Source organism: Vibrio sp. CK2-1 (assembly GCF_021726515.1).
Taxonomy (GTDB): domain Bacteria; phylum Pseudomonadota; class Gammaproteobacteria; order Enterobacterales; family Vibrionaceae; genus Vibrio.
Genome location: NZ_JAKKCJ010000004.1, coordinates 288358 through 346028, shown reverse-complemented (window position 1 = coordinate 346028; position 57671 = coordinate 288358). Strand labels below are relative to the sequence as shown.

Here is a 57671-nt window from a genome sequence, read left to right as displayed (position 1 = left end):
CGGACTTAACACCACTTCTCGATATTATTTTTATTGTGATGGTTTTTTTAATGCTAACCGCTTCCGTTAAGTTGAGTTCATTAGAAGTGCAACTCCCCTCTACAGAATCAGGTGAAACGAAAGTTGTCGAGAAACAATCCATCACTATCAACATTTTAAATCAGCCCCCCTACTGGGCGATTGATGGGAAAGCTTCTCCTAGTTGGGAGGAATTTCAAAAGTCTTTAACGACTACCATTACGCAAGATCCTAAAAAAGAAGTGATTATTGCCGCCGATAAGCACGCTGAAATACAACATATAGTGAAGTTATTTGGCTTCCTTCAACAGCAAAACATCTCAGCTACTCAAATTCTCATGGAGGAACCAACCAATGCTAAATAATAAGAATGCTCTAAACAGGGACAAAAATGTTATGCCTTCTTTCAACGCGATTTCTTCTTTTGATGTCATTTCTTATTTTGATGTCAGCAAACGTCAAAGCTTTAAAAAATCTGCATTAACGGTTTTATTGTCAGTCGTCGCTAGCTTTTCATCTAGCGCCCTAGCTTCCACTTCTAATACTGATAGCAAAACTGAACGCATTATTAGTGCCGGCGCAGCTGTGACTGAAATTATTGAAGCATTAGGCGCGGAAGAACAATTAGTTGCAATTGATGTCACCAGTGAACAGCCTAGTGGAAAATCATTACCGGTAGTGGGTTATCACCGCCAACTCTCTACCGAAGGTTTGATGGCACTACAACCGAGCTTATTAATTGGTTCGGATGAAATGGGCCCTGATTCGACGCTCAATACGTTAAAGCAAGCCGGCATTACTGTCGCGGTGGTTAATAACGAAGCGACGATTGAAGGATTAGATAAGCGTATTGATCAAATTGCGCGAATTACCGGTAAGCAGCAACAAGCCGCCAGTATTAAGCAAAATGTGGATAAACAAGTTGTCGCTTTAAAGTCTCATCAACCACAAGATAAAAAGAAAGTGATGTTCTTACTTATCCATGATGGGCGACCTGCAAATGTGGCCGGCAACCATACAACGCCAAATGCTTTGATTGAAATGATTGGTGCTATCAACCCTGCTGCAGCATCACTTGATTCATACAAGCCTATTTCATTAGAGTCGATGATTGAGATGCAACCTGATGTGATTTTAGTTAGTGGTCGTAGCTTGGATGACTTAGGGGGTGCGGAAGCGATTTTAAAAAAAATGCCTATGTTAGCGGCAACCCCAGCAGGAAAAACTCATAACATCATTTCAATTGATGGTAAGGCGTTAGTTGGCGGTGTGGGCTTAAAAACACTATCTGAAGCTGAGCGCATTCAGCCTTTAATTTACCCTAGCGAGTAAGTTAAACATGTTAAGACAAGCTTCCCTACCCATTATTTTATTACTGTTTACTAGCCTTGCGATTATCACAAGTCTAGTATCGATAGCGGTTGGGCCGATGCAGATTAGCCTAACCCACAGTATCATGAGCTTTCTGCCATCAAATGCAGAACTCCCTCAACATGTCGCTTTGATTATTCATCAAGTGCGCTTACCAAGAACATTATTGTGTTTGTTGGTTGGTGGGATCTTGGGGTTATGCGGCGCGGTCATGCAGGGACTATTTCGTAACCCGCTTGCTGAACCTGGCATAATTGGTGTGTCCGCAGGTGCCGCCTTGGGCGCTGCACTTGCGATTGTGCTATTTTCTGGCATGGCAAGCTACTACCCTAATTTTATGAATTTCGCTGCGGTTCCGATATTTGCTTTTCTTGGCGGCGCTTTAACGACAATAATTGTTTATAAACTTGGCACCAGTAACTTAGGGACTTCCGTTACCATTATGCTATTAGCGGGTGTCGCCATTAGTGCCTTATCGGGGGCTGCGATTGGTTATTTAAACTTTATTGCTGATGACCAAATGCTAAGAGATCTCTCATTGTGGTCTATGGGTTCATTGGCTGGTGCGACATGGCCTAGTATTACTCTAGCCAGCATAACGTTGGCGCTATTATCGTTTCTATTTATTAAACAAGCCCCTGCTTTAAATGCCTTGTTGCTAGGTGAATCGGAAGCTAAACACCTTGGAGTACCGATTCAATCTCTCAAACGTCGTTTGATCTTACTCACGGCAGTCGGTGTTGGTGTGACGGTCAGCTTAAGCGGCATGATAGGTTTTGTGGGGCTCGTAATTCCGCACCTAGGTCGAATGTTGGTTGGGCCGGATCACCGTACCTTACTCCCCGTTTCTATTTTATTAGGCGCTTTACTGTTAACCGTTGCGGATATGTTTGCACGAGTGGCGGTGATGCCCGCTGAACTTCCGGTCGGTATTGTGACTGCTCTCGTAGGTGCCCCTTTCTTTCTGTATCTTCTATTTAAGCAAAAGGGACGTTTTATCTAATGCAGGTTCATAATATGCAGCATGAAATCGCCATAAAAGCACAGCACCTCACTTTACAATACGGAAAAAAGCAGATTTTAAATGATGTCAGCTTAGATATTCGTCTAGGGGAAGTAACGGCTTTACTTGGCCCTAATGGCACAGGAAAAAGCAGTTTATTGAAGTTGTTATGTGGAGAAGCATCACTCGCACAACAAGCAAATTCAAAGGCCAGTTTGCAATATTTTGGTAAACCCGCGGCAAGTTGGGATAAGCAGCAGCTTGCACGTCATTTAGGAATGTTACCCCAGCACAGTACCTTATCATTTCCTTTTTTAGTTGAAGAAGTCGTTGAATTAGGAGGCTTACCATTAAATGCCTCTAAAGCTGAACTAGGTATTATCGCTAGAGAAAAAATGAAGCAAGTAGGCATACTACCTATGGCCAAGCAGCTTTACCCTCAATTATCTGGCGGTGAAAAGCAGCGTGTACACCTAGCACGAGTATTAACTCAGCTTCATTATGCTCAATCTAATCGCATCTTTATGTTAGATGAACCCACTTCCGCGCTCGATTTAGCACATCAACACAATACATTGCAGTTAGTGAAAGATATGGCTAAAACCGGCACTGCGGTTGTGGTGGTGTTGCATGATTTAAACTTAGCAGCCCAATATGCAGATAGAATTTTACTACTCGATCAAGGTGACATTATGAGTGATGGCAATGCTTGGCATACTTTGACTGCATCGAATATTGAACAAGTCTATGGGCAAAAAGTACTCCTATCAGAACATCCTCAACATGGGTTCCCTGTCATTATGCCGGCTTAGTCACGACAGGTAATATGCTATGGGTTTGTTTTAGCTCAATGCTTTTTTCTGGTTTTAATCTAAAATCAGGCGTAAAATACCCACAGTTTTTGTACGAGGATAAACATATGACAACAGAAACAGAGTTAGAAGTAAGCGCAGAAAATGAAGTATGCGAAGCTTGTGGCTGTAGTGCGGAAATGGGATTCATCATCAAAGAAGGTGATGATGTTGCTGAAGTCACCATTTTAGCTCAAGGTAAAGAGACATTAATGGCTCAACTTCAACCTTATCTTCAACTGGCTGAGCGTGTGAATTCAAACTATCAAAGTGACATTGAAGATGTTGCCGACGATGCCACGCAACTGACCGCTCGCATTAAGTTTGAATGTAGTGCTGAAAAGTTAATTTTTGAACTTCAAAGCCGTTCTTTGAATCGATAATTCGACCTACTCTTTAGGTAATAAAAAAGCAACTGAATCAATCAGTTGCTTTTTTTATAACTGGGTTTTAGTCGTCGGTTATTCTGCTAGTTGCTCGACTTCGTTTTTCTTGGCAACCGGATTTGCATACATCGCGACCAATTTTTCTTGAGCACCCGCTGGTAACGCTTTTAATTTTTTAGCAAAGTTCGCTTCCACTTCTTCGGTGATGGCGTCGCTTTGCTTGCCCGCAGCTAATAAGTTTACAGGGTACAAACGATACAGAGCATGAATTTGACGATCTAACTCTTTGGCAAGTTCATCAGGGGTTTCAAAGTCATCGGTGATCACATCACCAAAGCTAACATGTACACGCCCTTTTTCACCAATAATGCCTTTAACAATACTGGCAATATCTTCAAATTCTGTTTTCTCGTATTTACCATTCACTTCGATTTCATAAAGCTCTTTGGCTTTGTCGATGTCACAAGGATCATTTTCATACGAAATAGAAACAGGAACAATTTTGAGTGACTTAATATAGTCAGGGAATGCGATTTTTTGGCGACGCCCTTCTACATGAAACATCTTTAAAATAGCTGGTTCTGTCATGTCATTGCCGTCTTTGGCTCGACCTTCTCGTTGAGCAATCCAAATAGAGTTCTGAGTTTCTAATGAATGTTTAATATAAGACGACAGTAAACCTAGCGCTTTCATCATTTCACGCGGTGCTTTAATTGAGCGTTTTACGATAAAGCTTTTATTCAGCTTCATCATCTCAGTCGCACAAGGCATTTTTAATAAATTATCACCAATCGCGATACGAACGGTTTTATGTCCATTATTATAAAGGCCCCAGTTAACTAATGCTGGGTCCATGGCAATATCGCGGTGGTTAGAAACAAACAGGTAAGCTTGCTCAGGGTCGAGCTTTTCTAGACCTGAGTACGTTACACCATTGGTCGTTTTATTTAAGGTTGAACCCATGTAAAGCTCAACTTCACGTTGAATATCATCAACGGTTTTGAGTTTCGACCATTTGATCTTTAGATAGACTTTTATCGCAGGAGAAACCAGCTTTTTAAACCAGGCCGGCTTATGAGAAAAACGATATTTGATGATCGCATTAATGAAGCTGTCATCATTAATTAGACGCTCAAGAGCTGCTGGGATTTCATCATCATTATAAGGACGAATTTCTTTGTATGGATCGTTATCAATGCTCATTAATTTACTGCAGTTATGAATAAACAGGTAATTTTACGATGATATGCTCCAAATAGACAGGAACAATCTCAAGGCAAAGCCAATTGTGACGCGTAAATTACCTGAATTCGTTAAATTAGTGAATAGACGAATGTTCAAGTTTAACAAAACCCTTAATTTCATTGCGCTAAAACAAGAACGCTAAAGATTAAAGTGATTGGAATGCTGACTAGAAAACGGTATCTTAGCGCTGAATTTTAATCGCTCAAAAATGGCTCATGAACTATTTAATCGCTCATCAGATACATCAATATCCTTTCTTACACACCACCGCGCGTAAAAAGACCATAAAGCATAAGTTAATTTCTGTTTTAAGTGGCTTTGCTTCTGTGCGCTTAGGAAAAGCGGAATATGTGATGAATGCGGGCGATACCTTCTGGCTACCTTTTGACTGTTTAAACGCCCTAACCTATTTTCCAAACTGCTCACTGATTGAAGTGGAAGTATCGGTACGTTCAACCAAGAACTACCCTCACCAAGCAGGTTTGGTTCAACGCTCAGCACTATTAAATGTCTTGCTGGAGTCCTTGAGTCAATCCCCTTTCGACCCAAGCGATAATGAGCAGAAAAAATGGTTGGAAATTGTAGATTTTGAACTTGAAAAACTGAGCCCTCAGCTAGATGACTCAGTGTTAACGCTAGAAAATGCAGCTAAGACACCGAGTATTGATCACGCCTCACTGCAAATGGCATTAAAAGTAAGACAAGCATTCAAACTTCGCGCATCAGGCATTAAAACAGAACGCATTATTGATGAAGTTTTTTCGGCAAATGCCCAGCAGGCTGAGCAATTGTGTCTGGCCATTGCCAATAAATCGTTGAGTTCATAGCGCATCTTTAGCTATAAAGCTGGTGTTGTTTAATATATTCCCCAACGGATGGCGTAGTCAGATCGTTAATCGATTGATGATTGGCAAGACGCTGTCTGATCTGAGTACTACGAACCGGTAATGTTTCAGGGCAAGCCAATATTGACCATTTGGTCGTGATTTCATCTGCTTTATAAAATTTACCAAAGTTTAGAAAGTTATCTGGGCCGAGAACAAAGGTAAGCTGACTTTGTGGGTAGCGTTCTTGTAACGCTGTCATTACTGCATAGGTCGTTACTGACTGCCCTTGTTCCTCTCCATTTGATTGCAAAATCTCCGCTTCAACATTGCTTATTTGTAAATTGTCTAACTTAGCATCTCGAATAAAAGCTTCAACCATCTCGCAGCGAGCGGAATACTCGAGCATGTCTTTTCCCCATGCGTGAGCAATACTTGGCACTAACAACACCAAATCATAATGTTTGAGCCTTTCTAGTACACTTTTGTGTCCCAAGCTTGGCGGATTAAACGCACTACCAAAAATAGCAATATTCACGAAGCAGAAATTCCTCAAGTCGATATCGAATAGACGCAAGATTACCATCGTTAGTCATACAGTGAAACGAGGTTATATACCGAAGTAACTTGGCTATGAGCTAGACTCACTCCTTGAGGTCACTTGGGTATAGTTATATGATTGGAATCACAGTTTAATTTATCACTTTTTTTGCTGCACAATAAGGAATTCTCATGGAGCAACTCATTCGTCAAGAAATGCAAGTCCTACCCGCTATCGATGCTCAATTTGAAATTACTCGCCGAGTTTCTTTTATCAAAAATAAATTGCAGCAATCTGGCTGTAAGTCATTAATTCTCGGTATCAGTGGCGGTGTAGATTCGACTACCTGTGGTCGTCTTGCTCAGTTAGCGGTAGATCAACTGAATACAGAAAATAATACAACTGACTACCAATTTATCGCGGTACGCCTGCCTTATGGTGAGCAGAAAGACGAAGATGAAGCTCAAGTCGCACTGTCATTTATTCAACCTACCTACTCTATTTCAGTCAACATTAAAGCCGGTGTTGATGGTCTGCACGCGGCAAGCCATGAAGCATTAAATGGTACAGGGCTACTACCTAGTGATCCGCCGAAAGTTGATTTTGTGAAAGGTAATGTTAAAGCTCGCGCCCGTATGGTGGCTCAATATGAAGTGGCCGGTTATGTTGGTGGCCTAGTGTTAGGCACAGACCATTCTGCAGAAAATATTACCGGTTTCTATACTAAATTTGGCGATGGTGCGTGTGACTTAGCCCCACTATTTGGTTTAAGTAAACGTCAAGTCCGTCAAGTGGCTGCTGAACTAGGTGCGCCAGAGGTATTAGTGAAGAAAGTACCAACCGCCGATCTTGAAGAGCTTGCGCCACAAAAAGCGGATGAAGATGCACTAAACCTAAGCTATGACCAAATAGATGATTTCTTAGAGGGTAAGCCGGTAACGCAAGACGTGATCGATCGTTTAGTTGGAATTTATAAAGCGACGCAGCATAAGCGCCAGCCTATTCCGACAATTTACGATTAAGCATTAATCTCAATCGCAATACGTTACGTTACCAAATAAAAGAATAAAGGCTCACTAATTTGATTAGCGAGCCTTTGTTATATAGGTAGGTATAGATTGTTAACTGTTACTGCTTAATACCTTCAACATAAAGGTCTAAATCCACGTAAGTTGCCCCTGCCATTTCTTGAATACCAAAGTCTTTTACTTCTAGACGAGTCGTACCTTTAAATCCTGCACGCTCATTACCCCACGGGTCTTCACCTGCACCGATAAATTCAGCATCAATAGTGACTGGAACCGTTTTACCATGTAATTGTAAATTACCATCAACCGCTAATTTACCGTCACCTTTATCCGTCACTTTAGTACTGGTAAATGTCGCTTCAGGGAATTTACTCGCATCTAAAAAGTCATCACTACGAATGTGCTTGTCACGATCTGCATGGTTTGAATCAATGCTGCCAGTATCGACAACAACATTTACTTTTGAGGCTTCAACATTCGCTGGATCGTAAGAAAAGGTGCCCTCAAAATCATTAAAACGACCTTGTGTGAAGCTGTAACCTAAGTGGCTTACACGAAAGTTTACTGAGGCATGTGCGCCTTTAGTGTCAATTTGATAATCCGCTGCAATTGCACCCATAGGTAGTACCATAGTGGCGCATAGACCAGCAGTAGTTAGCCATTTTTTCATTTCCATTTTGATCATTTTGTCGCTCCTGTCATTTTTCGTAACGTATTGTCTTTATTAACAAAGTGATGTTTTAGTGCTGCAATCGCATGTATGGATGCTAAACCTATCAAGATACATGCAAAATAATAATGTAGCAGACCTGCAATATCCGATTGGTCTTCAAATAGTGCACCGAGAGATGGCACTGTGTACCAATCAAAAATATCAATGCCACGGCCATCAGAAGTAGAAATGAGATAGCCTGAAATAAAGATTCCAAACAATAGCGCATACATTAAAAAGTGAGCAATTTTTGCTGCAACTTTTTCAAATGCCGTCCCTTCTACTTCTGGTGAACGAGTAAACAAGCGCCAAATCACTCGAAATACAGTATAAGCTGCAAGTAATAAACCGACTGATTTATGCCAATGTGGCGCGTCTTGATACCAAGCACTGTAATAACTTAAATCAACCATCCATAAACCAGCAGCAAATAAGCCAATAATGACTAGAGCAGAGATCCAATGGTTAATTTTGCTAATAAGGTTATAGCTATGTACAACTTGATTCATGTAACTAATTCCGTATATGAAAGTTATTCTCGTTTAGTCATAGTATTACTAAAACGTTCACAGAAGATAAGAGTCTATTCTGGACAACTTGTTCAATTTTTTTGACGATGTTGTATACATTGTGACAACCATTAGGATTGTAAGGAATAACAAATATAAATTCACGGTTACTTTTATGTAACAAAAATTTTGTCAAGAAGTGTCAGCGTTAATCCTTTAACCAGTTTAGATGTATTAAGTGCTCTATATTTGAAATTAATTTAACGGTGTTGCGGTCTTATAAGATTGTATTTCTATCATCGTCTTCAGTAAGGATTGCTTTATGTTGATTAAATCACGTCCATCTTGGTTTTTAAGTGAAAATGAGACTACTCCAGAGTCTATTTATAAACAGCGTAGAGACATTGTTAAAAAGCTAGGTATAGCCGCGGCAGCAGCCCCTTTTGCCTCTCAGGCTCATGCCAGTTTATTTGATGTATTCAGTTCATCAGATGAAAAACTCACTGCGCAAGATTCAAGGGCTACGCTAGAAGGCGCGGCTTCGAAATACTCAACAAAAGGATTGGCACTGACACCAGAAAATAAGGTACTGACTTATAATAATTTCTATGAGTTTGGTACAGGTAAAGGCGAACCCGCAGAGCAAGCAAAGAACTTCAAAACAACACCTTGGACGATAGAAATTACAGGTGAAGTCGCCAAGCCGGTGAAACTTGATATGGCCGATGTGATGAAGAATATGGAGATTGAAGAGCGGATCTACCGTCACCGTTGTGTAGAGGCATGGTCGATGAATGTTCCGTGGTTAGGTTTTACATTAGCATCACTATTGAAACTGGTTCAACCTACCAGTAAAGCCAAATATGTCGCATTTGAAACCCTTTATGATCCAGAACAAATGCCCGGACAACGTGGTTTTTCAAGTATCGACTACCCGTACGTAGAAGGTCTAACCATTGCAGAAGCCATGAATCCACTGACCTTAATGACGGTTGGTTTATATGGTAAAACTCTCGCGCCACAAAATGGTGCCCCATTACGACTTATTGTGCCTTGGAAGTACGGCTTTAAAGGGATTAAGTCGATTGTCAAAATCCATTTACTTGAAAAAAAACCGCCGACTACTTGGAATTTGCTTGCTCCTGATGAGTATGGTTTTTATGCCAATGTGAATCCAAATGTCGACCACCCTAGGTGGAGCCAAGCAAGTGAGCGATTTATTGGTGAAGGCAGTCTATTCAGCTCCGTTCGACAAGAGACACTGATGTTTAACGGTTATGGTGAGCAAGTTGCCTCCTTGTATAAAGATCTAGACTTAAAGCGAAATTATTAATGCCTTTAAAGCCAAAGCACATTATTGGGCTAAAAGTGTTCATACATTTAGCCCAAATATTTTCATTTACTTGGTTAGTCTTTGCCGTGATAAATGGGCACTTAGGGGCAGATCCTGTTCAGCCGATTATTCACTTTACCGGTAAAGCGGCCCTTAATACCCTACTGATCACTCTACTCATTTCACCGCTAGCGAAAAAATTTAAACAAGGTCAGCTAATTAGAGCGCGCCGATTGTTAGGTGTTTATAGCTTCGCTTGGGCAGTGATTCACTTAACGGCATTTGCTTGGTTAGATTTGGCTTTACAGTGGCAATTAATTGGCAGTGAAATCATTAAACGCCCTTACCTAGTTTTAGGCGCAGTAATTTGGATTATCTTGTTGCTATTAACCATCACTTCCACACAAGCGATGCAGCGTAAAATGGGCAGAAAATGGCAACAATTACACAATTGGGTATATCTCGCTGCCATACTCGCGCCAATTCATTATTACTGGTCAGTTAAATCAGAGATTTTAGAACCAAGCCTTTATATTGGTGGAGCCTTATTATTACTATGGCTAAGGAAAGAGAAAGTTCTACGTTGGCTCGATACCTTACTGCCGAGCAAGGCATCAACAGCAAAAAAGAGTTCTAAGTCATAATTCCTTAATCATTGTTTGGCATGGTAGTGATTACCTTAATAACAATGATTTTTATATTTGAAGACACTCAAACGCTACCAGTACGAACGTTATGCCATTCTTTGCCAATTGGCCTACCCTAGAGTTTTTAAGCAAACACGGTATGGTTTTGACCCCAATGGCCAACGCATCATCTATAACGCCAAAGGAAAAACCTTAATCCGTGTATTGTGGTGTAAAGATAAAGAAGAAGTGATCGTTGTTATTAAAGGCTCGCATAGCATAAACGACTGGCTGTTAAACTTTGCAATGTGGCATAAATCTTGTCTTCCTACCTTAGGACTGCCTTATTCCATTCACGCTGGCTTTTATCATTTATTACACCAAGAAAGCATGCCTTCTCATCGGGACGATAGATTGGGTGACTCGGTCTATACTCGCTTAGAGACGATACTGACTCCCCTGATTGAACAAGGTAAACGAATTAGTATTACCGGGCACTCTTCTGGCGGTGCTATTGGTTTAGTGTTTGCCGATTATTTAGAAACCAAATACCCGAATATCATAAAACGTGTGGTGACCTTTGGTCAGCCTGCCATCGGAGGGTGGCGGTTCCGACGACGTTATCAGTTAGCAAGAAGAACATTTCGTGTTTGCTGTGATATTGATATCGTCACCTTTCTACCTCCTATTCCATTTATGTATTGGCATGTGGGAAAAATGCTGTGGCTATACAATGGACGTATTTATGAAAATACCCCAACAATCTTGCGATTAGGTCGTTCATTATTGAGCTGGTTAATTAGACCGTTTTCTTATCATTTAATGAGTAAATATATACGCGACAAAGACTTTTTTGATGAGCGGTAACATACGTGAAACATTCCCCGCTCAATTGATTTTTCTCTCTAAAAATCAATATTGATCTGAGTTAAAAAACCGTTTTTCTAGTATTAAATAGATAGCTGATATTGGTTGTATTTGGTATCTTAAGCGCAATTTTTAGTAGTAATTGAGCATCTGAATCAATGTCAAAAAAATTCGACATGTCTTTTTTTAAAGGCGAATGTGGCAATCACTTTGCACGATATAAAAATTTAATATTGAGTAGTGTTTTTCAGCCTATTTTTAATCAAGAAAATACGATTGTTGGTGTTGAAGCATTGCTAAGAATGAAAAGCGAATCTGGTGAGCACATCTGCCCAGGCTACTACTTTTCAGATGAAAACCCAGATCAAGATGATAAAAGCGCAATAGACCTTATTAGTCGAATTTTACATATCAATAATTTTGTCGATTCTCAACACAAACAAATTAAGTTGTTTTTAAACTTTTTACCTAATAGTTTTAAAGCTTTAGAGCCCTCTTGTCCGCATGAAGTTCGTTTTCTAAAAGAGCTCAACAAGCTTAATGTTTGCTCAGATCAAATCGTACTCGAATTACTTGAGTTTCATTGTGAAAATATTGAGCAACTGAAGGCGTCAGTTAGCAAAATGGCTGAACATGGGTTTGATATTGCAATTGATGACTTCGGTTCGGAATACTCAAATAGTGAGCGTGTTGATCTTATTAACCCGAGCATTGTTAAAATTGATCGCATGCTTTTAGATCAATACATGAAAGGCGAACAAGACAAGCTCCTAGAAGCAATGGCTATCGCTAAGGCTTACGGTGCTCAAACCGTTATTGAAGGCATTGAGACCCAACAACAGCTAGATACCATGCGAGCATTAAGTATCGATATGTATCAGGGTTATTTCCTTGGCATGCCAGAACCTATGATCCCAGCAGCGTAAGCACTCTACTTCAGATACAAAAAAGCGTTCACTTCAAATTGGAGTGAACGCTTTTTTATTGTTTAACTATCGAATAATTAAGTGCGATAAAGTACTTTTACGATATGCCAGCCAAATTTGGTTTTGACTAAATGAGGAGTAATTAACTCTCCGTTAAAACAGACTTTATCGAAAGCGGGAACCATTGCACCTTTAGGGAATTCCCCTAGATCACCGCCCTTCTTGCCCGATGGACATGTTGAGTACTTCTTAGCTAATGCTTGAAACTTAGCGCCTTTCTTAAGCTGCTGTAGAATGTCTTTTGCTTGAGACTCATGCTTAACTAAGATGTGCAATGCCGCGGCGGTACGAGCCATATTAACCTCTCTAAATAAAAATAGCGCCAATACTATCGGCGCTATTCTATATAATAAATTTGAAAAATCTAAATCAAAAGTAAAGACGGATCACCGATACGACGACACAACCTGGACGTCTTACACCATCGATTTCAACTTTTACTTCACGTTCGATTTCTAAACCACGTTTGATTGGTGTCACTTTCAAAAGCTTACTACGAGCACGGATCTTATTGCCGGCTTTAACTGGGTAAGGAAAGCGAACTTCATTCAGTCCGACATTAACTGTCATTTTAGCGGTTGGAAATGGAGGATTTTCCTCATCAACACTATCGGTTAAACGAGACAATAAAGATAACGTTAAAAAGCCGTGTGCAATAGTCGTTTTAAAAGGCGATTCTGTTGCCGCACGATCAGCATCAGTATGAATCCATTGCATGTCTTCAGTGATTTGGCCAAAAGCGTTAATACGGTCTTGATCGACAGACATCCAGTCACCTACATGAATTTCTTGGTCAATCTTTTCACTTAACTCAAGAAACAAGGCTTCTGCTTCCGGTGACATTTCTATATCAGGAACGACAGTAGGTGCTACTTCTTCATTAACCGCTGGAGTTTGATGATCTTTCAGCCAAGGAAATATTTGTTGAGAATTCGCACGATTAATAAAATCAGCCCAGTATTCTCTCAATACTGGCGACATCAAATCTTTTAATTCAAATTGATGTTTCGCTAAAGAATCTGTTTTGTGCTTGATAATATCAACGACTTTCATGTTCAGTCTTTGCCCTATAAGATGTTAGAAGAACTCTTACCAGTTACTCACTAAACGATAATTTTGAACCAGTTCACATATCCGTGCAAATACTTTCGAGCGTACAGCTGTATTGCAATTACATGACAAGTCTTTTATATCAATCACTTATGAATATTTTATGAATTTACCATTTGTAGTGAATTTGACATAACCATGACTTTTAAAGTGTCTTTTTAAAAGAAATTAATGTCTTAGCGCAATTGGATATATTTCACTCTAATCATATTTGGTCACTTTTTGATATTTTTCAAATTAACCAATTAAAAAAAGCCTTGTTTTGAGATCACAAGGCTTACTTATATGCTCAATATATTGAGGGTATTTTATTTCAGTTGGTAGACTGACACACTACCACTTACCTCATTTGCTACCAGTAACAATGCCTGATTGGTTGGGCTTTCTTGCTTACTTATAAAACGCATACCTTCTGGTGCTAAATCACCCGCTTTCTCATAATCACCTTTTAAAGTAATTGGTTGGGTTGAGTCGTCTATTTCAAAATCAACGGTTAAATCGCGATTCAACTGATAATCGACAAACTTAGATTGATTTGGTTGGCTGATATCATAAATCATGATGCCCCCCATACGCTCTAAGCCTATAAAAGCGTAGGTCTTGCCATCTACTTCCCCTATTGCAAGCGCTTCAGGTTCTGAGCCTTTATCGTCAGAGCGATTGTCCATTTTGTTTTCAGTTTCATTGGTGTTGAAGCTATCGGGAAAACGTTCAGCAATCACTTTGGCAAATTCATTGCCACTATCAAAAATTTGCAGCCCTTGTTCATCCCAAATAGAGAACGAGCGAGCACCGAAACTGACAACTTTCTCATACAAACCATCACCATTGTCATCTCCCATTGCTTTTGTCACTTTAAGACGACCAAGTGCTTGTTTGCTCATGTTTTGTTTTGCTGGGTTATCGTCGGCTAACGATAGTTTTGCAGCTCGCGTTTCTTCACTGTAGGCTAGACAGCCATCTTCTTCGTCATAGTTTTCACCGCCGGCATCGATACAGGCTTGTTGATCACTTGCCTCAAACCACCAATCTCGTGAATCACCCTCATTGGCCGTGACAATGTAACTCTTACCATTAACGGTATAGCTATGAATGGTATCAGGTTGATATAAACCATAGACACCCTGCCACGGTTGGATGTTAATCGCCTCATCTTTATCGCTTACATCAATCCCATTCTTTTCTAAGCCATAATCTTTCAGACCTAATGGGTAAATCGCATCAATATCACTTTTCTCTAAATCGACTTTAGCTAAAGCATTATTATCTTGTAAGGAAACCCAAGCATAACGGCTATCAGCACTGACAGTAATGTACTCTGGCTCAATATCTTGTGCTAGTGAATGCCCTTTTGGACTCGCGTATTTGAATCCTTGCTTTATCAGCTGTTCTTTTTGTTTTTCAAACTTATCAAACATAAGTAAAACAGCGGTATCAACAGGGCCGTTATGATTGAAACCAATCACGCCAATACTACCCACAGGATCATGCTGATAGTCATTCGTCGGCTCCCCTTCATTGGCAACCACGACCTTTGAACCATCTGGAGTAAAGGTCACCATATCGGGTAAAGCGCCGACTTCAACGGATTTAATCAGCTTTGGTTGGTCAGCTTTAATTTGATAGAAAAGAACAGCACCGTTTTCTTGTTTCTCTTTATTCGCGACTGCCACCGCTAACCAGTCACCATAGATGCTTAATGAGTTAGCCGCACCTAGTTGCATCGTTTGATTATTTGCAGTGAGCACTTCTTTAGGTAGGGTTAATTGGTTTGCTTTTAATGTGTTGGCGGTATATGAATTTTTAATCGCTTCTGAAGCCAAGTTATCTAACTTAATAATATCAATGCGATTTTTCGCACCATTAACCACGTAAGCTGATTGTGTGCTTTGATGATAGTCGACAATTTCCGCACCAGCTTCACCATAAATTCCCGTTTGATAACGCCCGACCAGATCTATCGTAAGTGCGTAACTAGGGAAAGCAGAGAGATTGAGTGCTAATGCAGATAATACAGGTAATAACTTAGTGTTCATTGTGTTCTATCTTCCTTGGATAATAAAAACACTATGCTCTAGGTTATATTTGAATGTTAAATGACAACAATATTTCGATTTGATTACGAGAGGACATTTTGAGATGTGGAAAATAAAAAAGGCCTACCGAAATCGGTAAGCCTTTGATATAGATGGTGCCCCGGGCCGGACTTGAACCGGCACAGCGCGAACGCCGAGGGATTTTAAATCCCTTGTGTCTACCAATTCCACCACCAGGGCACGCAATTCTTTTGCGATGCGCCTAACCATTTAACAGTTAAATGAAAAGTTAAGACACCATCTTTAACATCGCATTTGCCATGTTAGTAAATAGTTTATTAAACAGTAAAGAATCAGCTGTTTAAACAATGTTTGCTACTTTACTGGACTGAGCGATTGAGTCAATAATAAATTTAACCTTTTTAGCTTGAATGCTCAAAAATCCAACCAAACTCCCTAAAATGCTAATAAACTTTGATGACTACCCTACTTTTGCTTTACCAATTTTTGTCCCAAGCTAGGCGTATAAGACCATACATGGTCAAAGATATTCATCAATTCTGGGTTTCCGTACTTTGATAAACTTATTGCATGGAAACGGTTATTTTTTTGCTTTAGTGCTTCAACTTGCTGGATCATGGCTTTGGATTGTTTTGGGGCAATAAAGTCAGACAAAATAACCAAATCAGCATGTTGATACCGATCTCCTTGCATTTGTTTTATTGCTTCTGAAATAGCAGGCTCTAGGTCGGTACCACCATGAAATGTATAGGAAAGAAAATCACTCGCTTCCCTTAGCCCATCTTGTTTGGTTAATTGGTAAGTGATGTAGTCTGTAGAGAATAACACCACATAACAGTCACGATCTTCAGCCAAGGCTATCTGCATTAACGCAAAGGCAATAGCTTTTACGCATTGCTCAGGAAAGCCACGCATTGAGCCAGATGCATCGACGCAAATAATAAATGGGCCGGTATCATTTTCGACTTTAGCGGGGATCGGCTCCATTGCCGTGACTTTCTTCGATGAATGGGCTTTTCCTTCCATCTGGTAATTCATCAGGCGTTTATCAATCAGGTGTTTATAAAAAACCACTTCGAGCTCTGGGTAGGTAAGAAATAACAGCTCATTGGGGAGTAGTTTATTCAAATCATCGCTTTCGTGAATGCCAACAATATCATCCGTTGCTTGTTGAGAGTTTTCTTCTTCAAAACGAATTCCCTCGCTATAACTAGGCGGCTCATTAGGATCGTTTTGATTGGCCATTCGACCTAATTGCTCTGCAATATCTTTTAACTTTGGATTCTTGTTTAAAAAATCGGCCTGCTCTTTCATTACGGACCAATCGCTTTTTGATAAGCTGATATTGGTCATGTCCCACATTCGTCCTGCAATGGTTCCAGCATCCTCATCAGGTGAAAGCTGTTCCATCTGTTTTATGTTTTCCAGACGTTTACGCAGCTGTTCGAGTTCTTCTTGTTTCTCTATTTCAAGCTGAGACTCTTGAATACGCTGAACATTACTGACAATGCTGTTATACCACTGCTGACAAAAATAGTGTGGCAACATTGGGTTCAATTTAGCATTGGAGGATGACAGGATTTTTTTAGCGTCAGGATAAAATTCTGAACACGATTGTAATTGCTCAAGCAAGGTGTCAATTTGTGCTATAAATTCCGCTTCACTCCAATGAATGACTTCCTGATATAATGCCAATTCTTGTTTGATTTCTTTGGTATGGGGAATGTTATCAACCTTAGCGGCTGCTTTACTTTTCCAGCGTTTAAGTTGCGATTTAACCATCCCACGCACACTTTTATTTTCCTCAACCAAAGGCAATAACTGAGAGCGGCCCATTAAATCTTGTAAGGCCACTTCAATCATTTCAGCATCGGCTAATAAAACCGCAATATCTAAAGCATCAATTCCAAGCATGATAGTCGCTCATTACTCAAATGCTTCTTGCAGGCGATGAACTTGTTCCATCGCCTCATCGGTTTTTTGTTTGATCGCGTCAGTAAGCTGAGTGAGTTCTTGAATGCTTGTTTCGATTTGTAGTAATAAAGCTTTATCCAAGAAGCTGTGAGGTAAACTAGAGTGAAACGCTTCACGAGCCTTACGTACATCAAAATCTAGGCTAGTCAATTCTTTCACCACCGACTCGGTTGTTGATTGCCACTGTGTCACTACATCAGGATCAAAACCTTTCTCGGTTGCCAGTGTAATGGTGATTGCACGGTTGCCTATATCTTTAATCACTAAACGCTGCTCTACATCCACATCAAATTGGAAGCGGCATAGATTGGTCTTTTTATTAACAAAACCATACGCTTCCCCGCCGCCATCTTTAATAATTTGCTCTAGCTCTTTATACGGAATGTAAACCCAGCGACTATCACCGGTATCGTGGTTGGTCACTGACATGTTGGTTTCTAATAGAACAAGCTTAACTAAATCCGATGTATTACCGACGCGGTATCTTTTAGCTTTTGATAAGTCATATTGATAAATATTTTTGCGGCGAATCGTCCCTTCTACATCCGATGATAAAGCCATAGCGAATCGCTGAGTGAACGATTTATCCAACTCGGCTAATTTACTCTGCTTTTGTTCAATTTGAGCTCGTAAAGCCCCTTGATGATAGGCTTGCTCACTAGCAAACTCGGCAATACATTCACGAACAATTAAACGAGATTGTGGCGAATTCCATAAGCAATCTTGTAGCAGCAGCAAATCAAGCGCGTTAATGCTATCTCTACCATTAAAGTAGGCGCTGGCTTTAAGTAGTTTGACCGCCTTTTTCCAGCGACGATCTGAAACATATAAATCACTTTCTGCTACCGTCGATGAGGATGCTTGTTCTTTTGCTTCAATCTTAGATTTTAGGTAGTAAAGTTGCTCAAAGGTACTGTTAGATAGCTCTAGTTGATCAAGTTCAGTTAACCAACGATAGTACTCTTCATCTTTAATGGCGAGCCCTTCTGGAATCTTCGCTTCTTGCGGAGTACCAACCGTTAACATCGAGTGGAAGTTTTGCTTGTTTTGAATACGGTTAACGAAAACACGGACTAGCATTCGGTCATATAATGCTTCTAGCCCACTGTCTTCATTTGGAAGTTCATTCGATGCAGTAATTAATAAGCGCATTGGTACCGGCTCGACATCACTACCATTTTTGAAAGTTTTTTCATTTACCACGGTAAGTAGTGTATTTAATATCGCCGGGCCAGCTTTCCAAATCTCATCTAAAAATACCACTTGTGAGGTCGGTAAATATCCTTCTGTAAGGCGAACATAGCGTCCATTATCTTTCAATTCTTGAATGCTTAGCGGGCCAAACACTTCTTCTGGGGTAGAAAATCGAGTCATCAAGTATTCAAAGTAGCTATTGCTTTCAAAGGCTTGAATTAAGCGCTTAGCAATGAGGCTTTTGGCAATACCAGGAGGCCCTAGTAAAAAAACACTTTCACCGGATAACGCGGCCAATAAACATAATCTGATGGTGTCTTCTCGCTCGTAAACACCATCAGACAGCGCTTGAACCAATTTATTGATTCTTTCGGATAACAATGAACGTTCTGTGGCGGTTCTTTTCTGTGCGCTTTCCATGCTTCCCTCTTCTAAATACTTCTTTACTAACACTTTGTCTTATTCTGACCGAAAGGTGAATCATTTTTTTATTATGGATCAATTAGCTTGTTCATTTTAATCAGGTATAGACAGTATAATCCATCAATCCTTTTGGTAACCTGCATTTAATCTCGCAAGTACATACACCCATTAAGAGAGATCATTATGAGCCATACTGTGTTACACCGTTGGAAAAATATTCAATTGGCTGAAATTGATGTGGATCTACCTAATGGCAAGTCTATTCGTCATACCACGATTATCCACCCTGGCGCGGCGGTTATTCTACCTATCACGAATGACGGTGATATTTTATTACTGCGACAATTTCGTCCCTCATTAAATAAATGGATTTTAGAACTTCCAGCCGGAACCATTGAAGATAATGAAAGCCCAATAGAATGTGCGAGACGAGAATTAATTGAAGAAACCGGCTACAGCGCTCAACATTTTGAACCTTTAGGACAATGCTCTCCTCTTGCAGGATTCTGTGACGAGATTCAGCATCTATTTGTTGCTAAAGGCTTATCTCCGAATCAATCGTTGTCACCAGATGATGATGAAGTGATTAATGTCATTAAGGTTTCATTAAATGATATTGAGAACTGGATCAAAACCGATGAGATCACCGATGGAAAAACCATAGCCTGTTTAAGTAAAGCAAAATTGTGTGGTTTTTTAGTTTAGCTATTTAATTTTAAGGAAATGATATGGACTTTCGTTCAGATACGGTTACTCAACCTACGGAAGCGATGCGTATCGCGATGGCAAATGCAATTGTAGGCGATGATGTTTATGGGGATGACCCTACGATTAATGCTTTAGAAATCTGGGCGGCAGAGCGTCATGGTTTTGAAGCCGCGATTTTTACCAGTTCAGGTACACAAGCTAACTTACTCGGCTTAATGTCTCATTGTGGTCGTGGTGAGGAGTACTTGTGTGGTCAACAAGCTCATAACTATAAATTTGAAGGCGGCGGTGCAGCGGTACTTGGTTCGATTCAGCCTCAACCAATCCAGAATGAACCCGATGGCACACTTTGCTTTAAAAAGCTTGAGCAAGCGATTAAACCGGATGATATTCACTTTGCACAAACCAAGCTATTAAGTTTGGAAAATACCATCAATGGCAAAGTACTGCCGCTTGACTATTTACGCCAAGCCCGTGAATTTACTCACCGCCATAACCTACAACTCCATTTGGATGGCGCTCGTGTTTATAACGCTGCTGTGGCATTAAATGTTGATATCAAAGAGATCGCTTGTCATTTTGATTCTATGACTATTTGTCTTTCAAAAGGATTATCCGCTCCAGTGGGCTCACTTCTGTTAGGTAGCAAAGAGTTCATCACTAGAGCACGACGTATTCGCAAGATGCTTGGTGGTGGTATGCGTCAAGCAGGCATTTTGGCGGCAGCGGGTAAAATTGCGTTAACTGAACAGGTCAATCGTCTACAAACCGATCATGATAACGCTAAAAGATTGGCGATTGGTTTATCTGAATTGGAAGGCTTTAATATTAACGTTGATCACGTACAAACCAATATTATCTTTGCTAAATTAGCGCCACATATTGATACACATGCCATGCAATCTCAGCTGAAGAAAGAAGGCATTATTATTAGCCCCGGAAACCCTCTTCGCTTTGTTTTGCACAATGACGTTCAAGCCAGTGATGTTGATATCTTAGTCGAACGTATTCGTCGTTTTGTTACTGCGGACTAGGTGGAATAGATAGGTGCGAATATAAATGAAGTAGGCTCGTTCACACCTACTTCATTTTTTAATGCTATGCCTTATTTAGCTCTATACCTTGTTTAACTCTATGACTTATAGCTCATCTACCCGCGAAATAGCTGAAGAATTTTCTTACTTGGGTATATAATGGCAAAGAAATACTGGTTGATTAAACACTAAATAACGATGTTGGTAGTACATTGAACTCAGTCACTGAAAAAAAACAAGGCCGCCGCACCGCTCAAGAAGCCGAGCAGACCAAAAAAGCCATTTTGAAAATTGCTGCACAGCTTTTTTGTCAGTATGGCTATAAAAAAGTATCTCTGCGTCAAATTAGTGAGCAGGCTAATGTATCTCATAGCTTGTTGCGCTATCACTTTGGTAGCAAAGAGAAAATTTGGCAGCATATTAGTGATCACATCTACCAATACTTTCAGGAGTACTTTCAATACATCATTGACTCTCTGCCACAAAACCTACCGGCAAATGTTCAGTTATATATGCTAATGAATCGTGTTCTAGCTTGTAGCTTACATGATTCACGTGCCATTACTTTCCTCGCCGACGCGGTTCGACAAGAAAAGAATATGGTGAACTACTTCTTAGAGCCAAGTCGTAAAAATAACCAACTGATTGATGGTTTAATACAAGAGTTTAAACAAGATCATCCCGACTCCCCACTTACGTCTAGGACGTTACGTTGGCAAGCTTCAATGTATTCTCATGCGGCAAGTACGTTAGATCCTTTAATGTTGCACGCATTTGAATCTGACGATCGTCAATCTGCGCTATTTGCTCATTGGCAACAATTTAGCCGACTACTGGCAAGTCAGCTGTATATTGCCAATGAATATATTGAATCACCGAGTTGTTTAGATGAGATTATTGTACCACCACCTAAAGAATCCGATGGGTAGTGGTAAGCAATAGATATCAATAAGCAATAGATATCAATAAGCAATAGCTATTATCGACGTTTACCTCGAGAGCTGTGTATCTTCAATTTTGCTTTTAGCTTTCTCTTTTCTGAAGAACGACTACGGCGTTTAGTTTGAGTTTCCTCTTCTTCAAATGTTGGCTCATAGCCCGGCAGCCATTGTTGAGGTAGACGTGTATCAAGCAAGGTTTCAATCGCATCTAATAAATATTGCTCTTGTGGGCACATTAAAGAAATTGCTTGGCCCTTCTCTCCTGCTCGTCCAGTTCTTCCAGTTCGGTGAACATAGTCTTCCGCTTGAAAAGGTAATTCATAGTTAACCACGTGCGGTAGTTGCTGAATGTCTAATCCGCGCGCCGCAACATCGGTAGCAATTAACGCTCTTACTTTGCCTGATTTAAAATCATCTAATGCTTTTTGTCTTGCTCCTTGGCTTTTATCACCATTGATAGAAGCCGCCTCAATGCCATCTAGCTTGAGTTCTTTGGCTAATACATCCGAAGTTTGCTTTGTTTTCGTGAACACCAGAACTTGTTGCCAATTTCTAGAGCCAATAAGATAAGACAGAAGCTCACGTTTACGCGATTTATTCACCGGGTAGACTATTTGTTCCACGGTTTCTGCAGTGCTATTTTCCGAAGCAATTTGAATCTCAACCGCATCATTTAGCAGTTTATAAGCCACTTCTCGAATGCGCTTAGTAAAGGTTGCCGAGAAGAATAACGTCTGCTTTTCTTGGCTCATTCGACGCAAGATTCGTTGTAGATCCGGCATAAACCCCATATCCATCATGCGGTCAGCTTCATCAAGTACTAGTGTTTGAGTTTGCTGTAGGTGTAAATTGCCAACAAAAAGGTGATCAAGTAAACGGCCAGGAGTCGCCACCACAATATCAGCCCCAACGTTTAAGTTTTTAGTTTGCACGCTCATGCTGGTTCCGCCATAAACCACGACAATTTTCAAACCTTGGTTATAAGACTCAAGGTTATCGTAGACTTGTTGAGCGAGCTCCCGTGTCGGTGTCAAAATCAGTGCTTTAACGGCTGCGCCACGCGTTTTTGTCTGCGGAAGATCTTCAGGTTCAGCAGCATCATTGTTTGCACCTAAATCAGGGCTATCTAACAATTGTTGAATGATAGGCAAACCAAAGGCAGCCGTTTTGCCGGTGCCGGTTTGTGCACTAGCAAGCACGTCCTTGCCTTCTAATATTTTGGGAATGGCTTGTTGCTGAATATCTGTTGGCGTTTTAAAACCAAGATCCGATAAGGTTTGGCAAATTTGGGGAGATAAACCTAAGGTTGCGAACGACATAGAGAGCCTAATACGATAGATAAAAAATGAAACTAAACTGAGGTGTTCATTCTATCAAACTTAAGCTCACGGCTGTTGATGTTTATCGATGAATCTTTTGCTGCTGTTCAGAACATCGGGATAAAACTGCAAGAACACCGCACGTAACTCTTCATAATTTGCCATTAAAACATCACCACAATCATTTAAAGGGCCCATTCTAGGGCTACGGTGTGACATTCTTTCAAGGGCGTATAAAGTGCTATTAATATCTTGGTAGGACAGCAACCATTCTCCACGCCACATGGCACTCATCGTTGTTCGGTAATTGTCAGGTACTTCATAGGTTTGTGATTGGCAGAAAGAACGACACTGCTCGACAAAATCACTAAGTGAAAGATGGTGAAATTCACTCCATTCACAAGCCAAACAATGATCCCAAAACATATCCAATGCAATCGGTGAAAATCGTTTAATTTGAGGGTCAAATAGGGATTTTTGTTGCAGTATTAATGGATGAGTATCTGTATATCTATCTACAAACCGATGAAGGCGGATCCCATCAACGACATGACTAGGATACTTCCCTTCCGGATTACCCTTTGCAAAGTCACCAAGTAGATTTCCGGCCAAATCACTCTGGCAATATTCGGCAATATGTAAGTGCGCTAAAAAATTCATATTATTCCTTATACCCGAGTGACTTTTATGACTGGTATGATCTGGTGATTAAATAAACATTTCGAATCATAGTTAAGTATACTGCTAACCTTGGCTATTTGATTTTTGCGACACTTATCTTAATACAATGTACCTGAGTGCAAAAGTGAGGGTGTTTTGCTGTAAACCAGTCGCTTTATTACGGCTCAGTAACAGGAAACTTATGCAGACATCTTTTGATGGGCTCATACTGTATGAAGATAAAAGAGGGTTTTATAATGAAGAAAAACAACAACGATACCTCTCTTTACGAGGATTCGGAAATTAGCTGCTGCCCAATTTGTTCGAGTGATGAATTTTTGCTGTCAGAAGATCAGGATGTATTGATCTGTGTTGAGTGTGGGCCAGTTCCAATTAAGAGTAAAAACAGTTTAACGATAACAACTAACTTAGAAGTTCCCCTTCTGAAATCAGCGTCTATCCTACACTAGTCTCTGTACTTATAAGTAAAAGCCTTTCCGTAATTTAGTCTGACTTATTACTGCGGTTTAGTTGAAAAGGAAGTTAACTAAACCATCGTTGCAATTCCGTCAGGCACTTAACCGTTGTCACTTGTGGGTCATCTATATCACTACCAACGGGAGAATAATAAATCGTCTTCAATCCCGCATTAATACCCGCGTAAACGCCATTCTCAGTATCATCAACAAACATACACTCTTCAAGCAAGAATCCCATTTGCATAGCAGCGAACAGTAATAGATCAGGTTCTGGTTTCCAGCTATTAATATCAAAAGCACTAAAAATCTTGTTTTCAAAAATCGGCAGCATTCCTGTCAACGCAAGAGAATGTTGCATCTTACTTTGCGGTCCATTGGAAGCCACACACACTGCAATGCCTTTTTGAGTCAAATACTCGACGGTTTGTTTGGCGTGCGGGATGGGTTGAAGTTGTTCATCGAAAAGTTGCTTCACTTGTTCACGATATTTCGGCTCTAGCACTTCCATAGGAATACTTAAGCCTGCGGTTTGACTGGTTTCTTTCAATATATCGAACATTTTCCCACCTTGAAAATTGTTCATACATTGTTCAAAGCTAATCTCTGCACCGTAACTTGCAAACACGTTTACCAGCGCTTGGCAGCATAAACGCTCACTGTCGACTAACGTTCCATCACAGTCAAAGATGACACATTTTATCTTATCCGTATCCATCACCGCACCTATTCGCTTATTCCGATATATTCAGTGTCGATGTTTATCTAAAAAAGGACAGAAGCGATTAAATTTTGTGTTATCTCAAACAGGATTAAAATTTAAAAATTATAGCAAGATCACTATTTATACCCAGTCTGGGTGAATAACCTTATGTATTATCAGAGATTTGGAAATTAAATACTGTAAAACATCTGATGAAAAATCTTGCGTTTTAAATGAATCTTGAGCGTTTTCTGAAATGACAATATCGGTTAAAACCGCGACTTGATCATCCTGGTCGATTTTACAAATCAGGGCTGAAACGGCTTCCCCATCATCAAAGCCTAAGAAGAGTTGATATTCATCATCGAGAATAATTTGTGTAAGAAACTCGATAATAAGACTTTGATTCTCTGGAATGTCGGAAAGTTGTGATGCTTGAAGGACTGAAAATAAAATAGTTAATCGATGAAAATCGACTTCAATAACATCCAGCCCTGCTTTATTACTTAGCTCAGCTTTGTTACTTAGTAATGATTCAATCTCAGATACGCTATATTTCACATTTTGTTGAGCTTCTAAATACAGCTTTCGCCCCATTAGGCTTTCTGGTGTCGGATGTTCAACGTCAACTTGTTGGGATAACCAATGATTTTTAGCCGAAATATAACTGTCGATTTGAGATTGCATATTTTACCTCAGCGACATTCATTGCCGCTTTGAACACGTGAGTACGATTTTAACCGTACGAGTGATGTCATCCTAACAGCTCAGCTTGATGGCGGCTAGTGATTGCGAGCTTGCCAGCCAAGCAATACATATAAGTCACGAGCGTAGCCAAACCATTGAATTTATTTTTCATTACTATTGATGGGCTATGATAGACTTTAACTATTATTAAATGTGTTTTCGATGAACAACTACTGATTTATTCCAAAGGAAAGGAACATGATAAAGAAACTTGTGCTTTTATCTGCCATTACACTGTCACTTACTGCTTGTGATAAAAATGAAGTGGGAGATGTCTCTTTGGGGATATTCACAACCAAAGACATTAAAATTGAAGTGTTATCTGACCCTATCGTCACTGGTGTTACTTGCCATATCTCCAATGTAGAAGCAAATTTAGACTTTGCTGATCCTTCTGATATGGGCATTTCATGTCGTCAAACTGGTGAAATAACACCTGAAATGATTGCTGAGATTGATAAATCTAAATCAGGTGAAGTGGTATTTAAAAAGTCGAAAAGTGTTCTATTCAAGACTCTGAAAATCCGTCGAATTTATGATCAAGGCTCACAGACCTTGTTATATCTTTCATACAGTACCAAAGAAATTCAAGGTAGCTACAAGCATAGCCTATCAACAGTACCTCTTTGGAATACCAAAGCTTATAAAACGCCAGAACAAATTGAAGCTGAAAAAGTAGCTAACCAAAATAACGGCTAAAAACGTAAAACCTAGAAAATTGTAAAAAAGCAGCGAATAACATAAAGCTATTCGCTGCTTTTTTTATTACTACTTTGTATTCGTTTTCTTTCTAAAGACAAGTAAGGATAGTAACACCGCCAACCAAGCTAAGTTTAACGCCCCACCACCGCTACTACTTTCATTGTTGTCGGCTTCTTCTAATTTAGTAACATCAAATTTAGGGGTTTCACTACCACTTAGCACGTTGGCTATCCAATCAGCATAATCATAAACTTCAGTGTAAACGCTTTGAGTTGCTACTTTCAGGTCACCACACTCTTCAGGGCCAAAACTCACAATCCCAGCTTGATACAGTTGTCCACTGTCTTCATACAATAATGGCCCGCCAGAATCTCCGCCACAGACACCAGAATGTAAGCTATTTTTTTCTTCACCTGTTACACAAATTTGTTTATCAGAAACGTCAAAGTTTTGTTTACATTGATCGGGTTGTGAATATTCAACTTGAACCTCTTGCAAGGAATTGGCGCTGTCACCTTGAGGCCCCGTTTTGCCATAACCAATAGCAGTAAATAATTGACCATCTACTCGGTAGCTTTCATTTGGTGCTTCAGCTACATAATCACTCGAAGAGACAATATTTGCAGGAACGGCAGATGCTAATTTAATAATGGCGATATCATCTTGGAAAGTTTTAGTGCTGTAATCATCGTGATAGTACACCTCCTTTGCTGTATAGGTATTCTCTTGATTGAAAATATCCTGATCAACATCGTTAACATTAAACACAACCGCTAAATTTTTAAACTTGGATGGGTTATCGGTATACAGGCAATGAGCAGCAGTTAACACATATTGCTCATTGAGTAAGGTACCACCACAAAAGCGAGTTACCGTACGCTTGCTATCAGTCACACTATCTGTGATTAATACTCCCATATAGGGAAATGATGTGGTTGAAGTCGTATTACCATTAATGATGTATGGCATGATGGGAGTCGTTTCTTGCGCATGAAGTAAAGAAGAAAAACCACACACAGAGAAGACACTTAATGAAAGCAAGTGACTTAATTTTCGTTCCATATTGAAAGATTTTTTATTCATAAAATTCAACCAAATCCATAGGTATTATGAATCAGTTTACGCTAAGCTTTGGTTGATTTGTATATTTTTATATCGTTTAAGAACACATTGATACAAAAGAAGTTTTACTTATGCTGGAACTTTTCATATCTTACAAGTTCTATATTTTACGTAGTTAATTTTTATCTATTCACCTAACCTAACGCCGAAGAGCATCATGTTAAAAATATTAAAATACATCACATTACTGACTGTTACTGCCCTTTTTATTGCCGGATGTTCTGATTCCGACACACCCAAACAAGGTGAGCAATATCAACAACTCACAACGCCATTAACTCAATCGGAAGTCAGCCCTGTTACCGAAGTCTTTTCTTTAACTTGTGGGCATTGTCGAAACATGGAAGCTTCGATTCCTGATTTAGAAAAGCTTACAGGACAAGATATTGGCAAAGTACACGTGACTTTTAACGATCAAGCACAAGTGGCAGCCTTAATTTACTATGCTGCGGTAATGCAACTGAATCACACGCCTGATGAAGCTATGATGAAAGATTTATTTGCAGCGGTTCAGTTAGGTGAAGGTTCAACTATTTCAGAGCAGAAACAAGCGATTGAGCAAGCCTTCACCTCTCGCCATATGATCAGTCCTTATAGTTTTGATGACTTACAACAAAAAGCGCTATTCCGCTATTTAGATCAAGCAATGGAAATCAGCAAGCAAGGTGGATTTAATTCAGTACCAACCTTTGTTGTTAACGGTAAATATGAAGTGCTGGTTGGCGGTCATAAGGACATCAACGAAATCGCACACACCATTAATTTTCTACTCAAACAACCTTAAGGGACTAACGTGAAGATCATACTTCCTATTATCATTTTATTGTTTGTTGCATTCTTTATTTACCGCAACATCAATAATCAAAAACTTGCAGCAGTAAATATCGAGCAAGGTGTGCAATTTCTAACGGAAAATAGCCAACGTGAAGGTGTCATTCAAACCGATAGTGGTTTGCAGTATCTAGTATTGAAAGAAGGAAATGGTACCGCTCACCCTACTGCAACGAGCCAAGTTAAAGTTCATTATCAAGGTACATTGTTAGATGGCACTGAGTTCGATAGCTCTTATAAGCGCGGTGAACCAATCAGTTTTAAACTGAATCAAGTGATCAAAGGCTGGCAAGAAGGCTTACAATTGATGGTAGAAGGTGAGAAGGTTCGCCTATTCATTCCTTACGATATCGCTTATGGAAAAAGTGGCTCAGGCCCAATCCCAGCAGGGGCGACATTAATTTTTGATGTTGAATTGATCGAAATCCTCGATTAACCCTTATTCCAGATACAAAAAATGCAATACAGGCGACTGTATTGCATTTTTCTATTCTAGCGTGCGTTACTTATAAAAAGCTTCAACTTCGCCTTTTAGTTTAATCAACATTGGCTGACCAAAACGATCTTTTGCTTTCGGTGATGCAATTTTCACCCAACCTTCACTAACACAGTATTCTTCTACATCAGTGCGTTCTTTACCATTAAGACGGATACCGATCGGTTGCTCAAAGCATTCCGCAACATAATGTGGGCTGCGAGGGTTACCAGAAAGGTGATCAGGTAAAGCTGGAGTTGAATTAGTATCGCTCATTATTTTGACCTAGTTTTTTAAAAGTACGTCATTGTATACCTAAGTGGACAAACACCTCAATAATGCATTCATAGTTAGGCGACTAACTGACCATTAACCACCATAATACATGCCATCCCCGCAGACAAAGCAGCCTGTCGCCCTATTTCAGTATCTTCAAAAACGACGCACTCACTAGGTAATAGACCTAGTTTTTCAGCTGCCAATAAAAAGGTATCGGGGTTGGGTTTGTGGTTTTGAACATCAGCAGCCGTAACGACGATATCTAGTAGTGGCAATAAGTTATTATGCTCTAATAATCGCAGTGCATTTTGTTGATTACTACCCGTTCCAATCGCCAGCTTTTTTTGACCGTAGAATTGTTTTAGGACGTCATAAGTACAATTTATGATGTTGGCATCTTCAATCAAACCAGCAAACAAGCCAGTTTTCATTTCAGCAACCTTTTGAGGATTGATATCGATGTGATATCGTTCATTCAATAACAACGCGACTTTCTGAGTTGGCATTCCACCTAGGCTGTGGATCCATTCAGCATCAAACGGGAAATTGAATTCTTCCGCCGTTTGTTTCCATGCGAGTAGATGTGAAGGCATGGTATCAATTAAGGTGCCATCCATATCGAAAATTAAGCCTTTATAACTAGAAACATCTACTGCCATACGTGCCTCTCTTGTTTTATTTTTGCTGAAACTCGCATCTTGAAATCACTTGGGAGTATATTCGGCAAGCATACCACCGATGCAATTAACAATTCGATAACTAAATCCACAAAATCTGTGAGCTAATGGTCAATTTATGTTAAAAATATCCAATAATGTCGAGCTAGGAAGCTGGGAAATAGAATTAACGGCTATTAGAGCTCAAGGAGCTGGCGGTCAGAACGTCAATAAAGTGTCCTCTGCGATTCATCTACGCTTTGATATTAATAAATCATCGCTTCCAGAATTCTACAAACAAAGACTACTCGAGTTAAAAGATAAGCGAATCACTACTGATGGCGTGATAGTGATTAAAGCGCAACAATTTCGAACTCAAGAAAAAAACCGTGAAGATGCACTCGAACGTTTAAAACAGATGATTTTAGATGCTGCAAAAGTGGATAAAGTGCGTCGAGCGACTGCCCCATCTAAATCTTCGCAACGCAAGCGTACTGATAAAAAAGTCATGCGTGGTCAAACTAAAAAATTACGCGGTAAAGTGAATGTTTAGTACTACTCTGCTTTTATCCGAATTCCAGAAACAACAAAGCCGCTGAAAAATAGCGGCTTTGTTGTTTTGAAGCTGTGATTAAAATTAAGTGAATCGATTATCTTAAACCATGCAAAAATTCAGCGCGTGTAGCTGGGTTTGATTTGAATATCCCACCTAAAGCAGTCGTCGTCGTTACGCTTGTGGCATCCATCACCCCACGCGATTTCACGCAGTAGTGAGTAGCATCCATGGTGATCGCAACATCATCAGTTTCTAGCAAGGCTTGTAGTGCTACTAAAATCTGTTGAGTCATACGCTCTTGAACTTGTGGTCGCTGCGCAAAAAAGCGCACGATACGGTTAATTTTAGATAGACCAATGATCTTACTTCTTGGAATGTAAGCAACCGCCGCTTGACCATCAATTGTAACTAAATGATGCTCACAAGTACTGGTAACGGTAATATCTTTTACGCGCACCATTTCACTGCAAGACATTTTATTTTCAATCACGGTGATCTTAGGGAAGTTTTTATAATCAAGGCCCGAGAACACTTCATCTACGTACATTTTAGCAATACGACGCGGCGTTTCTTCTAAACTATCATCGGCAAGATCAAGCTCAAGTAAGGAAAGAATTTCACGCATATGGTATTCAATGCGCTCTTTTTTCTCTTCTCTTGATACATCATTCGGATACATAGGAGTTTCAATACCACGTTCAGCCAATGCGGTTTGAACTAATAATGCCGCTTCACTTAGCTCAGAACTTGCTACTGCGTGCGTCTCCAAATTTGCCATTCGATTTCTCCGGTTTCAAGGACTTGATTCCCATGTAGACTATCTTCTCAGTCTATATAAGGTTTTCAAGGATACTCGTTCTTAATAAAAAATACATCCCTAAATTGAATGTGCCCTTTCCACAATTTCACCCTAAATTAAGTTTCTTATCGGTTGTCGTTTCATCTCACTTAAAATTTAGGGATAATGACGACTATTAAACGATGAAAATGATTAGGAATATTGTATATGGGTTGCTGCGACACTCCGGGCTTAATGCCAATTGATACTGCCATTTCAAACATGCTTGAATCAATCACACCTATTTCGTTGGTGACAGACTTACCTCTTGATAAAGCAGTTGGGCATGTTTTAAGTGAAGACATCCACTCTCCAATCAATGTCCCACCCTTTGATAACTCAGCAATGGATGGATACGCCTTACGCTCTAGCGATTTAGAGGCGACCACGCAATTACCACTAGCTGGGAAATCCTTTGCTGGTATCCCGTTTGAAGGCGACTGGCCACAAGGTACTTGCATTCGAATCATGACAGGTGCGCAAATCCCACAAGGTTGCGATCTCGTGATCATGCAAGAACAAGCCGAAGTGAATGGCGATCTTGTTGACTTCACACAAGCGCTGCCGGTTAAACCGCAACAGAACATTCGACCAACTGGCGATGACATCGAGCAAGGCGCATTAGTTTTACCAAAAGGTCATAAACTAACCTCTCGTGATATCCCGATGATTGCCACATTAGGCATTCCAAGTGTTTCGGTATTCCAGCAGCCGAAAGTAGCCTTCTTCTCAACTGGCGATGAATTAAAACCACTAGGTACAAAACTTAAAGCCGGCGAAATTTACGATAGTAACCGTTACGGCATTAAAGTGATGCTTGAAAAGTTTGGTTGTGAAGCGATTGATCTAGGCGTGATTCCTGACGATAAAGAACAACTTAAGCAAGCCTTTCAACAAGCACAATCTCAAGCAGATGTTGTGATCACATCAGGCGGTGTGAGTGTTGGTGAAGCAGATTACACTAAAGTGATTTTAGATGAATTAGGTGAGATTGGCTTTTGGAAAATCGCCATGAAACCGGGTAAGCCTTTTGCTTTTGGTAAGCTGTTAGAAACTGAAGAACGTCATAGCGCCCTATTCTGTGGTTTACCTGGTAACCCAGTATCGGCGGTATTAACGCTTTATATTCTAGTTCAGCCGTTATTAGCGAAACTAGCAGGCCACAGCCAATGGCAACCACAGCCAAGTATTCCTGCGGTTAGCCAAACACGTTTCAAAAAAGTTCCGGGGCGTACCGATTTTCAACGTGGCATCTTCTCAATCACTGAGCAAGGTACGCTTGAAGTATCAACAACCGGCAATCAAAGCTCTGGTGCATTTCGTTCTATGAGCCTTGCCAATTGCTTTGTTGTATTAGAGCAAGATCGTGGCCATGTTGAAGTAGGCGAAACGGTTCATATCCAACTGTTCAGCCCAAGTTTTTACTAATACCTTCTTACTTAAAGTATAAACCTATCTGAAATATAGATGACAAGGCCGAAGCAATGATGAACTTTGCTTCGGCCTTTTGTTTTTTTGCTAGCCCCCGAACCAAACTCAGAACAGGGGCAGCTGTTGGATTGGGTTGGGTTACTTTACATCTAACTTTTTGAGCTTTTTCTCTTTCATAATTGAAGCAATCACTGCCACTGTCATTGTCGTGAGTAGTACGAGCAAGGATACCATGGTTGGAATGGCCCACGGTGTGCCAATTAATAGCATCTTGATACCAATAAATATCATGATAAATGCCAATGCCGGACGTAAATAAACAAACTTATCCAGCATGCCTTCGAGAACAAAATACAAAGAACGCAATCCTAGTAATGCAAACACATTCGCCGTTAACACCAAAAATGGTTCTTGGGTTACCGCGAAAATTGCAGGTATCGAATCTAAAGCAAACAATACGTCTGTCATTGCGATTACTGCCACAACCACTAACAAAGGTGTCACCATCAAGCCTACATTATCACGGGTGAATAACTTTGTACCTTGGTAGTCTTTCGTCACTCTAAAGAGTTTGCGCACCATTCGCTCAGGGAAAGAGTTCACCTCTTCCTCTTCATCACTTTCTGGCTTACTTAGTTGATAGCCCGTCCAAATTAAGAAGAAAGCAAATAGGTACAATACCCAATGGAAGGCTTCTAATAATTCAGCGCCAATGGCAATCATCACGGCACGTAACACTAAAGCGCCAATCACGCCCCACAGTAATACTCTCGGTCTTAACTCTTGAGGCACCGCAAAACGCCCAAAAATTAAGGCAAAGACAAATAAATTATCAACACTGAGGGATTTTTCGAGTAAATAGCCGGTTAAAAATGCTGTCGCAGCATCATGGGCGGAATAGGCACTATCCGGTTCGAATACAGGCCAAAACTCATATAAAGAAATGAAGAATAGTAAAGCTAATAAAACCCAGAATAGGCTCCATATAGCGGCTTTTTTAATGGTGACATTGCCATTTCGTGTTTGCCAGACATCTAGGGCTAACATCAATACGGTAAGTAAACCAAAATAAGCGTAGGTTGTGACGTGCATTTCTGATCCTCAAATGGCGGATAGAAATGAATGAGAGCATTCAGACCATCCGCACAATACGAAAAAACATCAGGCATAATTAGTATTTGGCCTGATATTCAAACTATGTGCGTTGGTCTCGTCAGAGTGGAAAACCACCTTTGCTTACCGGAAATAGATCTATCACGCTAACGTGGCCTACTTCGAGATGACGACAAGCAAATTCTCACTGACTACTCCCCAAACGCAGCCAATTTACTCTGAAGTAGATTGGCTCACAAGCACTATTTTATGAATACGTTAACTCTGACAATAGCTTGTATTTAGTTGTTGAATTCGCTCAGGATTATTTTGTAAGAACTCAGAGAAACAATCTGCCATCGAGAAATGTGTCACCTTGCCATATTTATGCATATTTAAAATGGCGTCGTAACCCTCTTTGCCTTTCATTGTATAAGCTGATGAGGTGCCTTTATACCATCTCTCTTGTTCTACGGGTTGCCATTGCTCATCGGTAGAAAAAATACGTAAATCGACAATTCTTTTTCCCATCGGGTTGTCTGCAACATAAGTGAAATCAAGATTATGCACATAAGGGTAACTGCCAGAACCTGTGCCTTCTACTCCGTTATTCAAAGCATTATTGATCGCACCTTCCAATATGGCGGCTAAGTAACAACCTTGAATTTCATAGACGCCAATCGGTACCGCAAATGGCAATAACTTACCGGCAATATCCGCAATGGTAATGTTGCCAGGGTTCAGAGATGCTCTCACACCGCCAGCATTATGAATCGCGAAATCAACCGCATAACCTTGTTGCTTCATCATAAAGGCGAACGATTCTGCTACCAATGGCGCTAACACACTTGGACCATCTTGATCTGGAATACGCACGTGTCTTAATGGTGAATCACTTTGTGCCACAATGGTTTCTTGCAACTTACGGACACGTGGAATGTATTTATTCAGCAAAATATCATGTACTTGCGGATCTTTCTTACAAATCACAATGTGTTCATGTTGGCGTAAATAATCACTGGCTTTTGAATGAAAGTCATCTTGATAGGCATCAGAAAGCGTGGCATCTAGACATAAGCGTCTGCCGAGCAATAATTCATTCTTACCATTAAAAGCAATCACTTGGCCATTATCATCGAAAGTGATTTCGCTGTGCCCCATTGAAAGCGCATGGTAGCCGGCCTGCACAACATAAGTATCATTGATGCACTGACCGTAGTCGTCATCTTTTGCCAGTCCAACACCAGAAAAGTCACCCTGTAACCTGTGAGAGTGTCCTCCAACAATAATGCCAATGCCTTCGACTTGTTTGGCTAACTCTAAATCCGCTTCATAACCTAAGTGGCTAAGCAGAATGATATTTTTGATGCCTTGAGCATGAATTGCTTCTACTGTCGCTTTAGCAACATCGATAGAATTAATAAATGGCGTATCTTGGTCAGGGTTTGAAATATCTGCCATTTTATCGAGTGCCAAACTAAAAATGGCCACTTCACCACCCTGCACTTGCTTGGTGATCCATCCGGCATGTTGGGATTTTGGTTGATAAGGAACGAGCTTTGGTGAGTCACTGACACGAATCGTCTTATTATTTGACTCATTCGACACATCCCAGTTTCCTGCTAATAATGGAAATTCAATGCGCGTTAAAAATCTAGCGACCGGCTCATTGCCCATATCCAATTCGTGATTACCGAGTGCCATTGCATCAATGTTTAACGCATTGAGTAACTCAGCATTGGCTCGCCCTTTAAATAGCGAGAAATAGAGAGTGCCTTGGAAACAGTCACCTGCGTGCAGGAATAGAAACCCTAAATCACGTTGTTGAGCTTGTTCTCTTAGTTGTTGAGTACGAGTTGCGATGCGAGCAAAACCACCAGCGCTGACGTAAGGCTTTAGTTGCTGCTGCTCAATATTCAGCTCAAGCTGTAACGAGCTAGGTTCAAAGTAGGAATGCGTGTCATTGATGTGAGCTAAAATTAAGCTAACGGCTTGGTTATTCTTTTGGGTCATTATACCTCTGTTTGTCATTGTTTAACCGGCGTAGTGTTAAAACCTGACTAGCCAGTTAAGTAAAGCTTATCTTACTGCTTGAATGATGACAAAACTATGAATATTTAATATTCGGCCTTGATTTCATTTACTCAACAAAGCGTATTAGTGAAAAAATGTGATAAATACAAACGTTTAGCGCTATTCAATCCTATACTCTTAACTCGAAGGCCAACTTTTTCTCATCCGCTTCACTTACCTTATTGTTGGTCTAGAGATAGGAGCGATAATGATACTAGACCGAATTGAAATCCTTGGCTTTCGAGGCATTAAACGTCTTTCCCTAAGCTTAAATGAAATGACCACACTACTCGGTGAAAATACTTGGGGGAAATCATCATTACTAGATGCGTTGTGCATCGCCTTACCAACCACGAATCAACTATATCAATTTGAAATTGAAGATTTCCACGTCGATTACGCTCAATCTCAACCACAAACTCAGCAAATTCAAATCATTACTCGCTGGCGCACCTCTCAACCAAATGAGCATAGAAACATTCGTTATCGTAAGCTCAAACCAGTTTGGCAAGACGATAAAGATGCTGGCAATCAACCCTGTAAAACCTGTATCTATCAGCTTAGCGCTTCACGTAATGAGCTTAAAATTGATACGGAATACCAGTTTTTAGATCACCAAGGCAACCCTCTTAAGTTAAATGATGCTCATAAATTAGCGATGGAGTTATCTCGGGTACATCCGGTCATTCGCCTACGTGATGCGAGGCGGATACCGATGCCGCACCGCCGAGAACAGCATCTTGAAAACCCAATTAATGACAAAACAGAAAAGCGTATTAATAACACCTACCGTCGATTACTGGCGATGCCCGGCCATGTAAATAAAGGCGAATTGAAAAGCACCATTAATGCGATGCAAGATTTGATCGAACACTACTTCTCTTTTGAACGGCATGTGACACAACAAAAAATAGAGCCTAGAGAAAATCTCTTCAGTGGAGAGCACCCTTCGTCAGAAGACCAAACCAGCTTAATAAAAATTCTGCGTAAAAGTAAAAATCAACAAAGTAAATTATTGCTTATGGGGCTACTGAATGCTTTCTTACAAGCCAAAGGCAATGCGACCATAAGTACCATGGCACGGCCTATTTTGATTTTAGAAGATCCTGAAGGCCGACTACACCCAACCAATTTATTAAAATCGTGGGAAATACTGCAACTCATTCCAATGCAAAAAATCCTCACCACCAATAGCGGTATTTTGCTTAGCGCCGTTCCCCTTTCATCGATACGTCGGCTAGTGCGTCAATCGGATATGACACAAGCTTATAGCATTCAAGAACACCAATTGAATCGCGATGATCTCAGGAGGATCAGTTTTCATATTCGTTTTCATCGCCCTAATGCTTTATTTGCTCGTTGCTGGTTATTGGTCGAAGGCGAAACAGAGGTATGGCTGTTCAATGAATTAGCGAAAATATATGGTTATAACCTTGCAGCAGAAGGCGTGCAGATTATTGAATTTGCGCAGTCTGGCTTGAAGTCATTAATCAAAATGGCAAAAGCATTACACATAGATTGGCATGTTGTGGTTGATGGCGATCCTGCGGGTAAAAAATACGCCACTACGGTGAGAACCCAACTCGCCCAAGATATGGAGAAACACCGGCTCACTGAACTACCCGACCGAGATATCGAACACTTCCTCTATCACAATGGCTTTGAAGAGTTTTTCCGTGGCATGGTGCACATCACCGCGGATCACCCCATTCCTGCGAAAAAGATTGTGCAACGGGCAGTAAAAAAACATGCCAAACCCGATCTCGCACTGGGCATTGTTGAATACTGTGAAGAACATGGGCCTGAGAAAATCCCACTGCTACTACGCTGGATTTTAAAACGTGTGATGACGATGGCTAGCGGCAATAATTAGCGAGTGGCAATAATTAAATGGTAGTATTGCAGCGATAAAATGAATACTACCATTGCCTCTCTCGCTGTAAGGAATCGATTCAATGTACAAACTTATCGCTATCGATATGGACGGAACGCTATTAAATGGTTCTGGCAAAATTTCTGAGCACAATAAACAAGCCATTGCCCAAGCAAGACAACAAGGTGTTCATGTTGTACTGGCATCAGGTCGTCCACTGGATGGTATGCGTGCAGCACTTAATGAATTAGGTATGACTCAAGATAGTGATTATGTCATCAGCTATAACGGTTCATTAGTTCAAACCGTGGCAAGCAATACCATGATTCGTCAAGAAATTCTTACTGGTAAAGATGCAAAATTATTAAATGATTGGGCACAGCGCTTAAATGTTTTCATTCATGCTTTTTCTCTTGAGCAAGGTTTAATTAGCCCACAATCTAACCCTTACACTACTCATGAATCGGAAATCAACGGCATTACATTAACTGAGCGCCCTTTTGAAACACTTAATGACGCTGATCCAATTTTAAAAGTGATGATGGTTGAAGAAGAAGGAAAACTCACTCAAGCGATTGAGCAAATTCCAAATGAGCTGCATCAGAAATTTACTATTGTTCGCAGCTCGCCATTCTTTTTAGAGTTTATGAACCCAACCAGCGATAAAGGCTCTGGCGTACAAGCTTTAGCTGAGCACTTAGGGATTCAGGCATCAGAAGTAATGACATTAGGCGATGCGGGCAATGACCACCACATGTTGGAATACGCGGGCTTAGGGATTGCAATGGGAAATGCGACGGAAGCAACTAAGCAAATTGCAGACTATGCCACTGAAACTAACGAAAACAGTGGCGTTGCTCTGGCCATTGAGAAGTTTGTCCTCAAGTAATCTAATCTACTAATTATAAACTTATACTGCGCACTAGGTCTGTTCTCTGGTGCGTTTTTGTTTTTAATGCCTCTTGCCCTAATTTTCTTTTCAAATATTCAAATTCAGCCTTGACCTTAGAGTGTAGTCCAAGGTGTATTCTTAGCATAACAGCCTTAATGGAGCTTGGTTATGACGACGAATAATATAAAAACACTTCACTCAATCTCAGCGATACAACCTTTAGTCGAGCAAGATGAAAAATGTTGCTCTTCAAGTCACTGTAGTAGTAATAATAACAAGCAGAAAGCTCCGCAGAACCCTCAAGATAAGTCAACAAATAGTCAGCTTGAATCATGGAAAGTGTTCGGTATGGATTGTCCATCGTGTGCGCAAAAAATCGAAAAAGCGGTCGCGAAAATCCCTGGCGTAGACAGAGTACAAGTACTATTTGCAACAGAAAAGCTACTCGTCAATTTCACCCAGCCTGCAACTACTCAACAAATTGAACAGGCTTGTCAAAATACTGGCTTTACTTTAAACAATTTAAGCTCACCGACATCAGAAAACACCAATAACAAACCGGCGAATATTGTTAAAGACAATCTACAAATTATTAGTATTGCCGCTGCGATGCTGATTGGTGCACTCGCCAAAATATGGTCACCCGAAATTAGCCAGTGGATATTTACATTAACTTGCCTTGTCGGTTTATACCCTATTGGTAAAAAAGCTATTCAGCTGGCTAAATCCGGTACGCCTTTCGCGATTGAGACATTAATGAGTGTTGCCGCTCTCGGCGCGTTATATCTAGGTGAAACCGCAGAAGCGGCGATGGTGCTACTACTCTTTTTAATTGGTGAACGTTTAGAAGCATTTGCGGCATCGAGAGCGCGTAGCGGCGTACAAAGCTTAATGGAATTAGTGCCAGAAAATGCCACTAAAATCGTTAATGATGAAAGAGTTATTGTGGCTGCGGCATCACTCCAACCGGGTGATATTGTCGAAGTATCACCGGGTTCGCGCCTACCCGCTGATGGTCAACTTCAAGATGACTGTGCCAGTTTTGATGAAAGCGCATTAACTGGTGAATCCATTCCAGTTGAACATCAAAAAGGTGACAACGTAATGGCAGGTTCCATTGCGACCGATCGGGTTGTGCGCTTTATGATTACATCGAAACAAGGTGAAAATGCCATCGACCGTATCTTACATTTAATTGAAGATGCTGAGTCACGCAAAGCCCCTTTAGAGCGATTCTTAGATAAATTCAGCCGTTGGTATACCCCGTTAATGATGCTGGTCGCTTTAGCTGTGATCATTACACCACCACTGGTATTTTCTCAACCTTGGGAGACATGGGTCTATCGCGGTTTAGCATTGTTACTGATTGCCTGCCCTTGTGCCCTTGTAATTTCAACCCCTGCGGCGATTACCTCTGGGCTTGCTACTGCCGCTCGTCGTGGCGCGCTAATTAAAGGCGGTGCAGCGTTAGAGCAATTAGGCAAAGTGGAAATCATGGCGTTTGATAAAACCGGTACACTTACTCAAGGGAAACCTGACGTTACCGATATCATCAGCTTAAACGGTACAACAGAAAAAGATCTAATGCGTTATGCCAGTGCGGTTGAAATAGGCTCTAATCACCCACTCGCCACCTCTTTTATTCGTAAAGTAGAAGCTCAAGGTATTGTCATTCCAGAAGCAAGCAATAAACAGGCGCTAGCTGGGGTCGGCGTTCAAGGGGAAGTCGATGGAAAGCTTATTCAAATTATGTCGCCATCTAAAATGAAATTACCTTTAGATGCAGAAACTTTACAGCAAGTTGAACAACTAGAATCACAAGGTAAAACCGTAGTGGTGGTTATTCTAAATAATCAAACTGCGATGGGTATTATTGCTTGGCAAGATACATTAAGAAGCGATTCAAAACAGGCGATTAAAGCGCTACATAAACTTGGTATCCGCTCTATCATGTTAACGGGTGATAATCCGAGAAGTGCCGAGACGATCAGTAGTCAACTATCAATGGAGTACAAAGCCAGCCTACTACCACAAGATAAAGTGACTTTTGTGGAGCAATTAGCGCAGCAATCTCACGTTGCTATGATTGGTGATGGTATCAATGATGCCCCAGCTATGAAGGCAGCAAGTGTCAGCGTGGCAATGGGTGGCGGTACCGATGTGGCATTAGAAACCGCCGATTCAGCTCTTACTCATAATCGCTTAACCGAACTACCTGCGATGATTGAGTTATCTAAAGCAACCCTTGCCAACATTCGTCAAAATGTCACTTTAGCACTAGGGTTAAAAGCGGTCTTTCTTGTCACTAGCCTACTCGGTATTACTGGATTATGGGTTGCCGTATTGGCAGACAGTGGCGCAACCGCCCTAGTGACGTTGAATGCATTGAGATTGTTGAGATTTGAGCCTAAAAACATCGATTTGATAAAAGCTTGAAATAAAACAAGTTGAAAGTTAGTGCCTCAGAAGTATGATGTGCGGATTAACGTTATCGAATAGGAAAAGCTGATGAAGATCGTTGCTGTTACTGCTTGCCCAACTGGAATCGCGCACACTTATATGGCGGCTGAGGCACTGGTTAAATCTGCCGCACAAGCACAAATCAATATTCATGTGGAAACACAAGGTGCGATGGGGATAGATAATAAACTGACATACAAAGACATCAGTTTAGCGCAAGTGGTTTTGATCGCATCAGATATTGAAATAGAACAAGCGGAACGATTTGAACAAACTCAAACCATTCAAGTTTCTATCGAAGATGTGCTCACCAATCCTGATGCGGTCATTCAGCGCTGCATCAGTTGTGCAAAATAACTCATGCAAAATAAGCGTATTACCTTCTACCTAGGTTCAACTGGGCTACCAACCTGGTTGATTAAAGGTATTCATCAACAAGTAAAAGCTTTTGTGGGTAGTGTCACTTTAATTAAAGTGCAATCCCTGCAACAGGTCGATGTCAAAGACTACCTCAGCGCGATGACATTAGCGTTTCACCCTTTCGAACTTTGCCAACTGGTATTAACTGGAGAAGATGCCGAGCAATATCAGTCGCAATTAATCACCTTCTTGCAAACCGATTGCTTTGTGATTGAAACACAAGCTAGCAGCTCTCCTACCTCGTCCAATAACAGCCTATTTCAAATCCAATGCTTTGATATTGAAAAAGAGTTAAACAACTTTACCAAGCTTTATACTGCACTCTATACCGAACAAAAAGACCAATTGATTCAAAAGCAATATTGCTTAAAAAGACTGTCTCAGCTAACCCAAAATCAAGATAGCCAAGCGCTAGAAGAAGCATTAAAAAAACGGGAAGCCTTATCTTCGACAGCGATGAACAATGGTGTTGCCCTGCCTCACCTACTTAATGCTGCAATTGATAAACCACAGCTGATTATATTAACCACCAACACGCCTGTAGATTGGGGAAGCAACTTTCCATCGGTTACTCATATCATAGCTTTAATGATACCTATTGATGCAAGTAAACAGACATTATTAGCGGTGAGGTATTTGGCAATGGCTTTAGTGAATTCCGAAATTAATCAATTTATCTGTCAGCATAAGCACCATTCGGAACTACAAGCCATCATCACTTGTTTTATGAAGTTGGATAAATAGCCCCCTACGTATCTGACAATGAAAAGTATGTTGATTCTTTGGCCGTTCGCATGTGTGCCAAAGTGACACGGCAATTGATTATTGCACACTTTAAGACCATAATATCCATGTGACAGTTTGACACACTAGGAGATAACATTATGGCGACTACCCTACCTCGTATCACCGCTAGAGTTGATGTCGATACACAAGATCTACTTACTAAGGCTGCTGCGATCGCTGGTATGTCTAGTATTAACTCATTTGTTCTAAGCGCTGCAATTGAAAAAGCGAAACAAGTCATCGAACGTGAAGAAGCTTTAAAACTGAGCCAAGCCGATGCTATGTTGCTGATGGACGCTTTAGACCGCCCTGCAACACAGAACTCAAAACTAAAAGCTGCTGCTGGTCGATACGAGAACAAAACTCAATGATGAATACGGTACTTCTAGATAAATCTAAACACAATAGAAACCGATTCAACTGTGGCATCGAAGCTCTCAATAATTACTTGAAAGTAATGGCGAGTCAGCAAGCAAAGAAAGACAACACCAGAACATTTGTTTTAGAAGATGATAAAGACAATGCACATATCATCGGCTTTTATACGCTAACAATGACACCAATTGACTTAAAGGCATTGCCCGGTAAGTTACAAAAGAAACATCAATCATCGACTTCAGGTGGCCTCATTGCTCGTCTTGCTATTGATGAGAGATACAAAGGAAAAGGCTTTGGAGAATGGTTGCTTATTGACGCACTGAGAAAGTTATTAGCGGCTAGTGATAGCGTTGCATTTCCAGTTGTTACCGTTGATGCCAAAGACGGTGCAAAACATTTCTATGAACGTTATGGTTTTAAAGCATTTCAAGATACTGAAAACAAACTCTTTATCACCATTGCAGATGTCAGAGCAAGCTTGGGCTAGTTAGCCGCGAGCATTTAGCAAACTAACGCCTCAATCAGAAGCAAAAATCAGCGCCGTAGGAGAATAACCAAGCGCTTGTATCTTGCTGAATGACTTGTTAGTTGCTTTTATACACCTGTGACCTATGGGCAACTTTTATTACATTAACAACAAGTACATCATCTTTTATTTCATACACTATTCGATATAAGCCTTGGCGAACTCGATAATTTTCCTGCCCTGAAAGTTTAATACAACCTTCACCTCGAGGGTTTATAGCTAATGTATCTATTTTACTTAGGATCTTTTTTATATCGTTTTTAGGTATTACTCGTAAATCTTTAGCCACTGACTTTTTAAAAGTTATTCTATATTTTTCCATGTGACTTCAAATCATTTAATAAATCTTCATATGAAATATCAGGCTCATTGGCTCTTGCTGATACAGCGGCTAAATCCTCTTGATCTTCACGCATTAATAAACGAACAGCTTCATCTATTAACTCAGAAATTGATAAATGAGATGAAGCAGCGCGCATTTTTAGTGCTTGATGTATATCAGGCTCAAAGTAAACGGTAGAACGTTTTGATAGATTGCTCATGATAATGTCTCCATTAATTCGATAAGAACATCATAGCACTATAGCGTTATAATGTCACAACACCTACGCCAAGCTAAATACACAACCTACTCCACATACATGGCGCGAAACTCACTAGGCGTTCTACCGGTTTTATTCTTGAACACTCGAAAGAAGTAGTTCACATCGTTATAACCGCAGCGCAGAGCCACTTCACTTAAACGAAATGAATAACGAGTTAGCATAAATTTGGCACGCTCTAACCGAACCCAGGTAATGTAATCGGCCAAGCGCATGTGTCCCTGCTGACGAAACAATCGTGATAGGTGATTTGGGCTGATATTAAAGCGGTGCGCGATACTATCCCGAGTGATATTGCGGTGGAAGTTTTCTTGAATATAAATACATATCCCTTGATAAAGATCTTCACTACGACTTTGCGATGATAAGTCAGGAGACAACAACATTCCGTGGCAATAAGTCATTAAAGCCATCAATAAATGTCCACCTGTAGGATGCAGATTCTTTTCTTTGGATAAAGTATTTAACGCGCTGAGAATATGATCTATCGCGTGGCCGGTTCGAGTTTGAATACTATGCTTCTGCACATCGAAAAAATTGGCTTCCCCTTTCCTTTTTTCAACTAAACTAAACCCTAGCTGGCGCTTACCAAACAGTAAGCTCAATACGCAGCAATCACTATCCCAGTCGGGCTTATTCCAGCTATTGGGTGGAATATACAAAATATCGCCGGGTAGAACCTTTACTTTGGTGACTCCAAAATCAGGATCTTCAATTTCATTGATGTACTCCCCGGTGATCACAAACTCCATACGGGGAAAGTTTACTTGATAACTGAAAGGCGGTGGCGTGGTGTGATCATTAGCAAACCACACACGGTTAAAGTGCTCACGGTCGGCTAGCACACCTTCCAATACATTGATAAAAGTCTGATTCATGCGGTACAGCAGCCTTGGATTATTTAGTGAGTGTATACGCTATATAACACCACTTAATTTACCAGTGATCGGGATCACAAACAATTTCAGTGGTTACAATAATCCAGTAAATGCCACTTATATGCACTATTCTTTCTTTAGCAAATGACCAACAATTCATATCAACAATACATCAATACTAATAATAGGTACTGCCATGATTACCCAGTTGATTAATGCGAAACTAATCTGCTTAGATCTAAAAGCGACCACCAAGGACGAAGTGTTCAATGAAATGGTGGCAATTTTAGATGCCCAAGGAAAGCTCAGCGATAAAGCTCAATTTTTGAAAGATATTTATGCTCGTGAAGAAATTGGTAACACGGGTTTTGAAGAAGGTGTGGCGATTCCGCATGCAAAAAGTGCAGCGGTAGCAGAGCCTGCGGTAGCCATTGGTATCAGCCGTTCTGGTATTGAATACGGTGCAGAAGATGGTGAAGATTCAAAACTATTCTTCATGATCGCCTCTCCAGATGGTGGTGCTGATCATCACATCGAAGTATTAGCAGAGCTATCATCAAAATTAATCGAAGATGGCTTTATTGAAGCATTCTTCAAAGCCGAATCATCGGAAGCGGCTTTAGCTTTACTACTTGAAAAGAAAGAAGTTGAAAACACGGTTGCCGCGGATAAAGGCTTAATCATTGGTGTTACCGGTTGCCCTGCTGGTATTGCACACACCTACTTAGCTGCTGAAGGTTTGGAAAAAGCCGCCGCTGAAATGGGTTACGAAATTAAAGTCGAAACCAATGGGTCAATTGGTGTTAAAAATGCGCCTACTCAAGAAGAAATCGACCGCGCAGTCGCCATTGTAGTGAGTTGTGATAAGCAAGTTGATATGACTCGCTTTAACGGTAAAAAGCTAATTCAAACTAGCGTAAAAGCGCCTATCAGTAATGGTAAAGGCGTCATTCAACAAGCGCTCGATGCGGCGCCTTATCAAGCCGATGCGAGTAGTAATACTAAAGAAGAAAAATCTGGTGCCAATTCTGGACGCTCAAACCTTTACCGTTACTTAATGAATGGCGTATCACACATGATCCCATTTGTGGTAACTGGTGGTTTGATGATCGCCCTTTCATTAGCAATTGGTGGTGAGCCAACGCCAAATGGCATGCAAATTCCAGATGGTAGTTTGTGGAACCAAGTATTAAATGTCGGTGTGGTTGCCTTTACTTTAATGATCCCAATTCTTGCAGGCTATATTGCTTATGCCATCGGTGATCGTGCCGCACTAGCTCCAGGTTTCATTGGCGGTTGGATTGCTAATAACGGCTCTTTCTATGGCGCAGATGCTGGTACTGGCTTTATTGGTGCCATCATTGCCGGTCTGTTAGTCGGTTACTTTGTTCGCTTTATCGCGCAACGTGAATACCACAAAATGATCGCGCCACTTGTACCTATCATGATTGCTCCAATCTTAGGTACGGTATTTATTGCTTCATTGTTTATCTTTGTCATTGGCGCACCAATCGCTGATCTAATGCAATGGTTAAACGCAGTACTAACAGAAATGAGCACGGGTAACGTCGTTCTACTCGGTATTGTTCTTGGTGGTATGGCTGGGTTCGATATGGGTGGTCCATTCAACAAAGTAGCCTTCCTATTTTCTGTCGGCATGATTGCTAGCGGCCAAACTCAATTCATGGGCGCAATGGCTGTGGCTATTCCAATCGCACCTCTAGGTATGGCACTAGCAACCGTTATTGGTCGTAAGTTTGGTATTTTTGAAGACAGCGAAATCGAAGCAGGTAAAGCCGCTGGTGCAATGGGCTTAGTTGGTATATCTGAAGGTGCAATTCCATTTGCCGCGCAAGATCCACTATCAGTAATTCCAGCAAACGTACTTGGCTCAATGGTTGGCGCAGTAATGGCATTTTCATTCGGCATCACTAACAGCGTAGCTCACGGTGGCCCTGTAGTTGCCCTACTAGGTGCAATGAATAAACCATTCTTAGCGCTTTTCTGTATGGCAACAGGTGCAGTGGTAACCGCCATTGTGTGTGTAGCGTTGAAAAAAATGCGCCAAGCAAAAATAGCAACAGCTTAATCAGAACTTAGTAACTTCTGAACACTTTTAATTCAATGCAGGCTATAATGCCTGCATTGCTTTTTCCAAAAATTTAACTTTTTATACTCAATGTGATTTAAGTTGCCATTTATGCTTTAACTAAAGAATACTGGGTATAGTCGTAAGGGATTATTATGAAAGCTCTTCCTCCATTTTTACTCATGCAGAACGTGATTCAAGATTATGCATGGGGCAGCACATCTTCTATTCAACAATTATTCGATATTCCAAACCCTGAAAACAAGCCACAAGCTGAAATCTGGATGGGTGCACACTCTAATGGATGTTCTCAAGTAGAACTAAACGATAATTTCGTTCGTTTAGATAGTGTCATTGAACAAGACAAAACCGTAATATTAGGCGAACGTACTGAAACGCGTTTTAATGAACTGCCTTACCTATTTAAAGTTTTAGCCGCAGAAAAAGCCCTATCGATTCAAGTTCACCCAAGCAAACAAGCGGCAGAAATTGGTTTTGAAAAAGAAAACCAAGCCGGAATTGATTTAAAAGCGGCGAACCGTAACTACAAAGATCCAAACCATAAACCTGAATTGGTCTACGCCCTAACGCCCTATCAAGCAATGAATGGTTTCCGAGATTTTAAAGACATCATTCGTATGTTTGAAACGGTGAATGCCCCTGCTCTACAGGCACAGGTTTCAGCATTAAAAGCCAATCAAACCGAATCAGGGTTAAGCCAGTTTTTCGAAGCGATTTTGTCCCTAACCGGTGAAGCGAAAGATTCTTCGATTCAGGCTTTAATGGCTCATGCTCAAGAGTACAAAGGCAAGGAACTTGCCGATCTATTAATTGAACTAGAAAAACAGTACCCAGGTGATGTTGGTTTATTTGCCCCACTGATGCTGCATGTGATCACGCTAAAACCAGGTGAAGCAATGTTCCTTGATGCGTGTACTCCACACGCTTACATCAAAGGCACTGGCTTAGAGATCATGGCTAACTCAGACAACGTACTACGTGCAGGCTTAACGCCAAAGTATATGGATGTGCCTGAGCTAATTGCCAATACAATCTGTAAGCCGAAGCCTAGTGATGAAATTCTTCTTGCACCTATTGAAGAAAAAAACACTAAGCACTACCCAATTCCAGTCGATGACTTCAATTTTAGCGTTTATGAGTGTGAAGCTAACTTAACTTGTGACAGCGCGGAAATCATTTTTGCGATTGATGCAGATGTGACACTCACGCATTCAAATGGTTATGTACTTATGCTCACCAAAGGACAATCGGCCTTTATTCCGTGTTCTGCAGGTGAATATAAAGTATTAAGTTCAGGTCACTTTGCCAGAGCCTATAACTGATTCTTGTAATAGAGGGCTCAATTCCATTTCTTAGAAGATTTGGTTGAAAAAACAAACCGTGCCAAACTTCATCTGTGGCACGGTTTTTTGTTCTTATCCGACCACTTATTGCCCACTTGGATAATAAAACAATGATGGTAAGATTCGGCTTCCAAAAAATAGGATTCCCCATGCTAAAAAAATTATTACTGGCTACAACCGTTTGTATCGCCCTTTCAGCTTGTAACGATTCTTCAAGTAGCTCGAATACTGAGCCATCTGATCCACTTGAAACATTAAGTTTCAAGGAACTTTCTAATGTATCGAGTATTGCTCGTGTTGAAACGTCAAGTGAAGATGGTAGTCACTTAATTGGTTTTGATGCGAATGGCGCACCAATTGGGGATATTTCCAATATGGGTGTTGAAGACTTCACTCCAACTTCAGATGGTGGTTTTGTTGTTGAGGTTAGTGAAAATCATAAGGCCATCTATAAATACACTCAGGGACTCGCTCCTATTGATTCCGACTCTGACGATACATCTGCTCTCAAAAAATTAATCGCAGCAGTGACTGGTGACAAGCCTGTTGTAGACGTGACTCAAACCTTCAGACGTCCAGTTTGGTATTATGTGGCGTCTAACGGTGACTATTACTTAATTACAAATAACAAAGAGTTGCCTGATTTCGTTGGTGAAAATTCAAAAGGATTGCTCGTTTTTTCTAACGGGGATGCATTTAATACTGTCAAACTTAAGACTGGTCATTTTTATAACAATTTAAAACTTAACAAAGATTCTATCATTGAAGCGATTTCACAACTATCTGATGAAAACTCGGATGAAACCATCGCAGAAGTAATGAAAAATCTGGTGCAAAATAAAACGATTGAGAAAACTAAAAGCGTGACCGAAATGAGCTCCGATAGTTTATTGTCAAGTAGTGAAACATTAGGGAATGTATTAATAGAAAGCACCAAAGGGAAAACGGCACATTTCTCTGGTGATATATGTGATGATTTAAAGCCGAGCTATCGCACTGTATGTAACACCGTTGTTATACCTACAATTAACGATGGCGTTGTTTCTGGTATTATAGGGTTAAGTAATAGAATAGAAGATATCCAAGGTGATGTAACTCAAATCTTACCAATACCAGATTCAGATCTGACATTACTTAATAATGGTTTATTAAATGATGATGCTAGCCTAGACGAAAGCTTCATTAATGGCTGGGATGGCGAATCAGCGCAAGACATTACCCAATCTTATGTGTTGAGTTCAAGTTTTACAGGGCAAACTGCTTGCCAAGACTCCAATAAACAATGTTTATACTCTGCAATCAAAACTGAAATTGGTTCGATTGGTAATAAAACAGACACCATTGAAAGTAATTTCGTCATAGATGCTAACACTGGCTTCGAAACAGACAGCCAGGCAGGCAAAATCGAAGGCGGTCAACAAAACTACCTTTGGGTAAACGATAGCTACATTGTGATTAAAGAGGCAACTCAAATATTCATCATAGATAGAGCCGATAACAATAAACTATTGGACCCTGTTCTTGCTGGTACTGAGATTGATACGATTAATCTAACCGATGATAACAAGCTGTACATTACCGATACGATGAGTAACGACATCTCAAATGGCGAAAAACTACACGCTCTAAAAGCATTAATTAAGTAGTTTCTCGCTCTATCATATTAAGATCACACTAAGCGTTTACCTTTCCCAAGGTAGGCGCTTTTTTTATGTCATCATCTTTAGTGAATAAGAGAGAAAATTCAAAATTTGACGGGTATCACATAAGCTTTTAATCGTCTATAATGCGCGCTAATTCATCATCACTGACCGACTGATTATTTCATGCGTCAGTGATTAAAATGTAAAGATTAAACCTGAGGAATGCCGTTATCTTAAGCACAGCGAACATCACCATGCAATTTGGTGCTAAACCCCTATTCGAAAACATCTCTGTTAAATTTGGTGACGGTAACCGTTACGGCCTGATTGGTGCGAACGGCTGTGGTAAATCAACCTTCATGAAAATCTTAAGTGGTGAGCTTGAGCCTAGCTCTGGTAACGTGAGTGTTGATCCTAACGAACGCGTGGCAAAATTGAATCAGGATCAGTTTGCTTACGAAGAGTTTACGGTTATCGATACGGTTATCATGGGCCATAAAGAACTTTGGGAAATCAAAGTTGAACGTGACCGCATCTACTCTTTAGCAGAAATGAGCGAAGAAGATGGCATGAAAGTAGCCGATCTTGAAACCCAATTTGCGGAAATGGATGGTTATACCGCAGAAGCTCGCGCAGGTGATTTACTGCTATCAGTAGGTATTCCAACCGAACAGCACTGGGGCCCAATGAGCGAAATCGCTCCGGGTTGGAAACTACGTGTTCTTTTGGCGCAGGTATTATTTGCCGATCCAAATATCATGCTACTTGATGAACCTACCAACAACTTGGATATGGACACTATTCGCTGGTTGGAAGATACACTAAACCAACGTAACTGCACCATGATCATCATCTCGCATGACCGTCACTTCCTAAATGAAGTATGTACGCACATGGCAGATATCGACTACGGTGAACTACGTGTCTACCCTGGCAACTACGATGATTACATGTTCGCAGCGACTCAAGCTCGTGAGCGTTTATTATCGGATAACGCGAAGAAGAAAGCACAAATTGCTGAACTACAAACCTTCGTATCTCGTTTCTCGGCGAACGCATCAAAAGCGAAGCAAGCCACTTCTCGTGCTAAGCAAATTGATAAAATTCAGCTAGAAGAAGTGAAAGCCTCTAGTCGTCAAAACCCATTTATTCGTTTCGAGCAATCAAAAGAATTGTTCCGTAACGCATTAGAAGTGGAAAACTTATCACAAGGTTTTGAAACCACACTCTACTCTGACTTCAACGCAATTTTTGAAGTCGGTGAACGTGTTGCGATTATCGGTGAAAACGGCGTGGGTAAAACTACCCTACTAAATACGCTAGCCGGAGCTTTAGAGCCTAAGACTGGTAGCTACAAATGGTCTGAAAACTCAAACATTGGTTACTACGCTCAAGATCATGCTCATGAATTTTCAGAAGATCTAAAAGTGTTTGATTGGATGGCTCAATGGCGTCAAGAAGGTGACGATGAACAAGTGGTTCGCAGTTTCCTAGGTCGTATGCTATTTGGCCAAGACGACATCAAGAAACGCGTTCAAGTGCTTTCTGGTGGTGAACAAGGTCGTATGCTGCTTGGTAAATTAATGATGCATAAGCCAAACATGTTGTTGATGGATGAACCAACCAACCACATGGATATGGAATCAATTGAATCATTAAACTTAGCGCTTGAGAACTACAAAGGCACCCTATTCTTCGTATCGCACGATCGCCAGTTCGTATCATCGCTAGCGACTCGTATCCTTGAGATTCGTGATGGTCAAATCCATGACTTCCGCGGTACTTACGATGAGCTATTAAAAGCGCGCGCGGCTACTGCATAATTAACGAGATAGAAAGATGAAATTAAAAGTTCTGATCCCATTTATTTTACTCGCAACGTCAACCGCTCATGCTGGTTTGATTAAGCCTGATTGTGATGCATCTAAAGCGGCTAAAAATGCTGCGTTAGAAAAAACAGTTGGTGTTAGTGGTCGTTGTGACGCTGAGAAAACAGCCGAGCAAGCCAAAGACGAAGCAGTAGATAATGCAAAAGATAAAGTAGATGACGCGAAATCTAATGTTTCAGGTAAAGTCGATCAAAAGAAAGACAATCTCGCTGACACTAAAGATAAAGTTTCAGATAAAAAATCGAATCTTTCTGACGATGTTGAAAAATTAAAAGATGAACCAGTTAAAACTGTCGTTGAACAGAAGAACTGATTAAATTTTTTCGTTTTCTAAGCAATAGATACACAAAAGCGAGCCTCACAGCTCGCTTTTTTATTGGCTCAATCTTGGAATATTAAGGCTGCTAATCTTTCAAGATCAACAACCTCAGATCATTACTTCATTAAAGCAACAGATTCTTGAGCAATCACAAACTCTTCATTAGTTGGGATAACCATAGCAACTGGAGAGTCTTCAGTAGTAATAATACCCTCTTCACCAAAGCGTGCATCAGCATCCGCTTGAGCATTTTCTTTGTAACCGAAGATCTTAAGGTAACTAAGAATTTCACTACGAATTGGTAGTGAGTTTTCACCGATACCGCCAGTAAAGATAATACCGTCTAGGTTATCTAATGCCACCATGTAAGAACCGATGTATTTAGCAACGCGGTAAGTAAACACTTGGAATGCCAGTTTAGCCCCTTCATGCCCTTCTTCCATTGCTTCTAAAACGCCACGAGCATCAGAAGTTAAGCCGGATACACCTAGGAAACCAGATTTTTTGTTTAGCGTATCGAATACTTTTTCTGCAGACCAACCTTTGTTGATCAAGAACTCGATGATACCTGGATCTAAATCACCACAACGTGTACCCATCATTAGGCCAGCAAGTGGTGTGAAGCCCATACTAGTATCAACACTCTTGCCGTCTTTAATTGCACAAACCGAAGCACCATTACCTAAGTGAACAGAGATAAAGCTACACTCATCAACCGGCTTGTTGATCATCTTAGCGGCTTCACGACTTACAAAGTAGTGACTTGTACCGTGGAAGCCATAACGACGGATCGCATACTCATCGTATAGTTTCTTATCAATCGCGCCTGTGTAGGCTTTTGGTGGCATGGTTTGATGGAAAGCGGTGTCGAATACAGCGAATTGAGGAAGAGATGGGAAAGCTTCTAGAGCGGCTTTAATACCAATGACATTGGCTGGAGCATGAAGTGGAGCAAGTTCTTTTACTGATTCGATATCTTTTAATACTTGTTGGTCAATCTGAACCGTTTTAGTGAACTTCTCACCACCATGAACAATACGGTGACCAATCGCAATAACATCATTGGTCAGGTTGTATTCATTAACAATATCGACCAATTTTTTAATTGCTAGTTGATGGTGATTTTCTTCACCTACAATGGAAACTTCTTGTTTATTCCCTTGATACTTCCAACTCATTCTTGAGTCTTCTAACCCGAAACATTCACCTAAGCCGGTTAAAGCGGCCTCACCTGTTTGAGAATCAATGACAGCGAATTTTAATGAAGAACTGCCCGAGTTGATTACTAATACGTATTTGTTTGACATGAGTTTCTCTTTTGTGCGGTCTGTAGATATCTACACTATATTATAGTTTGCGTGTAAGTTTCATTACATTATTCAATATTTTTTTAATCTTTCAACTTTATTTTGGTAGTTTCAGCAATGGGAAATGATTTGCTTGATCTAAAACAAGGGATGATTTCTTTTAGTAATTAAATTAAATGTCAGACATAAAAAAGCCGAGATAACAAATGCTATCTCGGCTTTAGTATTTTTAGCTTAAAGAGTTATCAAGCTTAACCTTCACGGTTACCGCGTGGTGCTGGCTTACCAGCTGGTTTCGGGCCACGGTTACGATCGAAACGACGCTCACCATTACCAGAACCACCTTCACGACGACCACGATGACCTTCACCACCACGACCACGGAAACCGCCACCATCACGACCGCCGTCACGACGAGGACCACCAGAACGCGGGCCACGTGATTCACGGAAGTCATCAAAGTCACACACTACTGCGCCAACTTCTTTCTGACGAATACGTAATTTCTTAAGTTTACCAGCCACCTCTGAAGTCATTGCTTTAGGAAGCTGAACAAACGTATGACCTTGAGCAAGTTTGATTGCACCGATTGAATGCTTAGTTAAGCCAAGTTCGTTAGCAAGTGCGCCTACGATATCTTTCACTTGAACACCGCTGTCACGGCCAACTTGTAATTGGTAAGTATCCCAATCTTGCTTAGTGCCGCCGAATGAACGACCACCGTCACGACCACCTGCATCACGTGGGTTTTCACGACGCTCTTTACGACGCTTGTTATCACGCTCAATTGCTTCAATCATTGGATCTGGGCCAGTGTAGAATAATGGGCGCTTACCTTGCTGACGTTGAAGAAGAATTGCTGCAAGTGTTGCTGCATCCACTTCTAAAGACGCTTGAAGTTTTTCAATTAACTCTGCAAAGTTTGCAATTGAGTTATTTGTTTTTTCAGCTTCTAGCTCAGCACTTAGCTTAACTAGACGAGCTTCAGCTACTTTATCGCGGTTAGGAAGTTGGATTTCTTCCATGCTTGATTTAGTCACACGCTCAATAGTGCGAAGCATACGAATTTGGTTTGTACGAACCAACAATACTGCTTTACCAGTACGTCCAGCACGGCCAGTACGACCAATACGGTGGATGTATGATTCAGTATCGAATGGGATATCGTAGTTGAATACGTGAGTAATACGTGGAACATCAAGACCACGAGCAACAACGTCTGTTGCCACTAGGATATCAATTACGCCACGCTTGATGTTATCAACAGTACGTTCACGTTGTGCTTGAGGAATATCACCGTGCAATGCTGCAGACTTAAAGCCGCGAGCAGATAACCAATCAGATAGACGCTCAGTATCTTGACGAGTACGAACGAATACGATTGAAGCATCAGTATCTTCAGTTTCAAGTAGACGAGTCATTGCTTCGTCTTTTTCTACGCCCTTCACTACCCAGTATTGCTGCTCAACTTTAGCAACAGTACGGTTTTCACCAGCAACGTCAACACGAGCTGGGTTACGTAGGAAACGATCAACAATGGTTTTAACCATCGGAGGCATAGTTGCAGAGAATAGTACACGTTGTGCTGTTTCTGGTGCTTGTTCCATGATCCAAGTTACATCATCAACAAAGCCCATTTTTAGCATTTCATCGGCTTCATCAAGAACGAAAGTTTTCACTTCATCAAGATGTAGAGTGCGACGATTGATTAAATCTTTAACACGACCAGGAGTACCAACAACAATGTGTGAGCCATTTTTAAGCGCACGCATTTGATCAACGATAGAAGCACCACCGTAGATTTCGATTACTTTTAAACCTTTAATTTTTTGGCCAAGCGTTTTGATTTCTGCTGCTACTTGAATCGCAAGCTCACGAGTGGGTGCCATAACGATGGCTTGTGGCTTGTGTTGACCTAGATCGATTTTATTTAGAACTGGTAAAGAGAACGCGGCTGTTTTACCAGTACCGGTTTGTGCTTTACCTAGTGCATCTTTACCTTCTAAAAGGAAAGGAATAGATGCAGCTTGAATTGGAGTTGGGGTTTCAAAGCCCATAGAGTTAAGTGCAGATAGAAGGTTTTCGTTTAGATCAAGATCGACGAATTTGATTTGATTTTCTGACATGGGGTTCCTACTTATTTAAGGAAAATTTCGGTCCCATTAAGCTCTACTACCTCTAATACCTACCCTAACATCTAGTATCCATACATATCATGGACTAGGTAGAAAACGCCTTAAGCTGTTTCGGGACATCATTAAGGGAGGCGCATTCTGCCTGATAAACACAAAAAAAGCTAGGAAAAATTGAATTTCATCACATTTTTGTTCTAATCAGGCCAAATTCTATAAAAAACTCTCCCATCTCTTTAATTTTAGACGTCTAGCCGTCACCAAGGTTACATTTTTATTATTCAACACAAACCGCAACAACTTTAAAGCTGCATTTTATCTTTGTTTAAAGTAATACAGTGGTAATCCATTGGTGCAATCATTATAGTGTCACCAGAATAAATCCCCTAAAAAACTCATAAAGAATTTTCTATGTTTTCAGACAATCCGTTACTCGCTCAACTTAAACAACAAATGAAAGAAAACCTGCCTAAAAAAGAAGGTACGGTAAAAGCGACCGATAAAGCATTCGGTTTTTTAGAAGTGGATAGCAAGACGAGCTATTTCATCCCACCCGCTTCTATGAAGAAATGTATTCATGGTGACAAGGTTATCGCGATTATTCGTACTGAAAACGATAAAGAAAGTGCAGAACCAGATGAATTGGTTGAAGCTTCTCTTACCCGTTTTATTGCTCGCATTAAGTTGTTCAAAGGCCGCTTAAATGTCGTGCCAGATCATCCGCAACTAAAAAAAATCTCTTTAAAAGCGAAAGCGCGCAAAGGAGTGAACCCTGAAACATTGAAAGATGGTGACTGGGTTGTTGCACACCTTGTTGACCACCCTCTTGATAAAAATTCTAACAAAGATAACTTTTTCGTTGAAATCTCAGAAAAAATTACCGATGCCGATGATAAAATTGCGCCTTGGTGGGTAACACTGGCACAAAACGATTTACCGAATTGTGAACCACAAGGTTTAGAAGAAGGCCAAGAGTGGCAATTAAAAGACGATGAAGCTTTAGAGCGCATTGATCTGACAAGTACTCCATTCGTAACGATTGATGGCGCATCAACCAAAGATATGGATGATGCCCTTTATGCAGAGCAATTAGAAAACGGTGATTTCAAACTGACGATTGCGATTGCTGATCCTACCGCCTACATCACACCGGATTCAGATATGGATGCGGTAGCAAGAAAGCGCGGCTTCACTATCTACCTTCCAGGTCGCAATATTCCAATGCTACCTCGTGATCTAGCCGATGATTTATGTTCATTGAAGCAAGATGAACTGCGTGCCGCTCTATGCTGTAGCGTAACCGTAGGCAAAGATGGCGTAATTGGTAATGATATCCAATTCTTCGCAGCGAACATCAAATCGCATGCTCGCCTTGTTTATGACCACGTTTCTGATTGGTTAGAAACCGGCGCTTGCGATGAATGGCAGCCAAATGAAACTATCACCAACGTAGTCTCTACTCTGCATAAGTTTGCACAAGCGCGCAGTGAATGGCGTCAAAACAATGCGGTGGTATTCCCAGATCGTCCAGACTACCGCTTTGAACTGAGTGAAGATAACGATGTAATTGCGATTCATGCAGACATGCGTCGTACTGCGAACAAGTTAGTTGAAGAATCCATGATCACCGCGAATATCTGTGCTGGTACAGTGCTGAAAGAAAAATTCGAATCCGGTATTTTCAACACTCACGCAGGCTTTAAAGAAGATAAAGTAAAAGACGTGCTTTCACTGATTAATCCAGAAGGTGAATTGCCATTTACTGAAGAAAGCATTGTAACATTAGAAGGTTTCAGCGCCCTACGCCGTTGGTTAACCGCGCAAAATGAGAAATACCTAGACAACCGTATTCGTAAATTCCAAGCCTACAGTGAAATTAATCATAAACCCGAGCAACACTTTGCAATGGGATTAGATATTTACGCTACTTGGACGTCACCAATTCGTAAGTACGGCGACATGATCAACCACCGCATGTTGAAAGCGCTCATTTTAGATAAAGCGCCAGTGCAAACGCCAGATGAAACTGTCGGTGCGGAGTTATCACTTTGCCGTCGTTATCATGGCATGGCAGAACGTAATGTCTCGGATTGGTTATACGCGCGCACGTTAATCAATGAACCAGAAAAAGGTACTAAATACCAAGCTGAAATTTTTGATATTAATCGTGCTGGAGCCCGTGCTCGTTTACTCGAAAATGGCGCTGCGGTCTTTATACCTTGCTCTAAAATCATCGATAATAAAGAGCGAATTTCAGCATCGCGTGATTTAGGCACTATCGAAATTGACGGTAACCTTGAGTTTAAACTTGGCGATGTGATTGAAGTTAGCCTGTTAAGCGTTAGCATCGATAACCGTAATATCTTAGCGGTACCCACTCAGAAATTTGCACCACTGCCAGAGTCCGTTGAA

At 40.7% G+C, this 57671-nt stretch carries 56 protein-coding genes and 1 tRNA gene (2 of these 57 only partly in view); 32 read left to right on the top strand and 25 right to left on the bottom strand.

The genetic code is table 11. The annotated features are described in order from the left end of the window. The 5 genes from L3V25_RS12700 to L3V25_RS12680 all read left to right on the top strand — a co-directional run. On the top strand, positions 1-383 hold the 3' portion of the coding sequence (locus tag L3V25_RS12700; RefSeq protein WP_237295815.1) for a biopolymer transporter ExbD. 43 nt of this gene lie to the left of the window's left edge; only the last 383 of its 426 coding nucleotides appear in the window; its start codon lies beyond the left edge, outside the window; it ends in the stop codon at positions 381-383. 31 nt (positions 384-414) lie between these two features. Further along, the gene (locus L3V25_RS12695; RefSeq protein WP_237295813.1) at positions 415-1350 is read left to right on the top strand and encodes an ABC transporter substrate-binding protein; all 936 of its coding nucleotides are present in this window, start codon (positions 415-417) and stop codon (positions 1348-1350) included. A gap of 7 nt (positions 1351-1357) precedes the next feature. Next, complete coding sequence (locus L3V25_RS12690; RefSeq protein ID WP_237295811.1) at positions 1358-2392, top strand: iron ABC transporter permease; 1035 nt, start codon at positions 1358-1360, stop codon at positions 2390-2392. 14 nt (positions 2393-2406) lie between these two features. Further along, on the top strand, positions 2407-3204 hold the full coding sequence (locus L3V25_RS12685; RefSeq protein WP_237295809.1) for a heme ABC transporter ATP-binding protein: 798 nt from the start codon (positions 2407-2409) through the stop codon (positions 3202-3204). A gap of 107 nt (positions 3205-3311) precedes the next feature. Then, positions 3312-3626 (top strand): DUF406 family protein, encoded by a 315-nt coding sequence (locus tag L3V25_RS12680; protein ID WP_237295808.1) that lies wholly within the window; start codon positions 3312-3314, stop codon positions 3624-3626. A 78-nt stretch (positions 3627-3704) separates the two neighbouring features. On the opposite strand, the gene L3V25_RS12675 is transcribed toward L3V25_RS12680, so the two are convergent. Beyond that, positions 3705-4832: a 1-acyl-sn-glycerol-3-phosphate acyltransferase gene (locus L3V25_RS12675; protein ID WP_237295806.1), complete on the bottom strand. Its 1128-nt coding sequence runs from the start codon at positions 4830-4832 to the stop codon at positions 3705-3707. Positions 4833-5089: 257 nt separating this feature from the next. On the opposite strand from L3V25_RS12675, the gene L3V25_RS12670 reads away from it, so the two are divergent. Further along, entirely contained in the window at positions 5090-5701 is a 612-nt protein-coding gene (locus L3V25_RS12670) for an AraC family transcriptional regulator (protein ID WP_237295804.1), read from the top strand. A gap of 7 nt (positions 5702-5708) precedes the next feature. Here the strand turns inward: L3V25_RS12670 and L3V25_RS12665 are convergent, their stop codons facing one another. After that, positions 5709-6236, bottom strand: coding sequence for a nicotinate-nicotinamide nucleotide adenylyltransferase (locus L3V25_RS12665; protein WP_237295803.1), 528 nt, complete (start codon positions 6234-6236; stop codon positions 5709-5711). A 194-nt stretch (positions 6237-6430) separates the two neighbouring features. On the opposite strand from L3V25_RS12665, the gene nadE reads away from it, so the two are divergent. Beyond that, positions 6431-7261 (top strand): ammonia-dependent NAD(+) synthetase, encoded by an 831-nt coding sequence (nadE, locus tag L3V25_RS12660; protein WP_237295802.1) that lies wholly within the window; start codon positions 6431-6433, stop codon positions 7259-7261. Between the two features lie 106 nt (positions 7262-7367). Here nadE and L3V25_RS12655 read toward each other — a convergent pair whose 3' ends face one another. Continuing rightward, positions 7368-7937 (bottom strand): YceI family protein, encoded by a 570-nt coding sequence (locus tag L3V25_RS12655; RefSeq protein WP_192999471.1) that lies wholly within the window; start codon positions 7935-7937, stop codon positions 7368-7370. Positions 7938-7948: 11 nt separating this feature from the next. After that, the gene (locus L3V25_RS12650) at positions 7949-8488 is read right to left on the bottom strand and encodes a cytochrome b (RefSeq protein WP_237295800.1); all 540 of its coding nucleotides are present in this window, start codon (positions 8486-8488) and stop codon (positions 7949-7951) included. Positions 8489-8810: 322 nt separating this feature from the next. On the opposite strand from L3V25_RS12650, the gene msrP reads away from it, so the two are divergent. From msrP to L3V25_RS12630, 4 genes are all read left to right on the top strand, one after another. Continuing rightward, entirely contained in the window at positions 8811-9821 is a 1011-nt protein-coding gene (msrP, locus tag L3V25_RS12645) for a protein-methionine-sulfoxide reductase catalytic subunit MsrP (protein ID WP_237295798.1), read from the top strand. After that, on the top strand, positions 9821-10465 hold the full coding sequence (gene msrQ / locus L3V25_RS12640; RefSeq protein WP_237295796.1) for a protein-methionine-sulfoxide reductase heme-binding subunit MsrQ: 645 nt from the start codon (positions 9821-9823) through the stop codon (positions 10463-10465). The genes msrP and msrQ overlap by 1 nt, the downstream gene beginning before the upstream one ends. A 57-nt stretch (positions 10466-10522) precedes the next feature. Further along, positions 10523-11314, top strand: coding sequence for a lipase (locus tag L3V25_RS12635; RefSeq protein WP_237295795.1), 792 nt, complete (start codon positions 10523-10525; stop codon positions 11312-11314). A gap of 176 nt (positions 11315-11490) precedes the next feature. Then, the gene (locus L3V25_RS12630) at positions 11491-12240 is read left to right on the top strand and encodes an EAL domain-containing protein (RefSeq protein WP_237295793.1); all 750 of its coding nucleotides are present in this window, start codon (positions 11491-11493) and stop codon (positions 12238-12240) included. Positions 12241-12317: 77 nt separating this feature from the next. On the opposite strand, the gene ppiC is transcribed toward L3V25_RS12630, so the two are convergent. The 6 genes from ppiC to L3V25_RS12600 form a co-directional block, all read right to left on the bottom strand. After that, positions 12318-12596: a peptidylprolyl isomerase PpiC gene (gene ppiC, locus L3V25_RS12625; protein WP_237295792.1), complete on the bottom strand. Its 279-nt coding sequence runs from the start codon at positions 12594-12596 to the stop codon at positions 12318-12320. Between the two features lie 73 nt (positions 12597-12669). Continuing rightward, a complete protein-coding gene (locus L3V25_RS12620; RefSeq protein WP_237295790.1) occupies positions 12670-13353 on the bottom strand; it encodes a MaoC family dehydratase in 684 nt (227 codons plus the stop codon). Between the two features lie 365 nt (positions 13354-13718). After that, positions 13719-15446 carry a choice-of-anchor I family protein gene (locus L3V25_RS12615; RefSeq protein WP_237295789.1) on the bottom strand — a complete coding sequence of 576 codons (1728 nt, stop codon included), beginning with the start codon at positions 15444-15446 and terminating at the stop codon, positions 13719-13721. 153 nt (positions 15447-15599) lie between these two features. After that, positions 15600-15686 (bottom strand) — tRNA-Leu (locus L3V25_RS12610). 246 nt (positions 15687-15932) lie between these two features. Further along, a complete protein-coding gene (viaA, locus tag L3V25_RS12605; protein WP_237295787.1) occupies positions 15933-17381 on the bottom strand; it encodes an ATPase RavA stimulator ViaA in 1449 nt (482 codons plus the stop codon). Positions 17382-17393: 12 nt separating this feature from the next. After that, the gene (locus tag L3V25_RS12600; RefSeq protein WP_237295785.1) at positions 17394-19055 is read right to left on the bottom strand and encodes an ATPase RavA domain-containing protein; all 1662 of its coding nucleotides are present in this window, start codon (positions 19053-19055) and stop codon (positions 17394-17396) included. A gap of 186 nt (positions 19056-19241) precedes the next feature. Between L3V25_RS12600 and L3V25_RS12595 the strand changes: the two genes are divergently transcribed. From L3V25_RS12595 to L3V25_RS12585, 3 genes are all read left to right on the top strand, one after another. Continuing rightward, positions 19242-19763 carry an NUDIX hydrolase gene (locus L3V25_RS12595; RefSeq protein WP_237295783.1) on the top strand — a complete coding sequence of 174 codons (522 nt, stop codon included), beginning with the start codon at positions 19242-19244 and terminating at the stop codon, positions 19761-19763. A gap of 23 nt (positions 19764-19786) precedes the next feature. Further along, complete coding sequence (gene ltaE / locus L3V25_RS12590) at positions 19787-20800, top strand: low-specificity L-threonine aldolase (RefSeq protein WP_237295782.1); 1014 nt, start codon at positions 19787-19789, stop codon at positions 20798-20800. Positions 20801-21012: 212 nt separating this feature from the next. Then, the gene (locus L3V25_RS12585; RefSeq protein WP_237295780.1) at positions 21013-21729 is read left to right on the top strand and encodes a TetR/AcrR family transcriptional regulator; all 717 of its coding nucleotides are present in this window, start codon (positions 21013-21015) and stop codon (positions 21727-21729) included. A gap of 50 nt (positions 21730-21779) precedes the next feature. Here L3V25_RS12585 and L3V25_RS12580 read toward each other — a convergent pair whose 3' ends face one another. The 4 genes from L3V25_RS12580 to L3V25_RS12565 form a co-directional block, all read right to left on the bottom strand. Continuing rightward, positions 21780-23060: a DEAD/DEAH box helicase gene (locus L3V25_RS12580; RefSeq protein WP_237295778.1), complete on the bottom strand. Its 1281-nt coding sequence runs from the start codon at positions 23058-23060 to the stop codon at positions 21780-21782. Positions 23061-23126: 66 nt separating this feature from the next. Continuing rightward, entirely contained in the window at positions 23127-23720 is a 594-nt protein-coding gene (locus tag L3V25_RS12575; protein ID WP_237295776.1) for an ACP phosphodiesterase, read from the bottom strand. A gap of 543 nt (positions 23721-24263) precedes the next feature. Further along, complete coding sequence (gene yieH, locus L3V25_RS12570) at positions 24264-24914, bottom strand: 6-phosphogluconate phosphatase (RefSeq protein ID WP_237295774.1); 651 nt, start codon at positions 24912-24914, stop codon at positions 24264-24266. Between the two features lie 126 nt (positions 24915-25040). Next, positions 25041-25586: a flavodoxin gene (locus L3V25_RS12565; protein ID WP_237295772.1), complete on the bottom strand. Its 546-nt coding sequence runs from the start codon at positions 25584-25586 to the stop codon at positions 25041-25043. Between the two features lie 258 nt (positions 25587-25844). On the opposite strand from L3V25_RS12565, the gene L3V25_RS12560 reads away from it, so the two are divergent. Beyond that, positions 25845-26345 carry a CreA family protein gene (locus L3V25_RS12560; protein ID WP_237295770.1) on the top strand — a complete coding sequence of 167 codons (501 nt, stop codon included), beginning with the start codon at positions 25845-25847 and terminating at the stop codon, positions 26343-26345. A 69-nt stretch (positions 26346-26414) separates the two neighbouring features. Here the strand turns inward: L3V25_RS12560 and L3V25_RS12555 are convergent, their stop codons facing one another. Next, positions 26415-27431 carry a serine protease gene (locus L3V25_RS12555; protein ID WP_237295768.1) on the bottom strand — a complete coding sequence of 339 codons (1017 nt, stop codon included), beginning with the start codon at positions 27429-27431 and terminating at the stop codon, positions 26415-26417. A gap of 196 nt (positions 27432-27627) precedes the next feature. Here L3V25_RS12555 and L3V25_RS12550 point away from each other — a divergent pair, with 196 nt between their 5' ends. Together L3V25_RS12550 and L3V25_RS12545 are read left to right on the top strand one after the other, a co-directional pair. After that, positions 27628-28254 (top strand): thiol:disulfide interchange protein DsbA/DsbL, encoded by a 627-nt coding sequence (locus L3V25_RS12550; protein ID WP_237295767.1) that lies wholly within the window; start codon positions 27628-27630, stop codon positions 28252-28254. Between the two features lie 9 nt (positions 28255-28263). Beyond that, entirely contained in the window at positions 28264-28737 is a 474-nt protein-coding gene (locus L3V25_RS12545; protein ID WP_237295765.1) for an FKBP-type peptidyl-prolyl cis-trans isomerase, read from the top strand. Between the two features lie 66 nt (positions 28738-28803). On the opposite strand, the gene L3V25_RS12540 is transcribed toward L3V25_RS12545, so the two are convergent. Together L3V25_RS12540 and L3V25_RS12535 are read right to left on the bottom strand one after the other, a co-directional pair. Then, the gene (locus L3V25_RS12540) at positions 28804-29052 is read right to left on the bottom strand and encodes a DUF3297 family protein (RefSeq protein WP_237295763.1); all 249 of its coding nucleotides are present in this window, start codon (positions 29050-29052) and stop codon (positions 28804-28806) included. Between the two features lie 74 nt (positions 29053-29126). Then, complete coding sequence (locus L3V25_RS12535; RefSeq protein WP_237295761.1) at positions 29127-29714, bottom strand: beta-phosphoglucomutase family hydrolase; 588 nt, start codon at positions 29712-29714, stop codon at positions 29127-29129. A 136-nt stretch (positions 29715-29850) separates the two neighbouring features. Between L3V25_RS12535 and arfB the strand changes: the two genes are divergently transcribed. Next, positions 29851-30264, top strand: a complete 414-nt coding sequence (arfB, locus tag L3V25_RS12530; RefSeq protein ID WP_089122903.1) for an alternative ribosome rescue aminoacyl-tRNA hydrolase ArfB — start codon at positions 29851-29853, stop codon at positions 30262-30264. A 97-nt stretch (positions 30265-30361) separates the two neighbouring features. Here arfB and folE read toward each other — a convergent pair whose 3' ends face one another. Then, a complete protein-coding gene (folE, locus tag L3V25_RS12525; RefSeq protein ID WP_237295759.1) occupies positions 30362-31045 on the bottom strand; it encodes a GTP cyclohydrolase I FolE in 684 nt (227 codons plus the stop codon). Positions 31046-31273: 228 nt separating this feature from the next. Here folE and moeA point away from each other — a divergent pair, with 228 nt between their 5' ends. Next, a complete protein-coding gene (moeA, locus tag L3V25_RS12520; RefSeq protein WP_237295758.1) occupies positions 31274-32533 on the top strand; it encodes a molybdopterin molybdotransferase MoeA in 1260 nt (419 codons plus the stop codon). A gap of 141 nt (positions 32534-32674) precedes the next feature. On the opposite strand, the gene L3V25_RS12515 is transcribed toward moeA, so the two are convergent. Together L3V25_RS12515 and L3V25_RS12510 are read right to left on the bottom strand one after the other, a co-directional pair. Next, complete coding sequence (locus L3V25_RS12515; protein WP_237295756.1) at positions 32675-33628, bottom strand: TerC/Alx family metal homeostasis membrane protein; 954 nt, start codon at positions 33626-33628, stop codon at positions 32675-32677. Between the two features lie 279 nt (positions 33629-33907). Beyond that, positions 33908-35641 (bottom strand): 5'-nucleotidase C-terminal domain-containing protein, encoded by a 1734-nt coding sequence (locus L3V25_RS12510; protein ID WP_237295755.1) that lies wholly within the window; start codon positions 35639-35641, stop codon positions 33908-33910. 268 nt (positions 35642-35909) lie between these two features. Between L3V25_RS12510 and L3V25_RS12505 the strand changes: the two genes are divergently transcribed. From L3V25_RS12505 to L3V25_RS12475, 7 genes are all read left to right on the top strand, one after another. Continuing rightward, entirely contained in the window at positions 35910-37574 is a 1665-nt protein-coding gene (locus tag L3V25_RS12505) for a DUF2813 domain-containing protein (protein ID WP_237295753.1), read from the top strand. Positions 37575-37656: 82 nt separating this feature from the next. After that, positions 37657-38463 carry a sugar-phosphatase gene (gene yidA / locus L3V25_RS12500; protein ID WP_237295751.1) on the top strand — a complete coding sequence of 269 codons (807 nt, stop codon included), beginning with the start codon at positions 37657-37659 and terminating at the stop codon, positions 38461-38463. A 171-nt stretch (positions 38464-38634) separates the two neighbouring features. After that, positions 38635-40902: a zinc/cadmium/mercury/lead-transporting ATPase gene (locus L3V25_RS12495; RefSeq protein WP_237295749.1), complete on the top strand. Its 2268-nt coding sequence runs from the start codon at positions 38635-38637 to the stop codon at positions 40900-40902. Between the two features lie 72 nt (positions 40903-40974). Further along, complete coding sequence (locus tag L3V25_RS12490) at positions 40975-41283, top strand: fructose PTS transporter subunit IIB (protein ID WP_237295747.1); 309 nt, start codon at positions 40975-40977, stop codon at positions 41281-41283. Positions 41284-41286: 3 nt separating this feature from the next. Beyond that, on the top strand, positions 41287-42090 hold the full coding sequence (locus L3V25_RS12485; protein ID WP_237295746.1) for a PTS sugar transporter subunit IIA: 804 nt from the start codon (positions 41287-41289) through the stop codon (positions 42088-42090). 140 nt (positions 42091-42230) lie between these two features. Further along, positions 42231-42503 carry a DUF1778 domain-containing protein gene (locus L3V25_RS12480; protein WP_237295744.1) on the top strand — a complete coding sequence of 91 codons (273 nt, stop codon included), beginning with the start codon at positions 42231-42233 and terminating at the stop codon, positions 42501-42503. Beyond that, a complete protein-coding gene (locus L3V25_RS12475; RefSeq protein WP_237295742.1) occupies positions 42500-42997 on the top strand; it encodes a GNAT family N-acetyltransferase in 498 nt (165 codons plus the stop codon). Before L3V25_RS12480 ends, L3V25_RS12475 begins: the two co-directional genes overlap by 4 nt. A gap of 97 nt (positions 42998-43094) precedes the next feature. Here L3V25_RS12475 and L3V25_RS12470 read toward each other — a convergent pair whose 3' ends face one another. The 3 genes from L3V25_RS12470 to L3V25_RS12460 all read right to left on the bottom strand — a co-directional run bounded on the left by L3V25_RS12470 (position 43095) and on the right by L3V25_RS12460 (position 44516). Further along, positions 43095-43358 carry a type II toxin-antitoxin system RelE/ParE family toxin gene (locus L3V25_RS12470; RefSeq protein ID WP_237295740.1) on the bottom strand — a complete coding sequence of 88 codons (264 nt, stop codon included), beginning with the start codon at positions 43356-43358 and terminating at the stop codon, positions 43095-43097. After that, positions 43345-43578: a hypothetical protein gene (locus L3V25_RS12465; protein WP_237295739.1), complete on the bottom strand. Its 234-nt coding sequence runs from the start codon at positions 43576-43578 to the stop codon at positions 43345-43347. Before L3V25_RS12465 ends, L3V25_RS12470 begins: the two co-directional genes overlap by 14 nt. Before the next feature lie 86 nt (positions 43579-43664). Beyond that, a complete protein-coding gene (locus L3V25_RS12460) occupies positions 43665-44516 on the bottom strand; it encodes an AraC family transcriptional regulator (RefSeq protein WP_192999664.1) in 852 nt (283 codons plus the stop codon). 196 nt (positions 44517-44712) lie between these two features. On the opposite strand from L3V25_RS12460, the gene L3V25_RS12455 reads away from it, so the two are divergent. The 5 genes from L3V25_RS12455 to L3V25_RS12435 all read left to right on the top strand — a co-directional run bounded on the left by L3V25_RS12455 (position 44713) and on the right by L3V25_RS12435 (position 51814). Continuing rightward, the gene (locus tag L3V25_RS12455; protein WP_237295736.1) at positions 44713-46605 is read left to right on the top strand and encodes a fructose-specific PTS transporter subunit EIIC; all 1893 of its coding nucleotides are present in this window, start codon (positions 44713-44715) and stop codon (positions 46603-46605) included. A 155-nt stretch (positions 46606-46760) separates the two neighbouring features. Then, entirely contained in the window at positions 46761-47948 is a 1188-nt protein-coding gene (manA, locus tag L3V25_RS12450) for a mannose-6-phosphate isomerase, class I (RefSeq protein ID WP_237295735.1), read from the top strand. Positions 47949-48118: 170 nt separating this feature from the next. After that, on the top strand, positions 48119-49615 hold the full coding sequence (locus tag L3V25_RS12445) for a hypothetical protein (RefSeq protein ID WP_237295734.1): 1497 nt from the start codon (positions 48119-48121) through the stop codon (positions 49613-49615). 227 nt (positions 49616-49842) lie between these two features. Beyond that, complete coding sequence (locus L3V25_RS12440) at positions 49843-51435, top strand: ABC-F family ATPase (RefSeq protein ID WP_237295975.1); 1593 nt, start codon at positions 49843-49845, stop codon at positions 51433-51435. A 16-nt stretch (positions 51436-51451) separates the two neighbouring features. Then, the gene (locus L3V25_RS12435; RefSeq protein ID WP_237295732.1) at positions 51452-51814 is read left to right on the top strand and encodes a hypothetical protein; all 363 of its coding nucleotides are present in this window, start codon (positions 51452-51454) and stop codon (positions 51812-51814) included. 122 nt (positions 51815-51936) lie between these two features. On the opposite strand, the gene L3V25_RS12430 is transcribed toward L3V25_RS12435, so the two are convergent. Then, a complete protein-coding gene (locus tag L3V25_RS12430; RefSeq protein ID WP_237295730.1) occupies positions 51937-53127 on the bottom strand; it encodes an acetate/propionate family kinase in 1191 nt (396 codons plus the stop codon). Between the two features lie 251 nt (positions 53128-53378). Next, entirely contained in the window at positions 53379-55253 is a 1875-nt protein-coding gene (locus L3V25_RS12425; protein ID WP_192999668.1) for a DEAD/DEAH box helicase, read from the bottom strand. A 417-nt stretch (positions 55254-55670) separates the two neighbouring features. Between L3V25_RS12425 and rnb the strand changes: the two genes are divergently transcribed. Further along, positions 55671-57671 carry the 5' portion of an exoribonuclease II gene (rnb, locus tag L3V25_RS12420; RefSeq protein WP_237295728.1) on the top strand. Its footprint extends 30 nt past the window's final position, so only the first 2001 of its 2031 coding nucleotides appear in the window; it begins with the start codon at positions 55671-55673; its stop codon lies off the right edge, out of view.

Bases quoted from the DNA above. Each gene is read 5' to 3' on its own strand.
- L3V25_RS12475 (WP_237295742.1), top strand. From the start codon at position 42,500: ATGATGAATACGGTACTTCTAGATAAATCTAAACACAATAGAAACCGA.
- L3V25_RS12655 (WP_192999471.1), bottom strand. From the start codon at position 7,937: ATGAAAAAATGGCTAACTACTGCTGGTCTATGCGCCACTATGGTACTA.
- L3V25_RS12490 (WP_237295747.1), top strand. From the start codon at position 40,975: ATGAAGATCGTTGCTGTTACTGCTTGCCCAACTGGAATCGCGCACACT.
- L3V25_RS12430 (WP_237295730.1), bottom strand. From the start codon at position 53,127: ATGTCAAACAAATACGTATTAGTAATCAACTCGGGCAGTTCTTCATTA.
- L3V25_RS12615 (WP_237295789.1), bottom strand. From the start codon at position 15,446: ATGAACACTAAGTTATTACCTGTATTATCTGCATTAGCACTCAATCTC.
- L3V25_RS12495 (WP_237295749.1), top strand. From the start codon at position 38,635: ATGACGACGAATAATATAAAAACACTTCACTCAATCTCAGCGATACAA.
- L3V25_RS12435 (WP_237295732.1), top strand. From the start codon at position 51,452: ATGAAATTAAAAGTTCTGATCCCATTTATTTTACTCGCAACGTCAACC.
- L3V25_RS12455 (WP_237295736.1), top strand. From the start codon at position 44,713: ATGATTACCCAGTTGATTAATGCGAAACTAATCTGCTTAGATCTAAAA.
- L3V25_RS12565 (WP_237295772.1), bottom strand. From the start codon at position 25,586: ATGCAATCTCAAATCGACAGTTATATTTCGGCTAAAAATCATTGGTTA.
- L3V25_RS12695 (WP_237295813.1), top strand. From the start codon at position 415: ATGCCTTCTTTCAACGCGATTTCTTCTTTTGATGTCATTTCTTATTTT.
- L3V25_RS12675 (WP_237295806.1), bottom strand. From the start codon at position 4,832: ATGAGCATTGATAACGATCCATACAAAGAAATTCGTCCTTATAATGAT.
- L3V25_RS12485 (WP_237295746.1), top strand. From the start codon at position 41,287: ATGCAAAATAAGCGTATTACCTTCTACCTAGGTTCAACTGGGCTACCA.
- ltaE (WP_237295782.1), top strand. From the start codon at position 19,787: ATGGACTTTCGTTCAGATACGGTTACTCAACCTACGGAAGCGATGCGT.
- L3V25_RS12600 (WP_237295785.1), bottom strand. From the start codon at position 19,055: ATGGAAAGCGCACAGAAAAGAACCGCCACAGAACGTTCATTGTTATCC.
- L3V25_RS12595 (WP_237295783.1), top strand. From the start codon at position 19,242: ATGAGCCATACTGTGTTACACCGTTGGAAAAATATTCAATTGGCTGAA.
- folE (WP_237295759.1), bottom strand. From the start codon at position 31,045: ATGGCAAATTTGGAGACGCACGCAGTAGCAAGTTCTGAGCTAAGTGAA.
- L3V25_RS12685 (WP_237295809.1), top strand. From the start codon at position 2,407: ATGCAGCATGAAATCGCCATAAAAGCACAGCACCTCACTTTACAATAC.
- yidA (WP_237295751.1), top strand. From the start codon at position 37,657: ATGTACAAACTTATCGCTATCGATATGGACGGAACGCTATTAAATGGT.
- L3V25_RS12575 (WP_237295776.1), bottom strand. From the start codon at position 23,720: ATGAATTTTTTAGCGCACTTACATATTGCCGAATATTGCCAGAGTGAT.
- msrQ (WP_237295796.1), top strand. From the start codon at position 9,821: ATGCCTTTAAAGCCAAAGCACATTATTGGGCTAAAAGTGTTCATACAT.
- nadE (WP_237295802.1), top strand. From the start codon at position 6,431: ATGGAGCAACTCATTCGTCAAGAAATGCAAGTCCTACCCGCTATCGAT.
- L3V25_RS12670 (WP_237295804.1), top strand. From the start codon at position 5,090: ATGAACTATTTAATCGCTCATCAGATACATCAATATCCTTTCTTACAC.
- viaA (WP_237295787.1), bottom strand. From the start codon at position 17,381: ATGCTTGGAATTGATGCTTTAGATATTGCGGTTTTATTAGCCGATGCT.
- msrP (WP_237295798.1), top strand. From the start codon at position 8,811: ATGTTGATTAAATCACGTCCATCTTGGTTTTTAAGTGAAAATGAGACT.
- L3V25_RS12580 (WP_237295778.1), bottom strand. From the start codon at position 23,060: ATGTCGTTCGCAACCTTAGGTTTATCTCCCCAAATTTGCCAAACCTTA.
- L3V25_RS12550 (WP_237295767.1), top strand. From the start codon at position 27,628: ATGTTAAAAATATTAAAATACATCACATTACTGACTGTTACTGCCCTT.
- L3V25_RS12650 (WP_237295800.1), bottom strand. From the start codon at position 8,488: ATGAATCAAGTTGTACATAGCTATAACCTTATTAGCAAAATTAACCAT.
- moeA (WP_237295758.1), top strand. From the start codon at position 31,274: ATGGGTTGCTGCGACACTCCGGGCTTAATGCCAATTGATACTGCCATT.
- L3V25_RS12515 (WP_237295756.1), bottom strand. From the start codon at position 33,628: ATGCACGTCACAACCTACGCTTATTTTGGTTTACTTACCGTATTGATG.
- L3V25_RS12425 (WP_192999668.1), bottom strand. From the start codon at position 55,253: ATGTCAGAAAATCAAATCAAATTCGTCGATCTTGATCTAAACGAAAAC.
- L3V25_RS12560 (WP_237295770.1), top strand. From the start codon at position 25,845: ATGATAAAGAAACTTGTGCTTTTATCTGCCATTACACTGTCACTTACT.
- yieH (WP_237295774.1), bottom strand. From the start codon at position 24,914: ATGGATACGGATAAGATAAAATGTGTCATCTTTGACTGTGATGGAACG.
- arfB (WP_089122903.1), top strand. From the start codon at position 29,851: ATGTTAAAAATATCCAATAATGTCGAGCTAGGAAGCTGGGAAATAGAA.
- L3V25_RS12480 (WP_237295744.1), top strand. From the start codon at position 42,231: ATGGCGACTACCCTACCTCGTATCACCGCTAGAGTTGATGTCGATACA.
- L3V25_RS12445 (WP_237295734.1), top strand. From the start codon at position 48,119: ATGCTAAAAAAATTATTACTGGCTACAACCGTTTGTATCGCCCTTTCA.
- L3V25_RS12690 (WP_237295811.1), top strand. From the start codon at position 1,358: ATGTTAAGACAAGCTTCCCTACCCATTATTTTATTACTGTTTACTAGC.
- L3V25_RS12555 (WP_237295768.1), bottom strand. From the start codon at position 27,431: ATGAATAAAAAATCTTTCAATATGGAACGAAAATTAAGTCACTTGCTT.
- L3V25_RS12465 (WP_237295739.1), bottom strand. From the start codon at position 43,578: ATGAGCAATCTATCAAAACGTTCTACCGTTTACTTTGAGCCTGATATA.
- ppiC (WP_237295792.1), bottom strand. From the start codon at position 12,596: ATGGCTCGTACCGCCGCGGCATTGCACATCTTAGTTAAGCATGAGTCT.
- L3V25_RS12630 (WP_237295793.1), top strand. From the start codon at position 11,491: ATGTCTTTTTTTAAAGGCGAATGTGGCAATCACTTTGCACGATATAAA.
- L3V25_RS12535 (WP_237295761.1), bottom strand. From the start codon at position 29,714: ATGGCAGTAGATGTTTCTAGTTATAAAGGCTTAATTTTCGATATGGAT.
- L3V25_RS12540 (WP_237295763.1), bottom strand. From the start codon at position 29,052: ATGAGCGATACTAATTCAACTCCAGCTTTACCTGATCACCTTTCTGGT.
- L3V25_RS12460 (WP_192999664.1), bottom strand. From the start codon at position 44,516: ATGAATCAGACTTTTATCAATGTATTGGAAGGTGTGCTAGCCGACCGT.
- L3V25_RS12470 (WP_237295740.1), bottom strand. From the start codon at position 43,358: ATGGAAAAATATAGAATAACTTTTAAAAAGTCAGTGGCTAAAGATTTA.
- L3V25_RS12620 (WP_237295790.1), bottom strand. From the start codon at position 13,353: ATGAAAGTCGTTGATATTATCAAGCACAAAACAGATTCTTTAGCGAAA.
- L3V25_RS12510 (WP_237295755.1), bottom strand. From the start codon at position 35,641: ATGACCCAAAAGAATAACCAAGCCGTTAGCTTAATTTTAGCTCACATC.
- manA (WP_237295735.1), top strand. From the start codon at position 46,761: ATGAAAGCTCTTCCTCCATTTTTACTCATGCAGAACGTGATTCAAGAT.
- L3V25_RS12505 (WP_237295753.1), top strand. From the start codon at position 35,910: ATGATACTAGACCGAATTGAAATCCTTGGCTTTCGAGGCATTAAACGT.
- L3V25_RS12680 (WP_237295808.1), top strand. From the start codon at position 3,312: ATGACAACAGAAACAGAGTTAGAAGTAAGCGCAGAAAATGAAGTATGC.